This is a genomic window from Buchnera aphidicola (Tuberolachnus salignus), from assembly GCF_900016785.1.
Taxonomy (GTDB): domain Bacteria; phylum Pseudomonadota; class Gammaproteobacteria; order Enterobacterales; family Enterobacteriaceae; genus Buchnera_F; species Buchnera_F aphidicola_M.
In genome coordinates, this window is the sequence record NZ_LN890285.1 from 1 (window position 1) to 57,671 (window position 57,671).

47 protein-coding genes and 7 tRNA genes are annotated in these 57,671 nt (G+C 22.3%); 27 read left to right on the plus strand and 27 right to left on the minus strand.

Translation table 11 applies throughout. The annotated features are described in order from the left end of the window. The first annotated feature begins 186 nt into the window (after positions 1–186). Positions 187–2,055, plus strand: a complete 1,869-nt coding sequence (gene mnmG / locus BTSPAZIEG_RS00005; protein WP_075472240.1) for a tRNA uridine-5-carboxymethylaminomethyl(34) synthesis enzyme MnmG — start codon at positions 187–189, stop codon at positions 2,053–2,055. Positions 2,056–2,308: 253 nt separating this feature from the next. Here mnmG and gyrB read toward each other — a convergent pair whose 3' ends face one another. From gyrB to dnaA, 3 genes are all read right to left on the minus strand, one after another. Beyond that, positions 2,309–4,717 (minus strand): DNA topoisomerase (ATP-hydrolyzing) subunit B, encoded by a 2,409-nt coding sequence (gyrB, locus tag BTSPAZIEG_RS00010; protein ID WP_075472242.1) that lies wholly within the window; start codon positions 4,715–4,717, stop codon positions 2,309–2,311. Positions 4,718–4,811: 94 nt separating this feature from the next. Beyond that, on the minus strand, positions 4,812–5,918 hold the full coding sequence (gene dnaN / locus BTSPAZIEG_RS00015; protein ID WP_075472244.1) for a DNA polymerase III subunit beta: 1,107 nt from the start codon (positions 5,916–5,918) through the stop codon (positions 4,812–4,814). Between the two features lie 4 nt (positions 5,919–5,922). Then, complete coding sequence (gene dnaA / locus BTSPAZIEG_RS00020) at positions 5,923–7,272, minus strand: chromosomal replication initiator protein DnaA (RefSeq protein ID WP_075472246.1); 1,350 nt, start codon at positions 7,270–7,272, stop codon at positions 5,923–5,925. A gap of 208 nt (positions 7,273–7,480) precedes the next feature. Between dnaA and rpmH the strand changes: the two genes are divergently transcribed. Genes rpmH through mnmE form a run of 4 tightly spaced genes read left to right on the plus strand, consistent with a single transcriptional unit; the run spans position 7,481 to position 11,060 of the window. Then, entirely contained in the window at positions 7,481–7,615 is a 135-nt protein-coding gene (gene rpmH / locus BTSPAZIEG_RS00025) for a 50S ribosomal protein L34 (RefSeq protein WP_075472247.1), read from the plus strand. Between the two features lie 26 nt (positions 7,616–7,641). Next, positions 7,642–7,986, plus strand: a complete 345-nt coding sequence (rnpA, locus tag BTSPAZIEG_RS00030) for a ribonuclease P protein component (protein WP_075472248.1) — start codon at positions 7,642–7,644, stop codon at positions 7,984–7,986. A gap of 46 nt (positions 7,987–8,032) precedes the next feature. After that, a complete protein-coding gene (gene yidC, locus BTSPAZIEG_RS00035) occupies positions 8,033–9,640 on the plus strand; it encodes a membrane protein insertase YidC (RefSeq protein ID WP_075472249.1) in 1,608 nt (535 codons plus the stop codon). A 52-nt stretch (positions 9,641–9,692) separates the two neighbouring features. Beyond that, entirely contained in the window at positions 9,693–11,060 is a 1,368-nt protein-coding gene (mnmE, locus tag BTSPAZIEG_RS00040; RefSeq protein WP_075472250.1) for a tRNA uridine-5-carboxymethylaminomethyl(34) synthesis GTPase MnmE, read from the plus strand. A 55-nt stretch (positions 11,061–11,115) separates the two neighbouring features. Here mnmE and BTSPAZIEG_RS00045 read toward each other — a convergent pair. Further along, positions 11,116–11,188, minus strand: a tRNA-Phe gene (locus BTSPAZIEG_RS00045). 293 nt (positions 11,189–11,481) lie between these two features. On the opposite strand from BTSPAZIEG_RS00045, the gene BTSPAZIEG_RS00050 reads away from it, so the two are divergent. After that, a complete protein-coding gene (locus BTSPAZIEG_RS00050) occupies positions 11,482–11,772 on the plus strand; it encodes a co-chaperone GroES (protein ID WP_075472252.1) in 291 nt (96 codons plus the stop codon). A gap of 80 nt (positions 11,773–11,852) precedes the next feature. Next, positions 11,853–13,505: a chaperonin GroEL gene (gene groL, locus BTSPAZIEG_RS00055; RefSeq protein WP_075472254.1), complete on the plus strand. Its 1,653-nt coding sequence runs from the start codon at positions 11,853–11,855 to the stop codon at positions 13,503–13,505. Between the two features lie 222 nt (positions 13,506–13,727). Here groL and dnaC read toward each other — a convergent pair whose 3' ends face one another. After that, positions 13,728–14,459, minus strand: coding sequence for a DNA replication protein DnaC (gene dnaC / locus BTSPAZIEG_RS00060; RefSeq protein WP_082252454.1), 732 nt, complete (start codon positions 14,457–14,459; stop codon positions 13,728–13,730). Between the two features lie 198 nt (positions 14,460–14,657). Then, on the minus strand, positions 14,658–15,236 hold the full coding sequence (gene rsmD, locus BTSPAZIEG_RS00065; protein WP_075472258.1) for a 16S rRNA (guanine(966)-N(2))-methyltransferase RsmD: 579 nt from the start codon (positions 15,234–15,236) through the stop codon (positions 14,658–14,660). A 101-nt stretch (positions 15,237–15,337) separates the two neighbouring features. Between rsmD and ftsY the strand changes: the two genes are divergently transcribed. From ftsY to metE, 3 genes are all read left to right on the plus strand, one after another. Then, positions 15,338–16,318 carry a signal recognition particle-docking protein FtsY gene (gene ftsY / locus BTSPAZIEG_RS00070; protein ID WP_075472260.1) on the plus strand — a complete coding sequence of 327 codons (981 nt, stop codon included), beginning with the start codon at positions 15,338–15,340 and terminating at the stop codon, positions 16,316–16,318. 236 nt (positions 16,319–16,554) lie between these two features. Further along, positions 16,555–17,421, plus strand: coding sequence for an RNA polymerase sigma factor RpoH (rpoH, locus tag BTSPAZIEG_RS00075; RefSeq protein ID WP_075472262.1), 867 nt, complete (start codon positions 16,555–16,557; stop codon positions 17,419–17,421). 205 nt (positions 17,422–17,626) lie between these two features. Next, positions 17,627–19,909, plus strand: a complete 2,283-nt coding sequence (metE, locus tag BTSPAZIEG_RS00080; protein ID WP_075472264.1) for a 5-methyltetrahydropteroyltriglutamate--homocysteine S-methyltransferase — start codon at positions 17,627–17,629, stop codon at positions 19,907–19,909. Between the two features lie 205 nt (positions 19,910–20,114). On the opposite strand, the gene rpoC is transcribed toward metE, so the two are convergent. From rpoC to BTSPAZIEG_RS00140, 12 genes are all read right to left on the minus strand, one after another. Next, the gene (rpoC, locus tag BTSPAZIEG_RS00085; RefSeq protein WP_075472266.1) at positions 20,115–24,368 is read right to left on the minus strand and encodes a DNA-directed RNA polymerase subunit beta'; all 4,254 of its coding nucleotides are present in this window, start codon (positions 24,366–24,368) and stop codon (positions 20,115–20,117) included. A gap of 78 nt (positions 24,369–24,446) precedes the next feature. Next, complete coding sequence (gene rpoB, locus BTSPAZIEG_RS00090) at positions 24,447–28,478, minus strand: DNA-directed RNA polymerase subunit beta (protein WP_075472268.1); 4,032 nt, start codon at positions 28,476–28,478, stop codon at positions 24,447–24,449. Between the two features lie 203 nt (positions 28,479–28,681). Continuing rightward, positions 28,682–29,050: a 50S ribosomal protein L7/L12 gene (gene rplL, locus BTSPAZIEG_RS00095; protein WP_075472270.1), complete on the minus strand. Its 369-nt coding sequence runs from the start codon at positions 29,048–29,050 to the stop codon at positions 28,682–28,684. 51 nt (positions 29,051–29,101) lie between these two features. Continuing rightward, on the minus strand, positions 29,102–29,605 hold the full coding sequence (rplJ, locus tag BTSPAZIEG_RS00100; protein ID WP_075472272.1) for a 50S ribosomal protein L10: 504 nt from the start codon (positions 29,603–29,605) through the stop codon (positions 29,102–29,104). A gap of 159 nt (positions 29,606–29,764) precedes the next feature. Next, entirely contained in the window at positions 29,765–30,454 is a 690-nt protein-coding gene (gene rplA, locus BTSPAZIEG_RS00105) for a 50S ribosomal protein L1 (protein ID WP_075472274.1), read from the minus strand. A gap of 5 nt (positions 30,455–30,459) precedes the next feature. Then, complete coding sequence (gene rplK / locus BTSPAZIEG_RS00110; RefSeq protein ID WP_075472276.1) at positions 30,460–30,891, minus strand: 50S ribosomal protein L11; 432 nt, start codon at positions 30,889–30,891, stop codon at positions 30,460–30,462. A 41-nt stretch (positions 30,892–30,932) separates the two neighbouring features. Continuing rightward, on the minus strand, positions 30,933–31,475 hold the full coding sequence (nusG, locus tag BTSPAZIEG_RS00115) for a transcription termination/antitermination protein NusG (protein WP_075472278.1): 543 nt from the start codon (positions 31,473–31,475) through the stop codon (positions 30,933–30,935). Between the two features lie 6 nt (positions 31,476–31,481). After that, positions 31,482–31,868: a preprotein translocase subunit SecE gene (gene secE / locus BTSPAZIEG_RS00120; RefSeq protein ID WP_075472280.1), complete on the minus strand. Its 387-nt coding sequence runs from the start codon at positions 31,866–31,868 to the stop codon at positions 31,482–31,484. 253 nt (positions 31,869–32,121) lie between these two features. Beyond that, positions 32,122–32,195: transfer RNA gene (locus tag BTSPAZIEG_RS00125), tRNA-Thr, on the minus strand. An 11-nt stretch (positions 32,196–32,206) separates the two neighbouring features. Then, positions 32,207–32,281 (minus strand) — tRNA-Gly (locus tag BTSPAZIEG_RS00130). 35 nt (positions 32,282–32,316) lie between these two features. Then, a tRNA-Tyr gene (locus BTSPAZIEG_RS00135) sits at positions 32,317–32,398 on the minus strand. Positions 32,399–32,410: 12 nt separating this feature from the next. After that, positions 32,411–32,483, minus strand: a tRNA-Thr gene (locus tag BTSPAZIEG_RS00140). Between the two features lie 350 nt (positions 32,484–32,833). Between BTSPAZIEG_RS00140 and BTSPAZIEG_RS00145 the strand changes: the two genes are divergently transcribed. From BTSPAZIEG_RS00145 to argH, 3 genes are all read left to right on the plus strand, one after another. Then, positions 32,834–33,718 carry a methylenetetrahydrofolate reductase gene (locus BTSPAZIEG_RS00145; RefSeq protein ID WP_075472282.1) on the plus strand — a complete coding sequence of 295 codons (885 nt, stop codon included), beginning with the start codon at positions 32,834–32,836 and terminating at the stop codon, positions 33,716–33,718. A gap of 157 nt (positions 33,719–33,875) precedes the next feature. Then, on the plus strand, positions 33,876–35,096 hold the full coding sequence (locus BTSPAZIEG_RS00150; RefSeq protein WP_075472284.1) for an argininosuccinate synthase: 1,221 nt from the start codon (positions 33,876–33,878) through the stop codon (positions 35,094–35,096). A gap of 39 nt (positions 35,097–35,135) precedes the next feature. Further along, entirely contained in the window at positions 35,136–36,512 is a 1,377-nt protein-coding gene (gene argH / locus BTSPAZIEG_RS00155) for an argininosuccinate lyase (protein ID WP_075472286.1), read from the plus strand. A 396-nt stretch (positions 36,513–36,908) separates the two neighbouring features. Here argH and rpoD read toward each other — a convergent pair whose 3' ends face one another. The 3 genes from rpoD to rpsU all read right to left on the minus strand — a co-directional run bounded on the left by rpoD (position 36,909) and on the right by rpsU (position 40,982). Then, on the minus strand, positions 36,909–38,762 hold the full coding sequence (gene rpoD, locus BTSPAZIEG_RS00160; protein ID WP_075472288.1) for an RNA polymerase sigma factor RpoD: 1,854 nt from the start codon (positions 38,760–38,762) through the stop codon (positions 36,909–36,911). Positions 38,763–38,926: 164 nt separating this feature from the next. Further along, the gene (dnaG, locus tag BTSPAZIEG_RS00165; RefSeq protein WP_075472290.1) at positions 38,927–40,687 is read right to left on the minus strand and encodes a DNA primase; all 1,761 of its coding nucleotides are present in this window, start codon (positions 40,685–40,687) and stop codon (positions 38,927–38,929) included. A 79-nt stretch (positions 40,688–40,766) separates the two neighbouring features. Continuing rightward, a complete protein-coding gene (rpsU, locus tag BTSPAZIEG_RS00170) occupies positions 40,767–40,982 on the minus strand; it encodes a 30S ribosomal protein S21 (RefSeq protein ID WP_075472292.1) in 216 nt (71 codons plus the stop codon). A gap of 125 nt (positions 40,983–41,107) precedes the next feature. On the opposite strand from rpsU, the gene tsaD reads away from it, so the two are divergent. Together tsaD and BTSPAZIEG_RS00180 are read left to right on the plus strand one after the other, a co-directional pair. After that, entirely contained in the window at positions 41,108–42,133 is a 1,026-nt protein-coding gene (tsaD, locus tag BTSPAZIEG_RS00175; protein WP_075472294.1) for a tRNA (adenosine(37)-N6)-threonylcarbamoyltransferase complex transferase subunit TsaD, read from the plus strand. Positions 42,134–42,185: 52 nt separating this feature from the next. After that, on the plus strand, positions 42,186–43,418 hold the full coding sequence (locus tag BTSPAZIEG_RS00180) for a hypothetical protein (RefSeq protein ID WP_075472296.1): 1,233 nt from the start codon (positions 42,186–42,188) through the stop codon (positions 43,416–43,418). A 24-nt stretch (positions 43,419–43,442) separates the two neighbouring features. Here the strand turns inward: BTSPAZIEG_RS00180 and BTSPAZIEG_RS00185 are convergent, their stop codons facing one another. Further along, positions 43,443–43,940: a hypothetical protein gene (locus BTSPAZIEG_RS00185; protein ID WP_075472298.1), complete on the minus strand. Its 498-nt coding sequence runs from the start codon at positions 43,938–43,940 to the stop codon at positions 43,443–43,445. Between the two features lie 84 nt (positions 43,941–44,024). On the opposite strand from BTSPAZIEG_RS00185, the gene ligA reads away from it, so the two are divergent. Beyond that, positions 44,025–46,058: an NAD-dependent DNA ligase LigA gene (gene ligA / locus BTSPAZIEG_RS00190; RefSeq protein WP_075472301.1), complete on the plus strand. Its 2,034-nt coding sequence runs from the start codon at positions 44,025–44,027 to the stop codon at positions 46,056–46,058. Positions 46,059–46,060: 2 nt separating this feature from the next. On the opposite strand, the gene BTSPAZIEG_RS00195 is transcribed toward ligA, so the two are convergent. Then, positions 46,061–46,133 (minus strand) — tRNA-Lys (locus BTSPAZIEG_RS00195). Positions 46,134–46,148: 15 nt separating this feature from the next. Then, a tRNA-Val gene (locus BTSPAZIEG_RS00200) sits at positions 46,149–46,221 on the minus strand. A 110-nt stretch (positions 46,222–46,331) separates the two neighbouring features. Here BTSPAZIEG_RS00200 and gltX point away from each other — a divergent pair. Then, a complete protein-coding gene (gene gltX / locus BTSPAZIEG_RS00205) occupies positions 46,332–47,765 on the plus strand; it encodes a glutamate--tRNA ligase (protein ID WP_075472303.1) in 1,434 nt (477 codons plus the stop codon). A gap of 196 nt (positions 47,766–47,961) precedes the next feature. Here the strand turns inward: gltX and BTSPAZIEG_RS00210 are convergent, their stop codons facing one another. Beyond that, positions 47,962–48,270: a flagellar hook-basal body complex protein FliE gene (locus BTSPAZIEG_RS00210; protein WP_075472305.1), complete on the minus strand. Its 309-nt coding sequence runs from the start codon at positions 48,268–48,270 to the stop codon at positions 47,962–47,964. A gap of 182 nt (positions 48,271–48,452) precedes the next feature. Here BTSPAZIEG_RS00210 and fliF point away from each other — a divergent pair, with 182 nt between their 5' ends. The 10 genes from fliF to BTSPAZIEG_RS00265 all read left to right on the plus strand — a co-directional run bounded on the left by fliF (position 48,453) and on the right by BTSPAZIEG_RS00265 (position 57,206). Continuing rightward, the gene (fliF, locus tag BTSPAZIEG_RS00215; protein ID WP_075472307.1) at positions 48,453–50,126 is read left to right on the plus strand and encodes a flagellar basal-body MS-ring/collar protein FliF; all 1,674 of its coding nucleotides are present in this window, start codon (positions 48,453–48,455) and stop codon (positions 50,124–50,126) included. Between the two features lie 6 nt (positions 50,127–50,132). After that, positions 50,133–50,765, plus strand: coding sequence for a hypothetical protein (locus BTSPAZIEG_RS00220; RefSeq protein WP_075472309.1), 633 nt, complete (start codon positions 50,133–50,135; stop codon positions 50,763–50,765). Positions 50,766–51,085: 320 nt separating this feature from the next. Next, entirely contained in the window at positions 51,086–51,517 is a 432-nt protein-coding gene (locus BTSPAZIEG_RS02145) for a FliH/SctL family protein (protein ID WP_419865541.1), read from the plus strand. A gap of 1 nt (position 51,518) precedes the next feature. Next, on the plus strand, positions 51,519–52,901 hold the full coding sequence (locus BTSPAZIEG_RS00230; protein WP_075472311.1) for a FliI/YscN family ATPase: 1,383 nt from the start codon (positions 51,519–51,521) through the stop codon (positions 52,899–52,901). Positions 52,902–52,908: 7 nt separating this feature from the next. Continuing rightward, on the plus strand, positions 52,909–53,361 hold the full coding sequence (locus BTSPAZIEG_RS00235) for a hypothetical protein (protein WP_075472312.1): 453 nt from the start codon (positions 52,909–52,911) through the stop codon (positions 53,359–53,361). Between the two features lie 364 nt (positions 53,362–53,725). Beyond that, positions 53,726–54,889 (plus strand): flagellar motor switch protein FliN, encoded by a 1,164-nt coding sequence (fliN, locus tag BTSPAZIEG_RS02125; RefSeq protein WP_154017292.1) that lies wholly within the window; start codon positions 53,726–53,728, stop codon positions 54,887–54,889. A 31-nt stretch (positions 54,890–54,920) separates the two neighbouring features. Continuing rightward, on the plus strand, positions 54,921–55,250 hold the full coding sequence (locus BTSPAZIEG_RS00250) for a flagellar biosynthetic protein FliO (protein ID WP_075472314.1): 330 nt from the start codon (positions 54,921–54,923) through the stop codon (positions 55,248–55,250). Between the two features lie 67 nt (positions 55,251–55,317). Continuing rightward, the gene (gene fliP, locus BTSPAZIEG_RS00255) at positions 55,318–56,058 is read left to right on the plus strand and encodes a flagellar type III secretion system pore protein FliP (protein ID WP_075472316.1); all 741 of its coding nucleotides are present in this window, start codon (positions 55,318–55,320) and stop codon (positions 56,056–56,058) included. Positions 56,059–56,142: 84 nt separating this feature from the next. Further along, on the plus strand, positions 56,143–56,415 hold the full coding sequence (gene fliQ, locus BTSPAZIEG_RS00260; RefSeq protein WP_075472318.1) for a flagellar biosynthesis protein FliQ: 273 nt from the start codon (positions 56,143–56,145) through the stop codon (positions 56,413–56,415). Next, positions 56,412–57,206: a flagellar biosynthetic protein FliR gene (locus tag BTSPAZIEG_RS00265; protein ID WP_075472320.1), complete on the plus strand. Its 795-nt coding sequence runs from the start codon at positions 56,412–56,414 to the stop codon at positions 57,204–57,206. The genes fliQ and BTSPAZIEG_RS00265 overlap by 4 nt, the downstream gene beginning before the upstream one ends. 53 nt (positions 57,207–57,259) lie before the next feature. Here the strand turns inward: BTSPAZIEG_RS00265 and rpmG are convergent, their stop codons facing one another. Further along, positions 57,260–57,427 carry a 50S ribosomal protein L33 gene (rpmG, locus tag BTSPAZIEG_RS00270; RefSeq protein ID WP_075472322.1) on the minus strand — a complete coding sequence of 56 codons (168 nt, stop codon included), beginning with the start codon at positions 57,425–57,427 and terminating at the stop codon, positions 57,260–57,262. A gap of 15 nt (positions 57,428–57,442) precedes the next feature. After that, complete coding sequence (gene rpmB, locus BTSPAZIEG_RS00275) at positions 57,443–57,670, minus strand: 50S ribosomal protein L28 (RefSeq protein WP_075472324.1); 228 nt, start codon at positions 57,668–57,670, stop codon at positions 57,443–57,445. Position 57,671: the final 1 nt, after the last annotated feature.

The window sequence follows — 57,671 nt, forward strand, 5'->3', positions numbered from 1 at the left end:
TTATCCACAGAAAATTAATAATTTAATAATAATAAATTTATTTATTTAATTATCTTTTCTTTTAAAAAAATAAAAAATAGTTAATTAATAAATCATATTTGTTTTCAAAAAACAAATAATATGATATAAAGGTTAAAAATATTAAAATATATATATATATAACTAAAGTTAAATAAGGTAATTAGAATGTATAAAAAAAAATATGATGTTATCATTATTGGAGGAGGACATGCAGGTATTGAAGCAGCTTCTGCTGCAGAAAGAATGAAATGTGAGACGTTATTAATTACTCAAAAAAAAAATACTATTGGAATTTTATCATGTAATCCTTCAATTGGAGGTATCGGAAAAGGGCAATTAGTAAAAGAAATTGATGCGTTAGGAGGTTTAATGGCTATTGCTACTGATCATGCAGGTATACAATTTAAAATTTTAAATTCTAGAAAAGGACCTGCTGTTCGTTCTACTCGCGCACAAGTGGATCGTGTATTATATTTTCAAAAAATTCAAAAACTTTTATTATCTCAAAAAAAACTAACTATTATTGAAGATGAAGTAAAACAATTAATTATTGAAAATAAAAAAATTGTTGGAGTTTTAACTATTAAGAACTCAAAATATTATAGTATGTCAGTTGTTTTAACTGCTGGTACTTTTTTACGTGGAAAAATTTATATTGGTTTATCGACTATAGAAGGAGGACGTTTAAAAGATTCATCATCTAAATTTTTATCACAAAATTTGCGTGATTTAAATTTTCGTATACGTCGATTAAAAACAGGGACTCCTCCGCGATTAGAAAAAAAAAGTATTAATACTACTTTTTTAGAAAAACAACTTAGTGATAATCCTGTTCCTGTTTTTTCTTTTTTGGGAAAAATTTCCGATCATCCTCTTCAAATTCCTTGTTATATTACATATACAACGCATAAAACTCATGATTTAATTTTTAAAAATTTAAAATATAGTCCATTATATTCTGGGTTAATTAAAAGTTCTGGCCCTAGATATTGTCCTTCAATTGAAGATAAAATTATTCGATTTCCAGATAAAATGCGTCATCAAATTTTTTTAGAACCAGAAGGTTTACATAGTGATCTTTTTTATCCTAATGGTATTTCAACTAGTTTGCCATTAGATGTTCAAATTTCTTTAGTTCGTTCTCTTCCCGGTTTAGAAAAAGCTAATATTATACAACCTGGTTATGCAGTAGAATATGATTATTTAGATGCAAGAGATTTAAATTTAACATTAGAATCAAAATTTGTTTCTGGCTTTTTTTTAGCAGGTCAAATTAATGGAACAACTGGTTATGAAGAAGCAGCAGCACAAGGATTATTAGCAGGTTTAAATGCCGCTTTATATGCACAAAATAAAAATTTATGGTATCCTTTACGTAATCAAGGTTATTTAGGTGTTTTAGTTGATGATTTATGTCATAAAGGAACTTTAGAACCTTATCGTATGTTTACATCACGTGCAGAATATCGTTTATTATTACGAGAAAGTAATGCTGATTTACGTTTGACTGAAATTGGTTATCAATTAGGAGTAGTAAGCGAAAAACGGCGTTTAAGATTATTGGAAAAAAAAAAAAATATTGAAAAAGAATTAAAATATTTAACTCATACGACAATATTTTATAATTCTTCTCAAGCAAAAATTTTAAATTTTTTTTTACCAAAAAAATTAACTCGTAATTTTTTAGCAATTGAATTATTACGTCGTCCTCAAATTTTTTATTCTATGTTAATTAGTTTAGAATATTTTTTAAATAATATTAGTGCTCAGGATTTTGATGCTATTTTAGAATTAGAAACTCAAGTAAAATATGTTGGATATATTCAGCGTCAAATGGCTGAAGTTAAAAAATTTTTTTATTATGAAAATACTATTTTACCTAAAAATTTAGATTATACTACAATTCATGGTTTATCGAATGAAGTATCTTCTAAATTAAATTTTTATCAGCCATATTCTTTAGGTCAAGCTTCAAGAATTTCTGGTATCACCCCTGCAGCAATTTCTATTTTATTGATTTTTTTAAATAAATAAATTATTTTTTACAAATTTTTAATTATAAAAATTTTTCTTTTTTTTCAAATTATATATGATATAATTTCTAAAATTTTTTTATAATATATATTTTTAATTATAATAAATATTTTAAAAAATTAATGTTCAAATAATTAAAAATTTTTAAAAAATAAAAAAATTTTTATATTGAGAAAAATTTGAATGTTTATTCTTTTAAGATTCGACAGGGTTTTTCCTGCCGATTTTTTTTTAAAATATTAAATTTAGTATTTTATATATCTATATTATCTGCATTTAAAGCATTTTTTTCTATAAAAATTTTTCGAGGTTCTACTATGTCTCCCATTAATGTACTAAATAATTTGTTAGCAGATTCTTTATCTTGAATTGTTACTTGTAACATTTTTCTTGTTTTAGGATTCATAGTTGTTTCCCATAATTGTGTGGGATTCATTTCTCCTAAACCTTTGTATCTTTGAATCGTAATATTTTTTTTTGTTTCTTTAATTAAATTTTTAATAATGTTGTCTATATTTTTCAAAAAAAAATTTTTTTGTTTATATTGTATTAAAATTTTTCTTTTTTTTAAAAAAATAATTTTTTGTGCAAATTGATTAATTTTTTTAAAAAGTTTTGAATTAATGAATTTTGGAGTAATTTGATAAAAATAGTTTTTTTCATAAGTTTTAAATTTTATTTGTAATATCTCTGTTTTTGTAGTGTGTATTATTATTTTTTTATATTTTTCATGATGATTTATAGTATTTTTATTTAATTTTGTTATTAAATTTTGAATCCATACATTAATTTTTTCAAAATTTTCTAAAGAAATTAAAGGTTTTATATATAGCATTGTTTTCAAAATGTTTATTGGAAGATTGTAAGAAGATTTTAAAAATAAATGCTCTAATTTTTTGTATTTTTTAATAATTTCAGATAAAGATTCTGAAAAATATTTTTTTTTTAGATTTTTGTAATAAATAAGTTGGGTTTTTTTTAATGCATAATTTAATTGATAATTATATAATTCTTTTTCATCATTTAAATATTTTTCTTTTTTACCTAATTTGATTCGATATAATGGAGGTTGTGCAATATAAACGTGTCCTTTTTCTATAATTTCTGGCATTTTTCGAAAAAAAAATGTTAATAATAATGTACGTATGTGAGAACCGTCTACATCTGCGTCTGTCATAATAATGATATTATTATATCGAAGTTTTTTAGGATTATATTCTTCTTTTCCAAATCCGCATCCTAAAGCTGTAATTAATGTTAATAATTCTTGTGATGTAATAATTTTATCAAAAGTTGCTTTTTCAATATTTAGTATTTTTCCTTTTAAAGGTAAAATTGCTTGATTTTTTCGATTTCTTCCTTGTTTTGCTGATCCTCCAGCTGAATCTCCTTCTACCAAATATAATTCTGAATGTAAAGGATCTCTTTCTTGACAATCAGCTAATTTTCCTGGTAAATTTGTAATATCTAATATATTTTTTTTTCGTGTTATTTCTCGAGCTTTTTTTGCTGCTTCTCTTGACCGTGCTGATTCTAAAATTTTATGTGTAATATTTTTTGTGTCATGAGGATTTTCTAGCAAATATTCCATTAAATTTTCATTTAACAAAGTTTCTACAACTGATTTTACTTCTGAAGAAATTAGTTTTTCTTTTGTTTGTGAAGAAAATTTAGGATTAAATAATTTAATTGATAGAATTGCTGCTAGTCCTTCTCGTGTATCATCTCCAATAATATTTATTTTATTTTTTTTATTTAAACCTTCTTTTTCAATATATGTATTAAAAGTTCTTGTTAATGCCGCTCGAAATCCTGATAAATGACTTCCTCCGTCTTTTTGGGGTATGTTATTAGTAAAACAATGTATTGATTCGCGTAATCCAGTATTCCATTGCATTGCGATATTTACAAAGATATTCATTTTTTTTTTTTTAAAATGAAAAATTTGATTATGTATTGGTATTTTTTTTTGATTTAAAAATTTAACAAATGCTTTAATTCCTCCAGTATTTTTGTGTATTATAGTTTTTTGATTATGTAAATTTTTGAGTGTAATAGAAATTTTAGGATTCAGAAAGGATAATTCTTGTAATCTTTTATTTAAGATATCTTCTTGAAAATGTATATTTTTTGTAAATATTTTTTTGTTAGGCCAAAATTTGATTTTTGTTCCATTTAAAGTACTAGTTCCAATATTTTTTAAAGGTTTAGAAGCATTACCATGATAATATTTTTGATAATATTTTTTTTGATTGCGATAAATAGATAATTCTAGTTTTTCAGAAAGTGCATTTACTACAGAAATACCTACTCCATGTAATCCTCCTGAAATTTTATATGAATTTTCATCAAATTTTCCTCCAGCGTGTAAAACTGTCATAATTACTTCTGCTGCAGAAACTCCTACTTCTGGATGTATATCAATAGGTATACCTCGGCCATTGTCTTGGACTGATATAGAATGGTCTAAATGCATAATAATATTAATAGATGTACAATATCCTGCTAATGCTTCATCAATGGAATTGTCTACTACTTCAAAGACCATATGGTGTAAACCAGTGCCATCTTCTGTATCTCCTATATACATTCCTGGTCTTTTTTTTACTGCATCTAAACCTTTTAAAATTTTTATATTTGACGAATCATATTTTTTTTGCATTTTTTTTTCTTTTTTAGTTTTTTAAAAATTAAAATTTTTAAATAGTGTCATATTTTTTTTGTAATATTATAATTTTTTTTATACTGTTTAATTTTTATAAATGTAATGGCATAATAATAAAACAAATTTCTAATTTTTCTTTTGAGTGTATTTGAATACTAGTAATTGGATTTTTAAATAAAAAATTAATGTTTTTTGTTTGTAGAGCATTTATTGCGTCTAATAAATAAAATACATTTAATGAAAATTCAAATTTTTCAGATATTTTAGATATTTTTAGGATATCTTCAGATTGTTCATCGTTTTGATTATTTGTTGTAATTATTAATTTTTTTTGAAAAAAATTTAAAGTAACACCTTTAAAAAGTGTATTACTCAGAATAGAAGCTCGCAATAAAGATTCTTTAAGTATTGATGAAGAAATAGAAATTTCAGTATATGGTGGTGTGAGTAGAATATTAGTATAATTAGGAAAATCTCCTTCTAATAATTTTGAGGTAAGTTTAATTTTATTAGTTTTAAATGTAATTTCATAATGACTAATAGTTAATTGTACTATAGTTTGTGTATCGTGTAATAAATGCATTAATTCAATAATACATTTTTTATGTAATATAATTCGAAAATTAGGAATTTTTTTATCTAAATGAGTTTTATATAGAGCCATTCGATGCCCATCTGTTGCTACGCTATATAATGTATTATTTTTTATTTCAATTAACATTCCATTTAAATAATTACGGACGTCTTGATTTGCGATAGCAACTTGCGTCATAGAAATAATATTCTTTAATTGTTCTTGGAATAAAAAAAATATAATTTTTTTTTGAGAATGATTAAATTTTGGAAAATTTTTTGCTGGTAAAGTAACCATACGAAAGTTGGATTTTAGGATTTTTATATATGCAACATTATCAATAATTTGAAATTTTAAAATAGTTTGTGATGGTATATTTCGGCAAATATTAAGTAATTTTTTTCCTGCAATAGTAATTTTTCCAATTTTTTGTATTTGTAATTCTTTTTTTGGAATTAAAATAGAAATTTCTAAATCTAGATTAGAACAAAATAATTGTAGACCTTTTTCATTAATTTCTAATAGTACGTTTTCAAGTATTGGGTAAATAGGATTTTTAGTTAAAATATTACTAATTTTTTTGAATGCGTTGAAAAAAATTTCTTTTTTTATAGTAAATTGCATAAGATTATAGAGATAATTTGTAAAGTAAATTTTTGAAATCTTTTAAAATTTCATGATTTTTTTTTTTTAAATTTTTTATTTTTCGACAAGCATGTAATATTGTTGTATGATCTCGTCCGCCAAAAAAATTTCCAATTTCAGGTAAACTATAATCTGTTAATTTTTTTGTTAAAGAAATAGCGATTTGACGGGGGTATGTTATAGAGCGTGATCTTTTTTTTGATAATAAATCCATAATAGTAATATTATAATATTCTGCTACTTTTTCATGTATTTTTTTTATAGTGATTTTTTTTTTTTGTATTTGTAAATGGTCTTTTAGTATGTTTTTTGCTAATTTAATAGTGATTGGCTTTTGTATAAAAATAGAATGTATTTTAAGATTATTTAAAGCTCCTTCTAATTCTCTGACATTTAAAAAAAGTTTTTTTGCAATAAATTTCGCTACGTCGTATGGTAAAGAAATATTTTTAATATAGGCTTTTTGTAATAGAATTGCAATTCTAGTTTTAAAATCTGGTGGATCAATTGCTACTGTTACTCCCCATCCAAAACGAGATTTAAGTCGTTGCGCAACTCCTGTTAATTTTTGAGGATAACAATCTGAAGTTAAAACAATGTTATGGTTACCATCAAATAATGTGTTAAATGTATGAAACAATTCTTCTTGTGAACGTTCTTTTTTAGAAAAAAATTGAATATCATCAATTAATAAAATATTCACGGATCGATAATAATTTTTAAATTCTTCAATAGAATTGTTTTTTAATGATTTCACCATATTTTGTACAAATTTTTCTGAATGTATGTAGATAACTTTTTTTAAAATTTTTTTAGATAAAATAAAATTTCCTATTGCATGTAATAAATGTGTTTTTCCTAATCCGGTATTTCCGTAGATAAATAAAGGATTATATGAATGGTGTAATTTATCGGCAATTTGATAAGCAGAATATTTAGCTATTTGATTAGTTTTACCTTCAATAAAATTTTTAAATGTATATTTTTTATTGATGTTAGTTTTATTATTAAATATATTTTTTTTTGTAAAATTGTAATTTTTTTTTTCAAAAATATTTGATGAATTTGAACAGATTTTTATTTCTTTTTCATATGGTATAATTTGTAAAATAATGCAAGGTGGTTTCATGAGGCAAAATTTATTTAATAATTGTTTTAAATTTTTAATATATTTTTTTTTAATCCAATTTAGAACAAAATTATTTGGTGCATACAAATGTAAAAAATTATTATGTATTTTTGCTTTTAAAGGTCGTATCCAAATACTAAATTCTGCAGGCGTTAATTGTTTTTTTAAATGTTGAAGACATTGTTCCCAAATTAAAAGAGACATAGAGATTCCTAATGTTTAAAAATTTTTTTTAAAATAATTCTATTAGTAGTTTTAAAAAATTTTAAAATGTTTTTAGTGTTTTAAATTTTTTAGTATTATAATATAAGATGTTTTGAATTATAATAAATTTATATTTATAATAATTAAGTATTTATGATTTGTATTTAAAAATGTATTTTTTTTAATATTAAATTTTAAGGATTTTTTAATGAAACGTACTTTTCAACCTTCACGAATTAAACGGAAGCGTTCACATGGTTTTCGTGCGCGTATGTCTACAAAAAATGGTAAATGTATTTTATCCCGTCGACGTTCAAAATTACGTCGTATTTTAAGTGCATGATTTTAACATAAAAAGATATCATTAATATGAAAAATTTTTCTTTTCATAAGAAGTTGCGTTTAAAAACAACACAACAATTTCAAAATGTTTATCAAAATAATCAAAAAAAAATTACTTCAGAATTTGTAGTTTTTGGTCGATTAAATAATTTAACTTTTCCAAGATTAGGGTTATCAATTTCTAAAAAAAAAGTAAAATATGCTTGGAATCGGAATAGAATTAAACGGGTTATTAAAGAATGTTTTCGACTGTTGCAATATTATTTGTTATTTATGGATTTTATTGTAGTGGTTAAAAAAGATATTAGTTCTTTAAATAATTATACTCTTGTAAATATTATTAAAAAATTGTGGTTTTATCGTATTACATAAAAAATTTTTTTAAAAATTTTTTATTTTTTTTATGAGAAAATTAATTATGGATTTTAAACGGAATTTTATTATTTTTGTATTTTTAATTTTGTCTTTCTTTCTTTTTAAAGTATGGAAAAGAGAAAATATTTTATCTCAAAATTCTACAATGCATACACATGTTAGTCAAAAAAAATTTTTTAAAAATTATTCAAATTCTACAAAAAAAATGATTAATCTAAGTACAGATGTATTATCTTTAAATGTTAATTTGTTTGGTGGTGATATTGAAGGAGCTGATTTATTAAAATATAAAAAAAATTTAAAAGAAATTAAACCTTTTACTTTATTAAAATGTACAAAAAATTTTTTTTATAAAATTGTTAGCGGACTATCCGGAAAAGAAGGTATAGATTTTTTAAAATTAAAAAAGAGGCCAATGTATCAAACTACATCAGGATTGTTTCGTTTAAAAAAAAATGAAAATATATTAAAAGTTCCATTATTTTGGAAATTAAAATCTGGAATTATATATGTTAAAACTTTTATTTTAAAAAAGGGTTGTTATGATTTTGATATAGAATATACAATTTATAATCCTTTAAATAAAAAATTAAATGTTACTTTATTTTCTGAAATTCAACAAACATCTATTTTTCCTAAATTTTTTAAAAATACCTGGAAAGATTTTTTTTCTTTAAAAACTTATAAAGGAGCTGCTTATTCATGCGATAAAAAAAATTATACAAAATATAGTTTTGATGAAATTAAAAAAAATAGAAAATTTTTTTTTAGTACAAAATCAGGTTGGATTTCTATGTTGCAACAATATTTTTCTGTAGCATCTATACTTAAGCATAGTAAAAAAAATTTTATTTATTCATATTTTTTAAAAAATAATACTTCAGTTCTTGGAACAATTTCTAAAAATAAAATTGTTTTACCGCATTCTATTCAAAAATTTTCTTCTAAAATTTGGATTGGACCTTCAATATATAAATATTTAAGTAATGTAGCAAAACATTTGAATTTAATTATTGATTATGGATGGTTTTGGTTTTTATCTCAATTTTTTTTAAAAATATTATTATTTTTTTATAGTTTTATAAATAGTTGGGGTATAACGATAATTTTAATTACAGTATGTTTGCGAAGTATAATGTTTCCATTAATAAAATGGCAATATTCTTCTGTTAATAAAATGAAAAAAATACAACCAAAAATTTCGCAAATTAAAAAAAATTTTTTTAATGATTCTTTAAAAATGAATCAAGAAATTTTAAAATTATATCAAAAAGAAGAAATTAATCCTTTTAGTAGTTTTATACCTATATTAATACAAATGCCTATTTTTTTAGCTTTATATCACGTGTTAATAGAAGCTATTGAATTAAGACATGCTTCTTTTTTATTTTGGATTCAAGACTTATCAGCACAAGATCCATATTATATTTTACCTATTTTAATGGGTATCAGTATGATTGTAATGAATTTTAATATTCCGAAAATGGAGACAGATGATTTGTCTCAAAAAATGATATATTTTGTTCCTTTAATATTTACTATTTTTTTTTCTTGTTTCCCATCAGGATTAGTTTTATATTATTTAGTTAGTAATGTTGTTACTATTATACAACAAAAAATGATATATTTTTTATTAAAAAAAAATACATAATTTTTTATAAATATATAAAGAGTTTATTTTTTAATATTATATTAGGTTAATAATGAATAGAAAAAATACTATTGTTGCAATTGCTACTTCAGTAGGAAAATCAAGCATTGGTATTGTAAGAGTATCAGGTCCTGATGTTTTATTAGTTGCAAAAAAAATTTTAAAAACGAAATTGGTAGAACGATATGCACATTTTTTACCTTTTTTTGATAATAAAAATAATATTATTGATCAAGGTATCGTGTTATTATTTTTATCTCCTCGTTCTTATACTGGAGAAGATATTTTGGAATTTCATGGACATGGAAATTTAATAGTTTTAAATCTTTTAATTAAAAATATTTTATTAATAAAAAATGTGCGTATTGCAGAACCAGGGGAATTTTCTAAAAGAGCATTTTTTAATAAAAAAATTGATTTAATACAAGCAGAATCTATTTGTGATTTAATTAATGCTGATACAGAATCAAAAGTAAAATCTTCTTTACAATCTTTAACGGGTGATTTTTCTAAATATATTCGTAAAATTGTTAAAAAAATAAATGATATAACTATTATTTTAGAAGCTACAATTAATTTTTCAGATGAAGTTCCAGAAGAAAAAAATTTTTTTAAAAAAATAGATAATAATTTAACACAACTGATTTATTTATTACATCAAGTAACTAAGATTTCAAAACAAGGATGTTTATTACGTGAAGGTATAAAAATTATTTTAATTGGCCCTTCTAATGCCGGAAAATCTAGTTTATTTAATCGATTATTACATAAAAAAGTTTCTATTGTTACAGAAATAGAAGGAACTACTCGTGATATATTAAAAGAAAACATTTGTATAAATTTTTTTAATATACAATTAATTGATACTGCAGGATTGCGTCATAATCCAGGAAAAATTGAAAAAATTGGTATTCAATTAGCAGTAAAAGAAATAAAAATATGTGATTATATATTTTTAATTTTAGATAGTACTATAAAAAAAGAAAAACATTTATATTATATTCAAAAGATCGCCCAAAAATTACAAAATTTTCAAAAATTAATTATTATTTTTAATAAAATAGATTTGTTAAATTTTAAAATTTTGTTAAAAGATTATCCATCAAAATATTTATATTTTTTTATTTCTTTAAAAACAGATATAGGTGTTAAAAAAATTTTTAAATTTTTAAATAATCTTTCTAAAAAAGATAATAATCTTGAGAGTACTTTTTTAGCTCGTCAAAGACATTTAGAATTATTAAAATTATCTTTAAAATTTATAGAAGAAGGTAAACATGAATGGAATAATTTATATTCTTTTGAATGTTTATTAGACAATTTAAGATTAGCAAAAAAATATCTTTTTCAAGTGACTGGGAAATTTTCACATAATGATTTATTAGAAAAAATTTTTTCAAAATTTTGTATCGGTAAATAAATATTTAATATAAAAATATTAAAAATTTTATAAATTTTTAATATATTAAAATTTATGCCCGAAGGCGGAATTGAACCACCGACACGGGGATTTTCAGTCCCCTGCTCTACCAACTGAGCTATCCGGGCATAAAAAATATTATCTCTGATAAAATATTGTTTGTCAAGTATTACATTTTTTTTATAAAGATATCATTATAAATTTTTTTTTAATAAAAAAGATTAAAAATTTATTTTTTAATTTTTTATATAAATATTTTTCAATTAGTATAAAATATTTTAATAGTATAAATAAAAATTATCGTGCCTCTTGAAATTTTTAAAAAATAACTATATATTTATATTTATAAAAAAGTATTATGAATTTTTTTTTAAAGAAATTAATGAATAATAATTTCTAACATAAGAAAGGTATTTAAAATATGAAAATTCGTCCATTACATGATCGGGTTATTATAAAACGAAATGATGTAGAATTAAAATCTGCAGGAGGGATTGTTTTAACTGGTTCAGCTGCAGAAAAATCTACACGCGGTACTGTTCTGTCAGTAGGAAAAGGTCGTATTTTAGATAATGGAACATTAAAAAAAATGGATGTTAAAGTAGGTGATACTGTTATTTTTAATGAAGGTTATGGAGCGAAAGTAGAAAAAATAGATCATGAAGAAGTTTTAATTTTAACAGAAAGTGATATATTAGCAATAATAGATTAAATTTATTTAAGAGCTTAAATTTTTTTATATACGAGTATTTTTTATTTTATATAATAAAAATCGAAAAGGAAAAATTTTATATGGCTGCAAAAGATGTTAAATTTGGGAATGAAGCACGTATTAAAATGCTTCGCGGTGTTAATGTTTTAGCAGATGCTGTAAAAGTAACATTAGGGCCTAAAGGAAGAAATGTAGTATTAGATAAATCTTTTGGGCCTCCTAGTATTACTAAAGATGGAGTTTCTGTTGCTCGTGAAATTGAATTAGAAGATAAATTTGAAAACATGGGTGCGCAAATGGTAAAAGAAGTTGCGTCTAAAGCAAATGATGCAGCTGGAGATGGAACGACTACAGCAACATTATTAGCTCAGTCTATTGTTAATGAAGGTTTAAAAGCGGTTGCTGCTGGTATGAATCCGATGGATTTAAAACGAGGAATTGATAAAGCTGTTGTAAGTGCTGTTGATGAATTAAAAAAATTATCAGTTCCATGTTCAGATTCAAAAGCTATTACGCAAGTAGGAACTATTTCAGCGAATGCAGATAAAAAAGTCGGTATTTTAATTGCTGAAGCTATGGAAAAAGTTGGTAAAGATGGAGTGATTACTGTTGAAGAAGGAACGGGTTTACAGAATGAATTAGAAGTTGTAAAAGGAATGCAATTTGATCGTGGATATTTATCACCTTATTTTATTAACAAACCTGAAACGGGTTTAATAGAATTGGAAAATCCATATATTTTAATGGCTGATAAAAAAATTTCTAATATACGTGAATTATTACCATTATTAGAATCAGTTGCAAAATCTGGAAAACCTTTAGTTATTATTTCTGAAGATTTAGAAGGTGAAGCTTTAGCAACATTAGTAGTGAATTCTATGCGTGGTATTGTTAAAGTATCAGCTGTAAAAGCACCTGGATTTGGGGATCGTCGTAAAGAAATGTTACAAGATATTGCAATTCTAACTGGAGGATTAGTAATTTCGGAAGAATTAGCAATGGATTTAGAAAAATCTTCTTTAGAAGATTTAGGTCAAGCTAAACGTGTAGTAATTTGTAAGGAAACTACTACAATTATTGGTGGTTCTGGAGATAAAGAATCTATCAAAAATCGTATTTCTCAAATTAGACAGCAAATACAAGATGCTTCTTCTGATTATGATAAAGAAAAATTAAATGAACGTTTAGCTAAATTATCAGGCGGAGTAGCTGTATTAAAAGTTGGTGCTGCAACTGAAGTTGAAATGAAAGAAAAAAAAGCTCGTGTTGAAGATGCATTACATGCGACTCGAGCAGCAGTAGAAGAAGGAGTAGTTCCTGGTGGTGGAGTTGCTTTAGTACGTGTTGCTGAAAAAATTTCTCGAATTAATGGAGAGAATGAAGATCAAAATGTTGGTATTCGAGTTGCATTGCGAGCAATGGAAGCGCCTTTACGTCAAATAGTAGCAAATTCTGGTGAAGAACCATCTGTTGTTACAAATAATGTTAAAGATGGACATGGAAATTATGGATATAATGCAGCTACTGATGAATATGGAGATATGATTTCTTTTGGAATTTTAGATCCTACTAAAGTTACTCGTTCTGCTTTACAATATGCCGCTTCTGTTGCTGGTTTAATGATTACAACAGAATGTATGGTAACTGATTTAGCAAAAGATGAAAAATCGACACCTGATTTAAACACTCCTCCTGGTGGTGGAATGGGTGGTGGAATGGGTAGTATGATGTAAAATTTTTTTAAGTTTTTTCAATTTTTTTTAAATTTTTTTTATTTATATTTTTGAAGAATTACCTTGTTTTCAAATTTTTTTGAGAACAAGGTCTTTTATTATGAAAAATATTTTTTTTATTTAATAAAAAATAAATAATATAATTTTCTTAAAAAAATAAAAAAATATAATATAAAAATTTTTTTAAAAAAAAATATTTTTATGATTTTTTAAAAAATATTTTTAATATTCATTTCCTGTAATATATTTTCTATAACTTTCCCATTCAAAAGTTAACCATAAACTATTTCCTAATCTCATGCGATCAATAACACGTTCGCCCAATAAAGCTTTCATTCCAAGATGATCTAAATTAGATAACATACCTGTAGAACGTTTAGAAGAAGATCGTCGATCTACAATTTGATTAATAATTATTTTTTCATAACGTGATTCGGTTTGAATACCAATTTCATCAATCATTAATAAATCTACTGTACTTAAATTATGTAATAAATTTTCTTCTGTCATAACACTAGATCCATTAAAAGTACTTTTCATATTAGACATTAAATCCGCTACCGTAACAATTAACACACTTTTTCCGTGTAAAATTAAATAGTTTCCAATTGCCGAAGCTAAATGATTTTTTCCAGTTCCCGGGCGTCCTGAAAAAATAAAACTTGCAATATTATTATTAAATTCTTTTGCATATTTTTTTGCTTCATATAAAACTTTTTGATGTCCTGAATGATGAATTTTATAATTTTCAAAAGAACAATTTAAATATAATTCACGAATTCCAGAACGACCAAAAATTTTTTGTATTTTCATAGCTTTATTTTTTTGTATAATACGTTCTGAAGATAAAATACCTTGTTTTTGATTCCAAAGTAATAATTCTTGATCAGTATAAAATTTTGGTTCAATATGAGTAGGAATAATTTTTTTTAATTTTTTTAAAAAATTTTTCATAGGTGTATTATCTTTTTTTTTAAACATTTGTTATGTATTTTTTTTAAAAAAAATCAAATTTAATTATAAAAAGATTTTATGTTGTATAATTTTTTTATTAAAGCAATTATTTTTTAAAATAATATTAATTTTTTTTTAAAATCTTATTTATGAAAAAATTTTTTAATATTTTTAAATCTGTATAATAATAAAAAATTTTTAAATATTTTTAATTTTATAAAGAGAGTATGAAACTTGTCCAGTATTTTTATTTTTTATACATTTCCAATTATTAGGGATTTTTAAATTTTTAAAATTTTTATTTTTTTCAATATAAATTAAAGAATTTTTTTTTATCCAATTGTTTTTATTTAATAAAATAATAGAATTATGTAATAGTTTGGTTTTTTGAAACGGAGGATCTAAATATATAATGTCATATGGTGTTCCTAATTTTTTAAGCCATTTTAAAGTATTTACACATTTTAAATGAACGTTTTGAATTTGTAATTTATGAAGTGTATTTTGAATATTAGTAAATAATTTTTTATTTTTTTCAAGAGAAGTAACAGATGCTGCAAATCGTGATGCGCTTTCTATACTTAAGTTTCCACTTCCAGAAAAACAATCAAGACAGGTAGAATTGTAAATAAATTTTTGTAACCAATTAAATAAAGTTTCTTTTATTTGACTATTAGTAGGACGAACTTTTAAATGGTGAACGGAATTTAAAAATTGACCTCCATATTTTCCTCCAATAATTTTAATATTTTTTTTATATTTATATTTTTTACTCATTATATTTGAATTTTTTTTAATTAATAGGATAATCTTTTATACCATAAAAAAAAAGAAAATCAAATTAAGAGGTTTTTATATATTATTATATAAAAAATATTATGACAAAAAATATAAATAATGATGAAAAATTTAATAATGAAAATTTAAAAAAGACTATTACAAAAAAAAAATCTTTTTTTTCTTTTACTAATTTTTTTAAAAAAACTAAAAATTTAATTTTACATAAAATTAAAAATATTTTTTTTAAAAAAAAAATAGATTCTTCTATTTATCATAATTTAAAAGAAATTTTATTATTAGCTGATGTAGGAATTATCACAACAAATTATCTTATTCAAAATTTTAAAATTACTATTCAAAAAAAAAATATTACTGATGTAGCAGAAGCATATAACATTTTTAAAAAAAAATTATATACTTTTTTAAAATTTGAAACTCAAAATTTTATTCAGAATGTTAATGATTTTAAAAAAATACATGTATTTTTATTTGTTGGTGTAAATGGTGTTGGAAAAACTAGTACATTAGTAAAATTGGCTTATTTTTATCAAAAAAAAGGAAAAAAAGTTTTATTAGTGGCGGGTGATACTTTTCGTGCTGCAGCTATAGAACAGTTAAAAGATTGGGGAAAATTTTATAATTTTCCGGTTTTTTCAAAAAATTTAGGGACTGATCCTTCTTCTGTTATTTTTGATTCTTTAAAATTTGCATTAATAAAAAAATTTGATATGGTTTTTATTGATACAGCAGGTCGGTTGCATAATAAAATAAATTTAATGCATGAATTAAAAAAGATTGATCGCGTTGTGAAAAAATATAAAAAGTATATTATTCAAGAAACAATTTTAGTTTTAGATGCTTGTATTGGTCAAAATTCGATACAACAAACACGTTTTTTTAATAAAACTCTTACATTATCTAATATTATTATGACGAAATTAGATGGTACTGCAAAAGGAGGTATTTTAATAGCTATTATATATGAACTAAAAATACCAATATATTATATATGTGTTGGTGAAAAAATTCATAATTTAGTTGAATTTAATAGTAAAAAATTTATTGATTCTTTATTTTAGTTTTTTTTATTTAAATATTATACATAATAATAAAAAATTTTTATATTCAAATAATGTTTTTATAAAACATTTTGACAGTTAAATCTTTCAATGATATTGTTTTATAATTATGAAAATTTTATTGTAATATGATATTTTTAAAAATGATTTATGAAATAAAATTTTTTTATTGCTGTAAAAATATGGAGATAAATAAAATTTTTTATTTCATAACACATCGAGGTTGAATTGTGTTCATGACTAATAAAAGTAATTTAACGAGTTTTTTTCATGTCGGTAGTTTAGAAGCTTATATTAGGATGGCTAATTCATTCCCAATGTTGACAGAAGCACAAGAAAAATTTATTTCAAAGCGTCTTTTTTTACATGGAAATTTAGATGATGCAAAAACTTTAATAATTTCTCATTTAAGATTTGTAATATATATTTCTCGAAATTATTCTGGTTATGGATTATCTCAAGCTGATTTAATACAAGAAGGAAATATTGGATTGATGAAAGCAATTAAACGGTTTAATCCTGATATTGAAGTACGTTTAATTTCTTTTGCGGTACATTGGATCAAATCAGAAATTCATGAATATGTTTTAAAAAATTGGCGAATTGTAAAAGTAGCTACTACAAAAGCTCAACGTAAATTATTTTTTAATTTAAGAAAAAATAAAAAACGTTTAGGATGGTTTAACGAAATGGAAATTACAATTGTAGCTCAAGCTTTAGGCGTCACACGTAAAGATGTAAAAGAAATGGAATCTAGAATGTCTGCTCAAGATATTACTTTAAATCATTTTTCTCAAGAGACAACATCAGAAAATAATTTTCAAGATGTTTTGTCTTCGATCTATTTAAAAGATCATACTTCTAATTTTGCAAATACAGTTGAATTAGATAATTGGGAATTACATACAAATAATAAATTAAATAATGCGTTATTAATTTTAGATGAACGAAGTAAACAAATTATCAAGAGGCGTTGGTTGGATTCAAATCCTAAACGCATTACTTTGCAAACTATTGCAAAAGATTATGGAATATCAGCAGAACGGGTTAGACAATTAGAAAAAAATGCTATGAAAAAATTGAAAATAGCTATTAAAATTTAAAGAGATTAATTTTTTTATTTTTTAATAAAAAAAATTTGTAATTAAAATTCATATTAATAAAAATATTTTTAAAAAATATTCTTTTAATAATATATTATTTTTAATAAGTCATGATTTTTTTTTAAAAAATAATATATATATTTAATATATAACAATATTTTTTATATTTTTTCATCAATTTTTTTTTAAAATAGGATAGAATCTAATGTCTATAAAAAATCATATTCTAGGATTTCCTAGAATAGGTTTAAAAAGGGAATTAAAATTTGCTCAAGAAAAATATTGGTCCGGACAGTGTTCTTTAGAGAAGTTATTAAAAGTTGGACGTAATATACGAAAAAATAACTGGAAAATTCAAAAAGAAAATAATTTAAATTTTTTAACAGTTGGTGATTTTTCTTGGTATGATCATGTATTAACAACAAGTATGATGTTAGGAAATATTCCTAAACGTCATATGTCTTTTAATAAAAAATTAACATTAGATATATTATTTAATGTAGCACGTGGAACAAAATCTACAAATGAAACAAATGGTCATGCATCAGAAATGACAAAATGGTTTAATACTAATTATCATTATATTGTTCCTGAATTTTATAAAGATCAAAATTTTAGTTTTTCTTGGAAACAAATTTTAGAAGAAATTGACGAAGCACGTGAGTTCAATCTTCCAATTAAAGTTGTGTTATTAAGTCCGGTTACATATTTATGGTTAGGTAAAGTAAAAGGTCATAGATTTAATAAATTGAAATTATTACCTGATCTTATTAAAATATATCAAAAGATTTTTAAAGAAATTCAGAAGAAAAACATTACTTGGATTCAAATTGATGAACCAATTTTAGCATTTGATTTAGATGAATCTTGGAAAGAAGCAATTTATTATACTTATAAAAAATTTGAATCTTTTTCAAAAATTTTATTAACGACGTATTTTGGAAGTGTTTTACATAATATTAAGTTAATTTCAAAATTAAATATTGATGGTTTACATATAGATATTGTTTCTGAAGAACCTGATTTGATGATTTTAAAAAAATATATTAAACCAAAATGTATTTTATCATTAGGAGTTATTAATGGAAGAAATATTTGGAGATCAGATTTGTTTTTTTGGTTTAATTATATAAAAAAATTTTTAAAATTCAAAAAAGAAATTTGGATTAGTTCATCATGTTCATTATTACATGTTCCAATAGATTTATCATTAGAAAATAATTTAAAATCTTCTATAAAAGAATGGTTTTCTTTTGCTGTACAAAAATGTTTTGAGATATCTTTATTAACGCAAGCTGTAAATAACAAAATTTCTTCTACTCAGTTAATAGAGTGGATAAAACCATTGAAAAAACGGAAATTATCTACGTTAGTTCATAATTCAACTACTCAATTACGTATTAAAAAAATTACTCAAAATTTATCAATTACAAAACGTTTAAATTCTTATTCGATACGTCAGAAAATACAACAAAAATTATTTAATTTACCTTTATTACCATTAACTACAATTGGGTCTTTTCCGCAAACAGAAAAAATACGTAAATTAAGACTAGATTTTAAAAATCAAATTATTACGCAAAATGAGTATTATACTGAAATTAAAAAATATATAAAATATGCTATTTCAGAACAAGAAAAATTAGATTTGGATGTTCTAGTACATGGTGAACCAGAAAGAAATGATATGGTTGAGTATTTTAGTGAATATTTAGAAGGATTTGTATTTACTGAATATGGTTGGGTTCAAAGTTATGGTTCTCGATGTGTAAAACCTCCAATTATTATTGGCGATATTAGTCGTATTACTCCGATAACAATATTTTGGACTAAATATGCTCAATCTTTAACTAGAAAACCAGTTAAAGGTATGTTAACAGGTCCGGTAACTATTTTATGTTGGTCTTTTCCTCGTGAAGATTTGCCATATGATATTATTGCTAAACAAATTGCATGCGCTATTATGGATGAAGTACGTGAATTAGAAAATTCTGGAATTAATATTATTCAAATTGATGAGCCAGCTTTACGAGAGGGTTTACCATTAAGAAAAAGTAAACATAAACAATATTTAGAATGGGCTACAGAAGCTTTTCGTTTATGTACTTTAAATATTAAAGATAGCACACAAATTCATACACATATGTGTTATTGTGAATTTCAAGATATTATGCCTTCTATTGTAGCGTTAGATGCTGACGTAATAACAATTGAAACATCGCGTTCTGATATAGAATTGTTAAAATTTTTTAAAAAATTTAAATATCCAAATTCTATTGGACCTGGTGTATATGATATACATACACCAGAGATACCTAAAATGCAAAATATTTATAAATTATTGTCTCAGTCCTTAAAGAATATTTCTCATACAAAATTGTGGGTTAATCCAGATTGTGGTTTAAAAACACGTACTTGGACAGAAACTCTTCTTTCATTAAAAAATATGGTTATAGCTGTTAAAATGCTTCGAAAAAAAATAAAATAATTTTTTGTATATTTTGAATATATTTTATTAAGCTGATGATGAGGCATTTTTTGCCTCATCTAATGATTGAACGATATATTTTAAGATATTAAAATAAAAAAATAATATTTTTAATTTTTATAAAAAATATATGAACTTTATTTTTTTTTTATTAAAAAAGATATAAAATATTTTAAATATATTGTATTCTTTTTAATAAAAAATTTTATTTTATATTATCGGCAGAATTTAAAAGTTCCGATAGATTTGCAGAAGCTTCTTCAGCACTAATAATTGAGGAAGATTGTTTTTTTTTTATTGTAAAATTAGTTTTTTTTTGGATTTTTTGTTCTTTTTTATTTTTTTTTTTTAATCTTTTTTTATGATATGAATATCCTGTCCCTGCAGGGATAAGTCGTCCAACAATAACGTTTTCTTTTAGACCGCGTAGTTCATCTCTTTTTCCAGCAACTGCGGCTTCTGTTAAAACGCGTGTAGTTTCCTGAAAAGAAGCAGCTGATATAAATGATTCAGTTGCTAAAGACGCTTTAGTAATTCCTAAAAGATCTCTTGAAAAAGTAGCTAAACTTTTTTCTTTTTTTTCTAATTTTTTGTTTTCTGATACAATTTTAGCAAATTCTAATTGTTCTCCCGGCAAAAAGTCAGAATTTCCAGATTTAATAATAGTAGATTTTCGTAACATTTGTCGTACTATTACTTCAATATGTTTATCATTTATTTTTACTCCTTGAAGACGATATACTTCTTGTACTTCGTGTACAATATATTTTGTTACTGCTTGCACTCCTCTTAAACGTAAAATATCATGTGGAGATTCCGGTCCATCCGAAATGATGTCTCCTTTTTCTATCCGTTCTCCTTCAAATACATTTAATTGCCTCCATTTTGGGATCATAACTTCATATATATCTTGATTATTTAAAGGTGTTAAAATTAACCGACGTTTCCCTTTTGTTTCTTTTCCAAATGATACAATACCACTAATTTCTGCTAAAATTGCAGGTTCTTTTGGTCGTCTTGCTTCAAACAAATCTGCTACTCTTGGTAATCCTCCGGTAATATCTTTCGTGCTACTTGAAGCTTGAGGTACTTTAGCTAATATATCTCCTGAAGTAATTTTCATTTTATTTTCTAATTGTACTATAGTTTTTCCTGGTAAAAAATATTGTGCTGGCATTTCTGTCCCTGGTATTAAAATATTATCACCAGTTTTAGTCAAAATTTTTAAAGAAGGTCTTAAATCTTTACCTATCACAGTACGTTCTGAAACATCTAAAATGATGATAGAAGATAATCCTGTTAACTCATCTGCTTGTCGTGTAATACTTTGTCCTTCTATCATATCAACAAATTGTACATATCCATTTACTTCTGTAATTACTGGTATTGTATGTGGATCCCATTGCGCTACAATTTCTCCGGCTTTAGCTGATTCTCCATGTCCTTTTGATAAAATAGAACCATATGGTACTTTATAACTTTCTTTCGTTTTTCCGAATTCATCAATCATTTTTAATTCGACATTACGTGCTGTAATAACTATTTTACCTTCAGAATTAATAACAGATTTTGAATTTTTTAAATTTATAATACCATTATATCGTATTTGTATATTAGATTCTGATGCTGCTCGAGAAGCTGCTCCTCCGATATGAAAGGTTCGCATAGTTAATTGTGTTCCTGGTTCTCCTATAGATTGAGCAGCAATAACTCCAATAGCTTCTCCTTTTTTTACTAATTTTCCTCGAGCTAAATCTCTTCCATAACAAGTAGCACAAACTCCAAAATAGGTTTGACAATTTACGACTGATCTTACTTTTATGGAATCAATAGAATATTTTGTTAATAAATTACATAAGTTTTCATTTAATAAAGTATTTTTAGGAATAATTATTTTTTTAGTATGAGGTTGACAAATATCAGTAATAGTAACACGTCCTAACACACGATCTTGTAAAGCTTCTTTAATATCTCCACCTTCTATTAAAGAAGTTAATGTAATACCTTTATTAGTATGACAATCATCTTCTGTAACAACTAAATCTTGTGCTACATCTACTAATCTTCGCGTTAGATATCCAGAATTTGCAGTTTTTAAAGCTGTATCAGCTAATCCTTTTCTAGCTCCATGAGTAGAAATAAAATATTGTAATACATTTAACCCTTCACGAAAATTTGCAATAATTGGAGTTTCTATAATTGATCCATCTGGTTTTGCCATTAAACCGCGCATTCCTGCTAATTGTCGAATTTGAGCCGCGGAACCTCTTGCGCCAGAATCTGCCATCATAAAAATATTGTTAAAAGACGGTTGCGTTTTAGTAATACCATGTTGATTATTCACATTTTCTGTAGAAATATTTTTCATCATAGCATTAGCTACTTTTTCATTTGCTGTAGTCCAAATATCAATAACTTTATTGTAACGTTCTCCTGAAGTTACTAATCCTGATTGAAATTGAGTTTGAATTTCTAAAACTTCTTGTTTTGCTTCTGTAATAATTTGATCTTTTTCAATAGGTACAATCATATCATCAATACCAACAGAAGTACCTGATTTTGCAGCATATGAAAAACCAATATACATGATTTGATCTGCAAATTTTACTGTTTCCTTTAATCCTAAAATTCGATAACATAAATTTAATAATGTTGAAACATCATTTTTATCTAAATTTTTATTAACTAATTTAAATGGGAGTCCTCGTGGAACAATATTCCAAAAAATTGCTCTTCCTACTGTAGTTTTTTGTATTTTTTTATATTTTATTGAAATATTTTTATTTTTTTTTTGATATTCTATGATTTGTATTTTAATGTATGCATGTAAAGACACAATTCCTAAACTGTATAATTTTTCAGCTTCGTTAGGGTTTGATAACAACATGTTTTCGCCTTTAGCATATAATTTACTACGTGTCATATAATAAATTCCTAAAACTACATCTTGAGAAGGAACGACTATAGGTTCTCCATTTGCAGGTGATAAAATATTATTTGTTGACATCATTAACAAACGTGCTTCATTTTGAGCTTCTTTAGTTAATGGAATATGTACAGCCATTTGATCTCCATCAAAATCTGCATTATAAGCTGCGCAAACTAAAGGATGTAATTGTATAGCTTTTCCTTCGATTAAAATAGGCTCAAAAGCTTGTATTCCTAAACGATGTAATGTAGGTGCTCGATTTAATAAAATAGGATGTTCACAAATCACTTCATCTAATATATCCCATACTATTGGTTCTTCTTGTTCTACCATTTTTTTAGCTGCTTTAATAGTAGTTGCTAAATTTCTTTGCTCTAGTTTTCCATATATAAATGGTTTAAATAATTCTAATGCCATTTTTTTAGGTAAACCACATTGGTTTAATCGTAAATAAGGACCTACAGTAATTACAGATCGTCCAGAATAATCTACACGTTTTCCTAATAAATTTTGACGAAATCGTCCTTGTTTTCCTTTAATCATATCAGCTAAGGATTTTAATGGTCTTTTATTAGATCCTGTTATCGATCTTCCTCGTCTTCCATTATCTAATAATGCATCAATTGCTTCTTGTAACATTCTTTTTTCATTACGAACTATAATATCTGGTGCTGATAATTCTAAAAGACGTTTTAAACGATTATTACGATTAATAACACGACGATACAAATCATTTAAATCAGAAGTAGCAAAACGTCCACCATCTAAAGGAACTAAAGGTCTTAAATCCGGAGGAAGAACCGGTAAAACAGTTAAAATCATCCATTCTGGTTTATTTTTAGAAAATATTAAAGATTCTATTAATTTTATACGTTTTGTAATTTTTTTTCTTTTAGTTTCGGAATGTGTATTTTTTATTTCTTCTTTTAAAGATAAACAAATATTTTTTAAATCCATGTTGCGTAATAATTTTTGAATAGCTTCGGCTCCCATTTGAGCTTCAAACTCATCAGTAAATTCTTCTAAAGATTCTAAATATTGCTCTTCTGATAAAATTTGACATTTTTCTAAATTAGTTAAGCCTGGATCTATAACAACATATGCTTCAAAATATAAAACTCTTTCAATATTTCTTAAAGGCATATCTAATAATAAACCAATACGTGAAGGTAAAGATTTTAGAAACCAAATATGAGCAATAGGAGAAGCTAGTTCAATATGCCCCATACGATCACGTCGTACTTTACTTTGCGTTACTTCAACTCCGCATTTTTCACATACTACTCCACGATGTTTTAAACGTTTATATTTTCCACATAAACATTCATAATCTTTAATAGGTCCAAAAATTCGAGAACAAAATAATCCATCTCTTTCAGGTTTAAACGTTCTATAATTAATAGTTTCTGGTTTCTTCACTTCACCAAACGACCAAGATCGGATAATTTCAGGAGATGCTAAAGAAATTCTAATGGCATCAAATTCTTCTGTTTTATTAGGAGTTTTAAAAAATTTTAATAAGTCTTTCACGGATAGAGTCTCGTTAATTTAAGATAGTGTATACGAGAATTATGTAAAAATTTTTAAATAACATTAAAAAATTTTTTGTTAATCATTTTCTAGTTCGATATTCAGCCCTAAAGAACGAATTTCTTTTAAAAGTACATTAAATGATTCCGGCATTCCGGGTTCCATTTTATGTTTTCCACTAACAATATTTTTATACATTTTAGTTCGTCCATTTACGTCATCTGATTTTACAGTTAACATTTCTTGTAAAGTATGAGAAGCTCCATAAGCTTCTAATGCCCAAACTTCCATTTCTCCAAAACGTTGACCTCCAAATTGAGCTTTTCCTCCTAATGGTTGCTGTGTAATAAGACTGTAAGATCCAGTAGATCTTGCATGCATTTTATCATCTACTAAATGATTAAGTTTTAACATATACATATAACCTACAGTAACATCTTGTTCAAATTTTTCTCCAGTCCGACCATCAAATAATGTAATCTGACCAGAACGAGGTAATCCTCCCAAATGTAATAAATTTTTAATTTCTTGTTCTTGAGCTCCATCAAAAACTGGAGTTGCAATTGGCATACCATGACGTAAATTTTCAGCTAATTGAAGAACTTCTTGGTCAGAGAATTTTTTTAAGTCGACTTTTTGATCTGGGTGATTTCCTAAATCATAAGCAGTTTGTATAAAATGACGTAATTTTTCTATTTTTTCTTTTTTTTTTAACATTTTATTAATGACATTTCCTATTCCTTTAGCTGCTAATCCAAGATGAGTTTCTAAAATTTGACCTATGTTCATTCGTGATGGTACACCTAATGGATTTAAAACTATATCAACAGGATTACCTTCATCGTCATATGGCATATCTTCAACAGGATTGATTTTTGAAATAACTCCTTTATTTCCATGTCTACCCGCCATTTTATCTCCTGGTTGAACTTGTCTACGGGTAGCTAAATAAATTTTTACAATTTTTAAAATTCCTGGAGATAATTCATCACCTTGAGTGATTTTTTTATTTCTTTTTGATAATTTTTTTTTAAATTTTTTTTGCAAGAAAAAATATTGTTTTTCTAATTGTAATAATATTTTTTGTATTTTTAAATGATTTGGTAATTTAATTTTAAAATATTTTTCTAATGGAAGATCTGTAGGAATTAGATGAGAAATATTATTTTTTGAAAAAATTTTTGTAATTTGAGTTTTAATATCTTTTTCAAAAATTTTTAATTCTTTTTTTAAATTTTTTTTAATGTTCTTTAATTGCATTGTTTCAATTTCTTGAGTTCGCTTATCTTTTTTTACACCTTCTCGAGTAAAAATTTGCACATCGATTATAGTTCCAGTAATACTATTAGGAACTCGTAATGAAGAATCTCTTACATCTGATGCTTTCTCTCCAAAAATAGCGCGTAATAATTTTTCTTCAGGAGTGAGTTGAGTTTCACCTTTTGGAGTTACTTTTCCTACTAAGATGTCTCCGCTTTTAACTTCAGCTCCAATATATACTATTCCAGATGAATCTAATTTAGATAAAGAAGATTCATTTATATTAGGAATATCTGCTGTAATTTCTTCAGGTCCTAATTTAGTATCTCTTGAAATACATGATAATTCTTGAATATGAATTGTTGTAAAACGTTCTTGTTGTATTACTTTTTCTGATATTAAAATTGAATCTTCAAAATTATACCCATTCCAAGGCATAAAAGCTACTCGCATATTTTGACCTAATGCTAATTCCCCTAAATCTGTAGAAGGACCATCAGCTAATACATTTCCTTTTTGAACAATTTCATTAACAAAAACACAAGGTATTTGATTAATGCAAGTATTTTGATTAGATCTTAAATATTTTTTTAAATAATAAATATCTATTCTCGATTTTTTATATTTGTTTTGTTGTTCTGAAACTCGTATAACAATTTTAGAAGAATCAGAATATTGAACTATTCCATCTCTTTTAGCAAGTACTGTAACTCCAGAATCAATTGCTACCGTTCTTTCAATACCAGTTCCTACTAATGGTTTTTCGGAACGAAAAGTTGGAACAGCTTGTCTTTGCATGTTTGCTCCCATTAAAGCTCGATTAGCATCGTCATGTTCTAAAAAAGGGATTAAAGAAGCACCAACAGAAACAATCTGTTGAGTTGAAATATCTATATAATTTACTAAATTATTTAAAAATAAACCAGACTCTCCATTATGACGACATGTTACATATTTTTTTTTAAATTCTTGATGGGTGTTTAAAGGAGTATTGGCTTGAGCAATAATATAATTGTTTTCTTCAATTGCAGAAAGGTAATGAATTTCATTTGTTACTTTTCCTTTTTTTATTACTTTGTAAGGAGTTTCTAAAAATCCATATTGGTTAGTACGAGCATATACAGCTAAAGAATTAATTAATCCAATATTAGGTCCTTCTGGAGTTTCTATAGGACATACTCTTCCATAATGTGTTGGATGTACGTCACGAACTTCAAAACCTGCTCGTTCGCGTGTTAAACCTCCTACACCTAAAGCTGAAATACGTCGTTTATGAGTAATTTCGGATAAAGGATTGTTTTGATCCATAAATTGTGATAATTGACTGGAACCAAAAAATTCTTTAATAGCAGCTGATATTGGTTTTGCATTAATCATATCTTGCGGCATAATAGTTTCTAAATCTGCAACAGATAATTTTTCTTTTACTGCTCTTTCTACTCGTATTAATCCAATACGAAATTGATTTTCTGTCATTTCCCCTACTGAACGAATACGTCTATTTCCTAAATGATCAATATCATCAATTTCACCTTTTCCATTACGTATTGAAATTAATTTTTTTATTACTTCTAAAATATCTTGTATGTTTAAAAGACTAGGGCCTACAGTTTCTTTGCGTTGTAAAGAACGATTAAATTTCATTCTTCCTACAGGAGACAAATCATATTTTTCAATTGAAAAAAATAAATTATCAAATAAATGTTCAGTAGATTCTTTAGTAGGAGGTTCTCCAGGTCTCATCATACGATAAATTTCGATTAAAGCAGTATTACGATCATATGTAGTATCAATTTTTAAAGTTTCAGAAATGTATGAACCATGGTCTAAATCATTTGTAAATAATACTTCAATTGTTTCATGTTCTGATTTTTTTAATAAAGAAACTATTTCATAAGACAATTGCGTATTTGCCGTAACTAAAACTTTATTAGTTTTTTTATCAAAATAATTTTTAATAAGAATTTTTTGTAACATGTATTCAATTGGAACTGTAATCAAATTAACTTGATCTTTTTCTAATTCTTTGATATGTCTTGCAGTAATTCTTTTTCCTTTTTCAATATATATTTTTTTATTTTTTTTAATATCAAATAAAGCGGTTTCTCCTCGTAATCTTTTGGGAATTAAATTCATTTTAATTTTTTTTTTTTGGATATAAAAAACATCTTTTTTAAAAAATATATTTAAAATTTCCTCTGTATTGAGATTTAATGCTCTTAATAATATTGTAATTGGCAATTTACGTCTACGATCTATACGAACATATAAATGATCTTTAGGATCAAACTCAAAATCTAACCAAGATCCTCGATAAGGAATAATACGAGCATTAAATAAAACTTTTCCTGATGAATGAGTTTTTCCTTTGTCACTATCAAAAAAAACACCAGGACTTCTATGCAATTGTGATACAACAACTCTTTCTGTACCATTAATCACAAAAGTTCCCGTATTAGTCATTAAAGGAATATCACCCATGTATACTTCTTGTTCTTTAATATGTTTTACAGAAGATTCTGATGTATCTTTTTCATATATTATTAATTGTAATTTGACTCGCAATGGTGCTGAATATGTAAGTCCTCTAATTCTACATTCTTGTACAGTAAAAATGTTTTTTCCTAAATTATAAGAAATATATTTTAATTCAGCAAAAGAATTATAACTTTTAATAGGAAAAATTGAATTAAAAGCAGATTCTAAACCAGATTTCTTGTATGAATCTAAATATAAAAATTTTTGATAAGAATCTTTTTGAATAGATAATAGATATGGTATATTAAGATTTTTTTTTTGTTTTCCAAAATTTTTTCGAATACGTTTTTTTTCAGTATTTGAGTAAATCATTTTTTGCCTCAAGTATTACAAAAAATTTATATACTTTGTTTGTCACAATATGTGTGAAATAAAAAATATGTTTTTAAAAAATTTTTTAATTTTATATTAATACAATTTATAAATATAATAAAAACATAAAATATAGCTGGTGATATTAAACGTCACCAGCAACATATAATAAAATAAAATTTGTATTAAAAGATTTTTTTGAGTTATAGTATTTCGGCTTGCGCACCTGCATCTATTAATATTTTTTTTAAATTTTCTGATTCTTCTTTAGTGACGTGTTCTTTCACAAGAATCGGTGCAGATTCTACTAAATCTTTTGATTCTTTTAGTCCTAAACCAGTTGTAGCGCGAATAGCTTTAATGACAGAAACTTTATTTGGACCAATAGATATTAATTTTACATTAAATTCGGTTTTTTCTTCTTTAATATTTGTTTCCGTAGTTTGAGAATTTTGTATGGGAGCAATAGCTGAAACTCCAAATTTTTTTTCTATTTTCGTTATTAAAGACATTACATCAGTAATTGACATTTTTGAAATAGCTGTAATGATTTCTTCAGTAGTCAAAGACATAATTTTTTTCCTTATGATCATGTAGAATATTAAAAAATTTCTTATATAAAATTATTTTTTCTTTATTTTTTTTTGTTGTAAAATAGATAAAAAAATTCGTAATAATTTTCGAATACTAATTTCTTGTAATAAAAACAAAAATTGTTGTAATGCTTCTGGATATGTAGGCATTAAAGAAAGTTTTAAAATTTCAGAATTAGACAGTATTTTTTTTTCAAAAAATGCAGTTTTAATTACGAAGTTTAAATTTTTTTTTTGATATTTTAAAAAAATACGACTTGCACTACCAGGATGTTCCATAGAAAAAGCAATTAAATTAGAACCTTTTAAAATATTATTTAACTTTTCAAAAGGTGTAGAAATTAATGATTTTTTTAATAAAGAGTTTTGAATTACAGAAATTTGAATATTTTTTTTTCTCGTTTTTTTACGTAAATAATTAATTTCATTAACTTTTAATTTAGAAATATCAGCGATTATTATAGACAGTGCTTTTTTTGCTATTTTGTTGTATTTTTGGACGATTTTTTTTTTTTGATCTAATTTTAAAACCATTATTATTTTCTCTATGATTAATATTTTCTTAATATTTTACAAAATTTTTTATTATTTTATAAAATTTAAATATTATAAATTTTTTTCAATTAATATGTTTTTTATGATTTTAATAAAAAATTTTTTTTAATATAAAATTTTTTAAAAATTACAAATGTATTAAATAGATAAATGATTAATAATGATCCCAGGACTCATAGTAGTAGATAAGTTAATTTTTTTAAAATAAAAACCTTTTAATTGATTTGGTTTAGATTTTTTAATATGTTTTAAAAAAAATAATATATTTTCATATAATTTTTCAAGAGGAAATTGAATTTTTCCAATTGAGCTATGAATAATACCATTTTTATCATTTCTATATTTAATTGTTCCTTTTTTTAAATTATGTATAATTTGTGGTAAATCATTTGTAATAGTTCCATCTTTATAATTTGGCATTAGTCCTTGTGGACCTAATATTGGTCCTAAATTTTTTACAAAATTCATTGATTCCGGTGTTGCTAATACAAAATCAATATTTTTTTTTTGTGTTTTTAAAATTTCTAATAAATCTTCTAAACCTACTAGATCTGCTCCAGATTGAAGAGCAATTTTTTTTTTTTCTTCAGGTGCAAAAACTGCTATTTTAATAGTTTTCCCAGTTCCATGAGGTAAAATTATTGTACCTCTAATATTTTGTTCAGTTTTTTTTGGATCAATATTTATTTGGCATGCTAAATCTACGCTTTCTGAAAATTTAGTTTTTTTAAATTTTTTTAAAAATTTTATTCCTTCTTTAATATCATAAATTTTTTTTTTAATTAACATTTTTGTGTTATTTTGATGTCTTTTAGAAGAAAATTTCATAATTTTTAGTCCTTTATAACTTTTATACCCATTGATTTGGCGGTTCCTTCAATAGATCGAGCTATATTTTCGAGATTAGCTCCCGTCATATCTTGAATTTTTTGTTTTGCTATTTCATATAGTTGTGTTTTTGTAATAGTTGCTTTAATTTCTAATTTTGGTTTGTTTGATCCTTTTTTTAAATTTGTTATTTTTTTTAGTAAAATAGATGCGGGAGGAGTTTTAGTAATAAACGTAAAAGATTTATCATGATATAAAGTAATAATTACAGGAATTGGAATTCCTTTTTCTAAATTAGCTGTTTTTAAATTGAACGCTTTACAAAATTCCATAATATTTATTCCCTTTTGACCTAATGCAGGCCCTACGGGTGGACTAGGATTAGCCATTCCAGATAATACTTGTAACTTAATATAAGAATTTATTTTTTTTTTCATAAAACTTCCTTATTTTTTTTTAAAAAAAAGATATATTTTTTTTAATTTTTTATTACTTGAGAAAAATCTAATTCTACAGGAGTAGAACGACCAAAAATAGAAACAGAAACTTTTAATCGATTTTTTTCATAATCTATTGTTTCTACAATACCATTGAAATCTGCAAAGGGACCTTCTTTAACTCGAATTGTTTCTCCTGGTTCAAAAATTATTTTTGGTCGTGGTTTATTATCAATTTTTTTTAATTTTTCTAAGATTTTTTTAATTTCTTTTTTATTAATTGGGGTAGGTTTATCTGGTGCTCCCCCTACAAATCCTGTTACTTTCGGTAAATTTCTAATAATATGCCAATTAGTATTATTCATTATCATATGTATTAAAATATATCCTGGAAAAAATTTATATTCACTTTTTTTACGTTGTCCTTTTTTAATTTCTATTACTTCTTCAGAAGGAACTAAAATTTTTCCAAATTCTTTTGTGATATGATGAGTCTGAACATATTCTTGAATAGATTGTGCAACAGTATTTTCGTATCCAGAAAAAGCTTGTATAGCATACCATTTTTTTTTTGAGTTACACATTATCTTTTATGGTCTTATTTGAATGAGAAAAGAAATAATTCGTAAACACATATTATCAAGCACCCATAAAACACTCGATGTAATTAGAATAATAAATAAAATTACTATTGTAATTTTGAATGTTTCTTTTTTGTTTGGCCATGTAATATTTCGTATTTCATTTTTTGTTTCGTGAAAAATTTTAATATTTTTTTTAAAAAATTTTGTAAAAAAAAATATAGTAATATTTAATATACTTAAGATACTATTAAATAAAATTTTTAAAAAAATATTTGTAAAATTGTAAAAATATATATTTCCTATTACTATCATAATCGTAGAAATAATAATAAAAAGCCATTTAATTTTTTCTGAATAATGAGTATAAAATTTTTGTATATTTTGTAAATCCATACAATGGCACCTATTTTAATATAATAAATATATTTTTTAAAAAATTTTTTATTTTATATTAGTATTAAAAAATATAATATATTTTATATATAATTTATAAAATTTTTTATATATTTTTTTAAATAATAAAAAAATTTAAAATTATAAAAATATATTTTTGATATTTTAAATTATTATATATTTTTTTGATGGATTTTAATAACAGAAAAAAGAAAAATATTGGAAGAATATTTATATTATATTTTTGAATATGTGCTGACACCCAGATTTGAACTGGGGACCTCATTCTTACCAAGAATGTGCTCTACCTTACTGAGCCATATCAGCAAATATTTTCTTGGAGCGGATAGCGGGAATTGAACCCGCATCATCAGCTTGGAAGGCTGAGATAATAGCCTTTATATGATATCCGCTTATTTTTTTGATTATAATATAATTTTATTTTTGATGGTGGGAGAAGGATTCGAACCTTCGAAGTCAATGACGTCAGATTTACAGTCTGCTCCCTTTAACCACTCAGGAATCCCACCAAATATTTTATATGCCGGTTACCGGAATCGAACTGGTGACCTACTGATTACAAGTCAGTTGCTCTACCTGCTGAGCTAAACCGGCATTTTTATATTTTTTAAAACATATTTAAAAAAAATTTATTTTTTAAAAATTTTTTAAAAATATTAATATTTTTTATTATTAAATTTTTTATAAAAAAAGTCAACTATTTTTTTAATTTTTAATATTTTATTTCTTTAAGATTAAAAAATATTTTTAATATTAAAAAAAGAAAAAATTATTTTTAAGATAATAAATAATTTTTTTTAAAAAGAAATTTAAAAATTGATTTAAAAAAAATATTATTATATGATAATAAAAATTTTATTAATTAATAATTTTTTTTAAAAAATGTAATTATAAATAAATATAAAATATTAGTATAGTTTTTATTTTTGGAGATGTAAAATATAATGTTTCAAAACAGTCATCATATAATTTCTTCTTTATTTAATACAAATATTTTAAAAAATAAACTTTTTTTTTCGTTTGAATTTTTTCCACCGAAAAATTTAAAAGAAATACAAATTTTATTAAAAATCATTAAAAAATTAGAATTTTTAAATCCTCTTTTTTTTTCATTAACACATAGCGCAAAAGAAACAAATTATTGTTATACAGAAAAAATATTGTCTATTTTATTAAAAAATACACATATTCCAGTTTTTCCTCATTTAACTGGTATTAATTTTCAAAAATCAGAAATTATTCAAATTGCTCAAAAATATTCTCAATATGATATTAAAAAAATTGTTGTATTACGAGGAGATATTTTAAAATATTCTCAAAATTCTCAATTATATGCTACAGATTTGATAAAAATTTTAAAAAATGTGAATAATTTTCAGTTTATTGTTGCAGCATATCCAGAAATACATCCAGAATCTAAAAATATGTCTGAAGATTTAAAAAATTTGAAAAATAAAGAAAAATTAGGTGCTTCTTCTGCAATTACTCAATTTTTTTTTAGTGTAGAAAAATTTTTATTGTTTTGTAAAAAATGTAAGAAATCGAATATTAAATTAAAAATTATTCCTGGTATTTTACCAATATTATCATTTAAACAATTAATACATTTTACACAATTAACAAATGTTCACATTCCTGAAAAAATGTTATATTTTTTTTCAAAATATAAAAATTGTCCCAAAAAATTTGAAGAATATAGTATTCAGGTTGCAACAAATTTAATTTTTGAGTTGTTACAGAAAAATATTTTACATTTTCATATATATACTTTAAACCGAATATATTTATTTTCAAAAATCTTAAATAAATTAGAAAAAATGTTATTATAATTTATCATTTTTTAAAAAAAATAAAAGTTTTTTTTAATTTTTAATATAAAAAATAAAAATCTTTTAATTTATAAAATTTTAATCAATTTTTTTTTAAAAAAATTTTTTTTTAAAATATATTAAGTATATTTTTGTAAATTTTAGGAGATTTTTAAAGATGAATAAAATATATAAGAAAAATACTATTGTATTAGCTTATTCGGGAGGATTAGATACATCCGCGATTATCCCTTGGTTACAAGAAACATATAATTTTAATATAGTTGCTTTTGTCGCGGACATAGGTCAATCTAGAAAAGATTTATATGATATCGAAAAAAAAGCTATAAATTCTGGTGCATATGCTTGTCATATAGAAGATTTACGAAATACTTTTGTAGAAAATTTTGTGTTTCCAATGTTAAGTATTGGCGCTATGTATGAAGGTAAATATTTATTAGGTACCGCAATATCTCGTCCATTAATTGCTCAAGCTCAAATTCAGTTTGCAAAAAAGATCCATTCTATTGGAGTTTGTCATGGAGCAACTGGTAAAGGAAATGATCAAGTACGTTTTGAAATGGCATATGCAACTTTGGCTCCGGATTTAAAGATATTAGCACCGTGGAGAGAATGGAAATTTCGTTCTCGGGAAGATTTATTAAATTATTTAAAAGAAAAAAAAATTTTTACTACTGTAAATTCCAAAAAAATTTATAGTAAAGATGAAAATGTTTTTCATATTTCTACAGAAGGAGGAGTGTTAGAAAATACTTGGAATTCGTCTAATAAACATTGTTGGTCTTGGACTCAGTCTCCTCAAAAAGCTCCAGATGTTCCAGAAAGAATAGTATTACATTTGTATAAAGGACGGGTCGTTAAAATTAATGATGAAACCTTTTCTCCATATAAATGTTTAAAAAAGTTAAATAAAATTGGCGCTAAACATGCTGTGGGTCGTATAGATATCGTAGAAAATCGTTTAATAGGTTTAAAGTCTCGGGGATGTTATGAAACTCCTGGAGGAACTATTATTTTTTATGCTTTACGAGCATTAGAAGAATTGATTTTAGATCATGATAGTTATACTTGGAAACACATTGTAGCATTAAAAATGTCTACTGTAATTTATAATGGTCAATGGTTTACGCCATTACGAGATGCATTACAAAATTCTTCTAAAGTTTTTTCTGATTTAATAACAGGAAAAGTATTAATTGAATTGTATAAAGGAACAATTAACGTTTTAAAAAAACAATCCCCAAATACATTATATATTTCTGAATATTCTACGTTTGGAAAAGATTCTGTGTATAATCAAAAAGATGCTCATGGTTTTATACAATTATTTTCTTTATCATCACGTTTACGTGCGTTAAGTCATAATTTTAAAAAATAATTATTTATTATTTTTGTTATTAAGAATAGGAATAAATATATGAATTTATGGGGTGGAAGATTTACAAAAAAATCTCATCAAAAATTTGAAAAATTTAATAATTCTTTTGAAATAGATTATCGTTTATTTCATGAGGATATTTTTTCATCTATTGCATGGTCAAAAATCTTATGTGATGTTCAAGTATTAACTATTCAAGAACAAAAAATTATAGAAACTGGTTTATATGATGTTGAAAAAGAATTTATTAATATAAAAAAAAAAAATATATTTAATTCAGAAGATGTACATAGTTGGATAGAAAAAAAATTAATTGAAAAAATTGGTATTTTAGGAAAAAAATTGCATACAGGACGTAGTAGAAATGATCAAATAGCAACAGATTTAAAATTATGGTGTAAAACTAAAATTAAAATATTATTTAAAAAAATTGTAAAATTACAAACATCATTTTTAAATGTTGCTGAATTGTATCAAAATGTAATTTTTCCTGGTTATACTCATTTACAAAGAGCTCAACCGATTACGTTTTCTTATTGGTGTTTAGCTTATTTTGAAATGTTAGAAAGAGATTATATTAAATTAAAACATGCTTTGTCAAATTTAGATTATTCACCTTTAGGATCTGGTGCTATTTCTGGTACTTCTTGGGAAATTGATCGTCATAAATTAGCTCAATTTATGTCTTTTAAAACTTGCACTAATAATGCATTAGATAGTGTATCTGATCGTGATTTTATTATTGAATTATTATCTGTTTCTTCAATTAGTATGATGCATTTATCACGTTTTTCTGAAGATTTTATTTTTTATAATACTAATGAAGCAAATTTTATAGAATTAGAAGATAATATCACATCTGGTTCTTCGCTATTACCTCAAAAAAAAAATCCCGATATTTTAGAATTAATTCGTGGACGTTGCAGTACAGTATATGGTTGTTTATTTTCTGTTTGCACTTTATTAAAAGGTTTACCATTGTCTTATAATAAAGATTTACAAGAAGAAAAAAGACATTTATTTTTAAGTTTAGATATGTGGGAAAGTTGTTTAGATATTTCTTCTTTAGTTTTAAAAAATTTTAAAATTAATGTACAGAAATGTCAAATTGCAGTACAAGAAGGATACAGTAATTCTACAGAATTAGTTGATTATTTAGTTCAAAAAAATGTACCCTTTCGAGAAGCTCATCATATAGTGGGTCAGATTATAATATATGCTATACAAAAAAAACAACCAATAGAAAATCTTGAATTAAAAGAATTACAAAAATATCATAAAAAAATTGATCAAACAGTATATAAAGTTTTAACATTAAAATCATGTTTAAATAAAAAAAATTCTTTTGGAGGTTCTTCTTTAAAACGAATTGAGGAATCATTAAAAAATGCAAAAATTCTCTTATTAAATAAGTAAAATATTTTAATTTTTATATTTTTAAAAATATTTATTAAATTTTTGTTTTTATTATAAATTAAATAAATTTATTTAAATTTTTCAAAAAATATTTTTATAATATTATTTTTAAAATATATATAAAATTAAAAATTTTATATTTAATGTATATGAAAAATTTTTGCATTTACATTCTATTAAAATATCAAATAAATGTTTTAAATAAATAGTTTCTTAAATATCTATAAGGAAGTAGATATTTTTTTAGATATTTAAATTATAAATATTTTGATTTGAAAAAATATTTTTTTAACGTGTAATAATAATATTTTTAATACATGTTTTTATTCGTATATTATAAAAAATTTTATATATTTAAATTTTTTATTTTAATTTTTTAAAGTTCAAATATTTTTCTTATGAATCATCTAAAAAACTTTTTAATATTTCTGATCGGCTAGGATGTCGTAGTTTTCTTAACGCTTTTGCTTCAATTTGTCGTATTCGTTCTCGTGTTACATCAAATTGTTTCCCGACTTCTTCTAATGTATGATCAGTATTCATATCTATTCCAAAACGCATACGTAAAACTTTTGCTTCTCGAGCAGTCAATCCTGCTAAGACATTATGAGTAATAGTTTTTAAACTTTCTGAAGTTGCGGATTCTAAAGGAAGTTCTAAATTTGTATCTTCTATAAAATCTCCTAAATGTGAATCATCATCATCTCCAATAGGAGTTTCCATGGAAATTGGCTCTTTAGCAATTTTTAGTACCTTTCTTATTTTGTCTTCTGGAATTAACATTTTTTCTGATAATTCTTCTGGTGTAGGTTCTCTTCCTATTTCTTGTAACATTTGACGTGAAATTCGATTAAGTTTATTAATAGTTTCTATCATATGTACTGGTATACGAATAGTTCGAGCTTGATCTGCAATAGAACGCGTAATAGCTTGTCGAATCCACCAAGTAGCATATGTAGAAAATTTGTATCCTCGTCTATATTCAAATTTATCCACAGCTTTCATTAAACCAATATTTCCTTCTTGTATCAAATCTAAAAATTGTAATCCACGATTAGTATATTTTTTAGCAATTGAGATAACTAATCGTAAATTAGCTTCTACCATTTCTTTTTTAGCACGTTTTGTTTTTGTTTTTCCTAAAGATATACGTTTATAAATATCTTTAATTTGATAAATTGTTAATCCTATTTTTTTTTCTATTGATAATAATTTATTAATTTTTTCAAAAATTTTTATTTTATATTGATATATTTTTTTTGACCAGTCAGTTTTATAATTTAAAATTTTTGATATCCAATCCGTTTGAGTTGTTCTATTTCTAAAAATTATTAAAAATTTTTTTTTAGGCATTTTACAAATTTCAACACAAATGTTCATTAATGAGTGTTCTTGCATTCTAATTTTTGTAATTACAATTTGCAAATGTTGGATTAATAAATCAAATTGTTTAGGTACTAATCGAAATTGTGTAAAAATTTTTGATAATTTAGAAATAGCATTAATAGAATCTTTATGGTTTCTTTTTTTTTTTTGAATAATATGATAAGTTAAAAAATATTGTTTTCGTAATTTTTGAAATTTTTTCTTTGCTACAATAGGATCAATATGATTATCATTTTCTTCTGAAATTTCAGAATTTATAGAATGAAAATTATTTTGATTTTTAATTTTTAATTCATTAGATGTTGAATTTTTTGATAATGTAGGAATTATTAAGTTTATTTCAGGAGTAAAAGAGATATCGATAAAGCCTGTAATTATTTCTGACAATTTTATAAATCCTTTTTCCACTTTTTTATATTGTTCTAAAAAATGTAAAATAGTTTTTGGATATTCAGACATTGAACATTGTATTTGATTTAATCCTTCTTCAATTCTTTTTGCTAGATTAATTTCTCCTTCACGAGTTAATAGTTCTACTGTTCCCATTTCTCGCATATACATACGCACTGGATCTGTTGTTCTACCTAATTCTGTTTCTACTTGCGATAAAACTCTTTCTGTAGTCTCTGCTACATCTTCTTCAACATCAGTTGGGGGAGCATTTAAAATTAAATTTCCTGCATCACGTGCTTCTTCAACAATTTGTATTCCTAAATCATTAATCATTTGAATAATATCTTTAATTTGTTCAGGATCAATTATATTATTTGGAAGATAATCATTTACTTCAGAATATGTTAAATAACCTTGTTCTTTTCCATGTAAAACAAGTAATTTTAACTGTGATTTAGGTTTTTGTTCCATAAGATGACATCCACTATGATTAATGAGTTGATTATAAAACGTTAAATTATATTAATATAATATTTTAAAATATATATAAGTATTTTAATGTAAAATATATATAAAATTAATAAAATACTATATTTAAAAATTTTCAAGAAAAATAGAAAAAAATATAATATTTTTTATTTATTTTTTTGTATAGTAGAAGTTAACATTTTATTAAAATTCCATATTTTTTTTTTTTCAGACAATCTTAGTCCTTTACGTTTTTCTTTCAGGATTAATAAATTATATTGATATTCTATTTCTTTTAATTCAAGATTATGTAATAGGTCTAAAAATGTTTGATTAATTTGATTAGATGCAATCATATTGTCCCAACTTAATAATTTTTTAAATATATTTTCATGCTGAGTATCTCTAAAATATTCTAATAATTGTCCTATTTTAATTTGAGGACTTTGAATAATATATTGAATTAATTTAATAAAAATAGATATTCCGGGAATATGAAAAGATTTTAAATATTCTAAATTAGAAATTTTTTTTACTAATTTAGGATTTTGTAAAATTAAACTTATTAATAATCTCATTGTAGTTCTTTTTATTATTTTTTTTTTTGTTTGCAACGTTTTGTGTTTAAAACTAATTATTGCATTTAAATCTTCTGATTCTAAAAAATCTATTTTATATCCTAAAATTTTTCTTAAATATAATCGTATCATTTTTCCTGGAATTTTTTTAATTAATGGTATAACAGTTTTACTAAATTTTATTTTAGAATTAATAGAATTTAAGGGTATTTTTTTCATAAAATAATTAAAAAAAAATTTATAAAAACTTTGTGATTTTTTAATGCGTAATAAAAATTTTTGAGTTCCTTCTTTAATAATGATACTATTTGGATCTTCGGTATTAGGTAAAATTATAAATTTAATAGTTCGGTCATCAGATAAATAAGGTAATATTGATAATAATGATTTCCAATGAGCTTGTTGTCCTATTTTATCACCATCATAACAAAAAATAATGTTAGGGCTGATTTGAAATAAAGATTTTATTTGATATTCACTTAAATTCGTTCCCATAATGCTAACAACATATGGAATATTATATTGGTTTAAAGAAATAACATCTAAATATCCTTCTACAACTATTAAAAAAGGAGGATGTGGATTAATTTGATATAATTCATATATTCCATAAAGATTTTTTTTTTTAGAAAAAATTAAAGTTTCTGGAGAATTAAGATATTTTGGAAATAAATTTTTATTTAATGTACGTCCTCCAAATCCATTAATTTTACCATATTGAGATCGAATAGGAAAAATGATTCTTTGATGAAAACGATCATATTTCTTTGAAATTAATTTGTTTGTACTTAATCCTGTTTCTTCAGAAATGTTAGTATTAATTTTTTTTTTTTTAAAAAATTTTTGGATTTGAGTTTGATCATTTGAAGCATATCCTAAAGAAAATTTTTTTATAATAAAATTATTAATTCCTCTATGATATAAGTATTTTAATGCATGAATATTAGATGTATAAAATAAATTTTGTGAATAAATTTTACATACTTGTTTTAAAATAGTATGTAAAATATTAATTTTTAAATATTTTTTTTTTTCATAAGAATCTAAATTTTTATATGGTATTTTTAAATTATGTAAAGAAGCTAAATGATAAATACTTTCTAAAAAATTATATCCTTCATATTTCATAAGAAAATCAATTGAATTTCCATATATATTACATCCAAAACAATAAAAAAATTGTTTTGCTTTATTAATAACAAAAGAAGGAGTTTTTTCTTGATGAAAAGGGCACAATGCATGATAATTGTTACCCATTTTTTTTAATATGATACGATTTCCGATTAAATCTATGATATTTGTTCGTTCTAATAATTCTTGAATAAAAATTTTTGGTATTTTTTCAGTCATATTGGATAATTTTTATCTTAATGTTATATAATATTGAATAAAAAAATAAAAATATCATATTATAAATTAAAAAAATTTTTTAATATAATCGAACACGTTTTAAATTTTCACGTGTTAATTTTTTTGTTAAACGTTTAATAGCAGATGCTTTTGCACGTTTTCTTTTTGTCGTCGGTTTTTCATAAAATTCTCTACGACGAATTTCAGCTAATATTCCAGCTTTTTCGCAAGAACGTTTAAATCTTCTTAAAGCTACATCGAATGGTTCATTGTCTCGAATTTTAATAATAGGCATAATTTCCCTTAAAAGATAAATTTTATTATAAAAAATAAATATATTTTTTTTAAAAAAAATATTTTTATTGTTTATTTATGAAATATAGTATTATATATTTTTAGCATAATATTTAGGAAAAAACAATGAGAGTTTTAGGAATTGAAACATCTTGCGATGATACTTCAGTTGCAATATATGATAATAAACATGGTTTAATTTATGATAAGACTTTAAATCAAGACATTGTACATTCTTGTTTTGGGGGAGTAGTACCTGAATTAGCAGCTCGATCACATATAAATCAATTAATTTTTTTAATTCAGAAAAGTATAAAAAAATTACAATATCATGTTCGATATAATAAAAATAAAAAAATTGTTGATTTAATTGCATATACAGCGGGTCCAGGGTTAATTGGATCTTTATTAGTTGGTGCCACTATGGGATGTACTTTGTCATGTTCATGGAATATTCCTTGTATTGGGGTTAATCATTTAGAGGGACATATTTTTTCAGTTATGTTACAAAAAAATAAACCAACATTTCCATTTTTGAGTTTATTAGTATCAGGAGGAAATACTCAATTAATTTATGTTTTTGAAATTGGAAAGTATAAAATTTTAGGAGAAACTTTAGATGATGCGGTAGGAAATGTTTTTGATAAAGTTGCACAACAATTAAATTTAAAATATCCGGGAGGACCAAAATTATCTCAATTAGCAAAATTTGGGAAAAAAAGTAATTATTATTTTCCTCGACCAATGATAAAATCATTAAATTTTAATTTTAGTTTCTCAGGTTTACGTACTTATACTGAAAACATTATTAAAACTAGTCAAAAAACGTTTCAAAACCAAGCAAATATTGCTAAAGCTTTTGAAGATGCGGCGATTGAAACTCTAGTATTAAAATGTAAATATGCATTAAAAAAAACAGGTTTGAATACTTTAGTAGTATGTGGTGGTGTAAGTTCAAATTTAGTATTACGATATCAACTTAAAAAATTAATGAGTAGTCTATATGGAAATATTTTTTTTGCAAAAAAAAAATTTTGTACGGATAATGCCGCTATGATTGCATATACTGGTTATTTAAAATCAAAAAAATATCATTCTTTTGTATCAAATTCAATTTTTGTAAATCCAAAATGGACAATTTCTCAAATATAATTTTTTTTAAAAAAAATTTTTAAAAAATTAAAAAGATAAATTAGAGGTTGTTTTGAAAATATATTTAGTAGGTGGAGCAATTCGAGATTCTTTGTTAGGACTACCGATACATGATCGAGATTGGGTAGTAGTAGGAAGTACTCCTGAAAAAATGATTAAAAAAAATTTTTTGCAAGTTGGAAAAGATTTTCCAGTATTTATTCATCCACTGACTCGAGAAGAATATGCATTAGCAAGAACAGAAAGAAAAAATGGTGTTGGGTATACTGGATTTAAAATAAATTTTTCCAAAAAAGTTACATTAGAAGAAGATTTAGTTAGACGAGATTTAACTATTAATGCTATTGCTCAAGATCAAGTAGGAAATTTTATTGATCCTTTTTTTGGTCGTTTAGATATAAAAAAAAGAGTTTTAAGACATGTTTCAAAAGCTTTTCAAGAAGATCCATTACGAGTTTTTAGAGTAGCGCGTTTTTCTGCTAATTTATTTCATTTAGGATTTTTTATTGCAAAAGAAACTTTGTCTTTGATGAAATTAATTTGTAAAACTAGGAATATTAATACTTTATTACCTGATCGAATTTGGAAAGAAATGGAAAAAGGATTGAAATCTTTTTATCCACATGTTTTTTTAATGGTTTTAGATCAATGTAAGGCTTTAAAATATGTGTGTCCTGAAATTTTTCATTTATTGCATCCTGTTACATTAGTTTCATTTCCATCTATTGACATGTCTTTAAGACAATTTATTTTTAAAGAATTAGCGCGTATCTCTTACTGTACAAAAAATATTAATATTAGATTTTCATATTTATGTCAATTTTTTTCTAAAATATGTCCTAAATCTATATCATCAAAAAAATTTATTTTTTTTGATAAAAAATCTTCGGAAATAGTAAATTCTTTATGTTTAAGATTAAAAGTCTCAACAGAAATACGTAAAATTTCAGTTTTTATGTGTGGTTTTTATTATTTTTTACAAAACATTTTTGTCCAAAAATCTGAAGATATTGTTAAATTTTTTAACATTATTGATCTTTGGAGAAAACCGAAACGATTAAAACATTTAAAATATTTAAAAAATTATGAAAAATCTTTTTTTTCAAGAAAATGTAAAATGTCTTTAGGAGAACTTTTATTAGCTATGTTTAACGTAGTTCAACAAATTACAGTTAAAACATATCATCTTAAAAAAAATTTTACTGGTATTGAAATACGTTTAGAATTAAATCGTTTACGTAGTAAAGTATTAAAAAAATGGTTACATTTAAACTTTTTTGAATAATGTTTTAAAAAGATTTATGTTTTATTAAAAAATATTTTTTATAGTGAAAATTTTAGTTTGTCCTGATTTGATTATTGTATATGGTTTTATTATTTTTTTTGGAGAAAAATTGTTTAATTCAATATTTATTATTACTAGAATAAAAGAAGAAATCAGATTTTTTTTAAGATTTAGAACCAGGATTGTTTCTCCAGTATATACATTAATCTCAGGAGCGAAAAATTGATAATTTTTGTTTTTTTGAATAATATCTTTTTTAATAATTAATTTCATAAAAATATTTAGATATGGATTTAAAAAAATAAAAAATTTTTTTTTAAAAAAAAATTTTTGATAAATTTTTCCTTGAAAAGGTGCAGTTATAATTTTTTTAAAAGGTTGAATAATTATTTGATAAACATTTTTATTATTTTCTTTTCTTTTAGAAAATATGTTTGTTATTTTTCCAGTAATTGGCGCATAAATACTTAATGTTTTTTTTTTTTTATTTTTTTTTTGTAAAAAATTGTGAAAAAAATTCATATTCAAGTATCCTTTTTTTTAAAAAAATATATTTTTTAATAATAAATTTTTTTAAAGTTAAAATTATTATATGATGGTGTCATAATGAAATTATTTTTAAAAAAATATTTAAAATTAAAATTGAAAATTCAATATTATGATTATTTATATTATACTTTAAATTCTTCAATTATTTCTGATTATAAATATGATCAATTATGTATGATGTTAAAAAAATTAGAAAAAGAAAATAAGTTTGAAAAAAAATTAAAATATACGAATTATAATTTTAAAAAAAATAATTTTTCTTATTTACCAGAAATAGAACACAAAACACCAATGTTATCTTTGTTAAGTGGTTCGAGTATTAAAGATTTTTTAAAATATGATAAAATGTTAAAAAAACGTTTTTTTATCTTTAATGATATAGAATATTTTTGTGATTTGAAAATTGATGGTTTAGCGATTAGTTTAATATATCATAATGGTATTTTATCACATGCCGTTACACGTGGTAATGGATATAGTGGTGAAAATGTTACTATTAATATTATGACGATTTCAAATATTCCAATTGTTTTATCATCTCCTGAAATACCAAAAATTTTAGATGTAAGAGGTGAAATATATATTAAAAAAAAAGATTTTTTATTATTAAATAAAATTTCTTCTTTGCATAAAAAAAAAAATTTTTCTAATCCTAGAAATATAGCTTCTGGTTCTTTACGTCAAAAAGATCCGGAAATAGCACGAAAAAGAAAATTGCAATTTATTGCATATAGTTGTAATTTTTTTAATTCTTCTTTAAATTTAGAAAAACATGATAAAAATCTATTTTTATTAAAGAAATGGGGTTTTTCAATTTGTAAAATTTTTTCAATTTGTAAAACAATACATGATGTTATTCAATTTTATCAAATGGTAACAAAAATACGTTTAGATTTAAATTATGAAATTGACGGTATTGTTATTAAAGTAAATTCAAAAATTTTACAAAAAAAAATTGGATACGTTGAAAAAGCACCAAAATGGGCTTATGCTTTAAAATTTTTTTCTCATAGTGTAGAAACTAAAGTGATCGGTATTCATTTTTCGATTGGTCGTACAGGTTTAATAACTCCTATCGCTTTTTTAAAACCAGTTTTTATTTCTGGAGTGTTAATTAAAAAAGTAACATTATATAACAAAAAAAAAATTTTAGAACTGAAATTACATATTGGAGATATAGTTAAAATATATCGTGCTGGAGATGTGATTCCGAAAATAGAAAAAGTTTTATTAAAAAAACGTTCTATAACAGTTCAAAAAATTATTTTTCCATATTATTGTAACATTTGTCATACTAAAATTGTTTATTTAGAACAAGAAGGATTAATGTATTGTCCAGCAGGTTTTTTTTGTCAAGCTCAAAATGAAAAACGTTTATTACATTTTGTTTCAAAAAATGGTCTTTATATGCCTGGTTTAGGATTAAAAATTATTAAAAAATTATTAAAAAAAGGTTGTGTAAAAACACCTGATGATTTTTATAAATTAAATATTCAATCATTTGAAAAAATTTCTGGTATAGGTATTATACTTACAAAAAAAATTTTGAATTCTATTAATTCATCTAAAATAGTAATGTTAAACAAATTTATTTATGCTCTAGGTATTTTTTTAGTTGGAAAAGTAGTTTCAAAAAATTTAGCTAATTTTTTCGGATCTGTTCGAAATTTTTTAAATTCAAATTATACTATTTTATGTCAAATTGAAGGAATTGGACATAATATAGCTACATCTATAATATTATTTTTAAAATCGAAAGAAAATTTAAAAATTATTTATTTTTTAAAAAAAAAATTATGTATTTCTTCTTTTTTTTCTAATTCTTTTTATATGAAAGATTTTTCAAAAATATGGATTTATCAAAAAAAATTTGTTTTATCAGGAAAATTTTTAACAATGTCAAAAGAAAAAATATGTACTATAATTGAAAAATATGGAGGAATTGTAAAATCTTATATTTCAAAAAATATTAATTTTTTAATCATAGGTTTAAAATATGGTCAAAAATTTAAACAAGCAAAATCATTAAAAATTACTATTTTATCTGAAAAAGAATTTTTTAATAATTTATTAAAAAAAAATGTTATTTAATGTGGGTCGTGCAGGATTTGAACCTGCGACCAATTGATTAAAAGTCAACTGCTCTACCAACTGAGCTAACGACCCTATAAAATTTTTTTTTGGGTAATGACGGTCTCGAACCGCCGACCTTCTCCGTGTAAAGGAGATGCTCTACCAACTGAGCTAATCACCCAATATGTCTTTATTGTAAATCAGATATTTTGTTAGTCAATGTTTTTTTGTTTTTTTATTAAAAAAATATAAAAAATATTAAATATTTTTTATATATTTTAGGAGATTTTTATGGATATAAAAACTAGATTTTCACCAAGTCCAACAGGTTTTTTACATTTAGGTGGTTTGAGAACAGCATTATTTTCTTGGTTGTTTGCACAAAAATATAATGGACAATTTTTTTTACGTATTGAAGACACTGATCAACAACGTTTTAATAAAAATTCTTCTTTAGATATTATTGAAAGTTTATCATGGTTAGGTTTAAATTGGAATAAAGAACCAATTTATCAAAGTCAACGATTACAAAAATATCAAATAGAAATTCAAAAATTATTAAAAAAAAAAAAAGCGTATAAATGTTATTGTTCTTATGAACGTTTAGAATTATTAAGAAGTAATTTATTATTATTAGGTAAAAAACCTCGTTATGATGGAAAATGTAGAAAAAATAAAAAAAAAAATTTTACCGAAAATCAATCATATGTAATTCGTTTTAAAAATCCACATACTGGCACAGTAACTTTTACAGATAAAATTTTAGGAAAAATAATTATTCAAAATTCTGAATTAGATGATTTAATTATTCAAAGAACAGATGGTACTCCAACATATAATTTTTGTGCCGTTGTTGATGATATAGATATGAAAATTACTCATGTTATTCGTGGAAATGATCATTTAAATAATACTCCACGTCAAATTAATTTATTTCATGCATTAAAAGGAAATATTCCACAATTTGCTCATTTATCAATGATATTAAATCCTAAAGGTCAAAAATTATCAAAAAGATATGATATGTCTAGCATTTTAGAATATCGTATGAAAGGTTATCTTCCAGAAGCTATATTAAATTATTTATTTTGTTTAGGAATGTTAAATCAAAAAAAAGAATTTTATTCATTAAAAGAAATGAAAGTTTTTTTTTCTTTAAAAAATATTAATAAATCTCCAAGTATAATCAATAAGAAAAAAATTTTATGGTTTAATCATTATTATTTAAATACTTTAAATATTGAAAAAATATTGATTTATATTAAAAAATATTTATTTATAAATAAGATTCAAATTTTAAAACATTTTCCTCTAAAAGATTTAATTATACATTTTATGAAACGACATTATACAATAGAAGATTTTATTTTATCTTATAATTATTTTTTTTTAGATTTTGATATAGACTTTAAAAAAAATATTCAAACTTATTGTAAAAAAAAATATTTAAAAATTTTATTAAATTTGAAAAAAAATATTTTAAATTTATCTTTTTGGTCTATTGAAAATGTTTCAAATGTATTTAAACAATTATTGTTAAAATTTAATTTAAAATTTTCAAAATTCGCTAAATTAATTCGCATTAGTATTACAGGAAAAACTTCAACTCCAAGTTTAACTATTATCTCCTTTTTATTAGGAAAAAAATATTTTTTAAAACGTATTAGTTTTGTTATTACATATTTAGAAAATTTTTTTTTTAAAAAAAAAATAGATTTGATTTAATATATTGTTAAAATTTTTTTTAAAATATTTTTGTAATATTTTTATTAAGTATATTTAAATAAAAAAAATGTTAATTAAATTATTATAAAAAATATGTTTATTATATAAAATAATAAAAAATATTTATATTTTTTTGAAAAAAATTATTTTGCTGGTGTTTCCAGCAAAATATATTTTTTATATATAAATAAAATTTTTATAAAGGAATATTCATTAATTCTTGAAAAGAGTTAATAATTTTATTTCGTAATTGAACTAAAATTTTCATCCAAATTCCTTTTTGACTCATATCTAATGATTTATCTAAATTGTGAGCGATATATTTTTTTAAAGTTACATCATTTTGATTATTTTCTGTTTTATAAAATTTTAAATAATTTTGATTAATTTCTTTAGTTAAAAAATTTTTAAAAGTTTTTTTAGGATTTGAAATTATGTTTTGTAATTTTTGATTGTAAAGTTTGTTTTTAAAAAATTCTGGAATTTTGATATAAATTTTTTTCATGTTAATTTTTCTCCAAAAGAAAATAATTAATAAATTTTTTTAAATTTTATATTTTTTTATATTTAAATATCATGATAATATTTTAAACTAAAAATATATCAAGTGTTTTTTGACATTATAAATATTTTTTTTAAAATTATGATTTATTATATATTATTTTTGTTTTTTTAGAGGGTAGAAATGTGATAAATTTTAAAAATTTGTTTTTTATAAATATAAAAAAATATTATAATAATTTTATTGTTTTTTTTTTAAAAAATATTCAATTTTTTTTAATTTTTTTAACATCTTTTTTTACTATAATTATTGTATCTTTTTTTTGGTTTAGAGCAGATAATTATAAAATTTTATATAAAAATTTAACTGATATAGAAGGTAGTGAAATAATAAAAAAATTAGTAAAATTAAAAATTCCATATAAATTAGAAGAAAAAACAGGTTCTATTTTAGTTCCAAAAAAAAAATTTCAAACTATCCGTTTTGAATTGGCAGATCAAAAAAATTTTTTTAAAAAAATACATGGTTTTGAAATTCTTGATAAAGAAAAATTTGGAATTAGTCAATTTAATGAAACTATTAATTATCAAAGAGGTTTAGAAGGAGAATTATCTGAAACTTTACAATTAATGTATCCAATTAAAAATGCTCGTATACACTTATCTTTACCTAAAGAGTCAGATTTTTTTGAAAAAAAGAAAAAACCTTCAGCTTCTGTATTATTATCATTAAACTCAAAAAAAGAATTAGATCATTTACAAATTTCTTCAATTGTACAATTTATCTCAAATAGTGTACCAGGACTTACATATAATGATATCGTTATAGTAGATCAATTTGGACATATGTTAAATACTATTTTTCCAAATTTAAAAAATAATGATTTATTTTATTTTAAAAAATTATATAATCTTCAAATAGAAAAAAAATTTAAAAATTATCTTATTAAAATTTTAAAATCATTATTTGGTGAAAAAAATTTTATAGTACAGGTAATAGTGGAAACGAAAAATTTTTTACCATTACAATCAAAAAAAAAAAATGTTTCTTTTAATCATAAAAAAAGGCATCCTAATTTATTAACATTAGTTCCAGATTATTTAAATAATTTTAATCTTTCACAAAATGCATCGATTTATAATAATAAGAATTTATTAAACAGAAAAGAGTTTCAAAATTCAAAAAATTTTTTTGAAAATTTAAAAATTTTTAATAAAAAAAAAACAAATTTTTTTTTAAAAAAAATTCAAACAAACAAACAGAAAAAAAATAATTATATTTCATATTTATATAATAAGAATAATCTTCAGAATAATATTGTAATAGATGATATTGAAAAATTATCAATAAAAATTGTTTTAAATTATTATAAAAATTCTCAAGGTGATTTAGTACCATTTACAAATTTAGAATTACAGACGATTAAAAATTTTATTACATCTATCGTACCTTTTTCTGCAAGTCGAGGAGATACTATTAAAATATTAAATACATTATTTTTTAAAAAAAAAATAAGTACATTTACGAAAATTTTTTTATTTTTAAAAAATGTTTTTTTTGCGAATAGTATAATAATAATTTTTTTTTTAACATTAATTATTATTTTTTATTTTTTTTATCATAAAATTTTAAAAGTTTTTTTAAAAGTTTTTAAGATTAAAAATAAAACACAAGTTTTAGATGTTTCTCAAAATTCTAAAAAAATATTTCAAAAATCTAATGATGTTAATATATTAAAAAAAGAAAATGTTCAAAATTCTCATGATAAAGTTTTAGAAATGAAAAATAAAATTTTACAAATGAATTCGGAAACAATTGCGAAAATTATTCGAGTTTGGTTTAAAAAAATGGATAATTAAAATTTTATGGAACAATTAAATGTTTTACAAAAAATAGCAATTTTTTTGTTATTATTAGATAATAAAAAAGTTTCAGAAATATTAAATCATTTTGATCAAAAAGAAATTGTGATTTTAACAGAAGAAATGTTAAAAATAGATTTTAAATTATTAAATAATTTTGAGAAAATTTTAAAAGAATTTTTACAAATTTCTCAAATTTATCATGTTTATAATTTTAAAAATTTTAATCAAGTTTCTTCATTATTAAAACATTCTTTAGGGGATAAAAAAAGTGAAAAAATTTTAACTTTTTATCAATTAAAAAACATTTTTATGAATAAAATATTTTATTTAAATACATTTGATAGCATGAAAATTTTTTTGGCCATACAACATGAACCTATTTCTATTATTAGTATTATATTAATTTATTTAAATAAAAAATTATCTTTAAAAATATTTTTTTTATTTCATGAAAAAAAACGTATTAAAATTTTTGAAAATATTCAACAATTTTCTGGTATAGAAAAATTTGGTTTATCTATGTTAAATAAAATTTTAGATGATATTTTTAAAAAATTTAATGTGATTTCTACTGTAGACTCAGGCAAAAAATATGCATTAAAGTTTATAGATTCTTTTAAAAAGAAAAAATAATTTTTTAAAAAAAAATAAATTAATTTATATTTTTAACTTTATAACGGATTAAAAATGAAAAATTTTAAAAAAAAAATTGGAAAAAATGGATACCTTCTATTTTAGAAGATAAAAAAATACTTACAATTTCGTCTAAAAATTATTGTAATTTAGAAAAAAAAAAAAAAGAACAAAAAAAATATAAAAAATTTTTTAATTTATATTATAAAGGATATAAAGATGGATATTCTGATGGTTATAAAAAATGTTATTTTTCTTCAGAATTTTTAGAAAAAAAAAAAATTTCTTCTCAAAATCTTAAACAAATAGAAAAAAAATATATTAATTATTTTTTAAAAGATGATGTTAAAAAATTAAAAATTTTTATAAAAAATTTTAAAGATTCTTTTGAAATATCTAGTAAAACAATTTCTTTAAAATTATTAAAAATTTCGATTAAAATTGCAGAATTTTTAGTTTTAGATGTTATTAAAACAGATAAGAGTATTGTATTAAGAAAAATTTCAAAAATTTTAGAAACAATTAAATGTTCTTTATTTAATTTTAAAATTAAAATTCACCCTACAAATGAAGTTTTAGTAAAAAAAAAATTTTATTTTTATTTTAAAAAGTATAATTGGAAAATTATTATTGATGAAAAAATAGATATATACAGTTGTTATATTATTACTGAAGAATGCGAAATTGATTCTACGACTTCCGCGATTTGGAATCAAATTTATTGTGTTTCTGGTTTAAAAAAGGAAAAATAATATGATATTTCAAAAAAATCCATGGTTTTATGAATTGGATAATTTTAAAAATAAAATAAAATTTTTACCTCATTTTATACTTTCGGGATATTTAATTAGTATTAATGATTTAGTATTAGAAGTAGTTGGATTACATCATGAAATTGGATCTATATGTTATATAGAATGTTTTAAAAATTTTAAACGTTTTTTGGTTACTTGTGAAATTATTGGATTTCAAGAAAAAAAAACATTTTTAATAGCTTTTGATTGTACTTATAATTTTTTCCCTAAAGCGCGAGTTTTTATAAAAAATAATTCTCAAAGTTTTTTTGAAAATAAACAAATTTTTCCATTTGGGAATGGTTTGTTGGGTAGAGTTTTAGATAGTACAGGGATTCCTATAGATACATTAGGTTCTTTTAAAGGAGAAGTTGTATATAATACTGTTTATCATAAACAAATTAATCCTTTAAAACGTCAACCTATTAATAAAATTTTTGATACCGGTATTCGTGCAATTAACAGTTTATTAACAATTGGTCGGGGCCAAAGAATTGGAATATTTGCTAGACCTGGAGTAGGAAAAAGTTTATTGTTAGGAATGATTACACGACATTCTTCTGTAGATATTATTATTATTGCTTTAATTGGAGAACGTAATCGAGAAGTATTGGATTTTGTACGTCAGGTTTTAGACGTAACAAGTTTAAAAAAATCTATTATTATTGTGTCTTCTGCAGATTCTCCGCCAATTTTACGAGTAAAAGCTGCTTCTTATGCTACTTCATTAGCAGAATTTTTTCGTTCTTTAAATAAAAATGTTTTATTAATTTGTGATTCTTTAACTAGATATGCAATTGCATATAGAGAAATTTCGTTATCTTTAGGTTCTTTTCCTATTTCTAGAGGTTATCCAGCATCTATTTTTTCTAAAATACCGGAGTTAATTGAACGCACTGGTAATTCAGAAAATAAATTAGGAACTATTACTTCTTTTTATACAATTTTAACTGAAGGAGATATGGATAATGATCCAATTTTAGATATTTCAAAATCTATTTTAGATGGACATATTTTTTTATCTGATAAATTAGCTAATTCGGGACATTACCCAGCTATTGATATTGAAACTTCTATTAGTCGATTAATGTCTTCAATTATTTCTCCAGAACATTTAAAAAATTCAATTTTTTTAAAGAAGTTAATTTCATGTTATAATACCAATAAAGATTTAGTTACTTTAGGAGCATATACAAATGGTCAAAATTTGTTATTAGATCAAGCTATTAAAATTTGGCCTTTTTTAGAAAAATTTTTACAACAAGATTTTTTGTTAAATTATTCTTATCGTACATCTATTATACAATTAGAAAAATTATTAAATAAATTAAAAATTCGTTAAATATGAAATGAAAATAAATTCAACAATTAATTTGATTATAATTTTAAAAGAACAAAAAAAAATACAATTACAAAAAAAATTTTTTATTTTTTCTAAATCATTAGCACTTCAAAAACAGTATTTTTTGCAATTAAAAAAAATAAAAAAATATTTGTTTGAATATAAAAAAATTTTTTTTAGAAAAATTAATTTTGGATGTTTTTTATATCAATTAAGATTTTTTGAATTTTTTTTTGATATATTAAAAAAAATTATTGTACAACAAAAAAAAAAAATTCAAATTTTAAAAAAAAAAAATAAAAAATTTTTAAATGAAATTAAGAGTATCTTCGTGCATTTTAAAAAATGGAACATATTAGAAAAAAAATATTTTAAGAAAAAAAAAAAAATTTTTTTTTTAAAAAAAAATCGTATAGAAGAAACGCTTTATCAACATTTTCAGATAATTAATAAAAAATAATTTTTTTTATTATAATAATAATTATTAATATTTCGTATTAAAATAAAATCTTAAAAGTTTAACTTTATAAAATATGTTATTATATAATATTATATATAAAAAAAATTTTTTAAATTTTAATAAGGAAAAATTTTGTATATAAAAAAATTAAAATTAATAAAATTTTTTTGTAAAAAATCACAAAAAAATTTTTTAAGTGATGTTAAAAAATATGAAAATTTTTTAAAATTTTTTTTTGAAAATTCTGTTTTTTTAAAAAAAAAACAGAATTTTATAAATTTTCAAAAAAATTTTTTTTTTAGAACATAAATTATGCAATATTAGTTCCATTTTAGAAAAATGTTTACAAAAAAAATTTAAATTATTGATAAAAATTAAATTTACTATATATAATATTTCAGTTTTATCTGAATTGAATCAAAAAAAAAACATATGTTTATCGAAAAAATTTTATTTTTCAAAAAATAAAAAAAATTATTTAAAATTATTTATTGAAAAAAATATTGTATATTTTTTTTTAAATATTTTGTTTTCTCAACAAAAAAATGAATTAATAGAAAATAATAAAAAAAAAATTACTAAAAGTGAATTAATAATTTTTAATTATTTAAGTAATTTAATTTTTAAAGTGTTTAATTTATTTTTTTTTAAAAATTTTGTAAAAAATAATCAAAAAGATGATATTCAAAAAAAAAATAATTATATTAATTGTAATTTTATAGTTAAATTTTTTATTAAAACACAACAAAAAAAATTCTTTTTTTTTAGTATATTATCTTTTAATAATACTGAATCATTTAATTTTAATATCAATAAAAAAAACATTTTTTCTAAAAAAAAAATTTTTTTTTTAACATCTCCAATTCTAAATAAAAATCTTCAAAAAATTTTTTTAAAATTACGTGTTTTACTAATTTTAAAAAATATTTTTTTATATAAAATTGCAAATTGGAAAATTAACGATATTTTTTTAATTAAAAAAATTGATGTTGTAACTATTTATGTTAAAAATGTTAAAATTTTATTAGCAAAATATGGAATTTACAAATCATATCGTGCAATAAAAATTATTCATTTTTTAAAAAATAAAAATAATAATTTTTTTTTTAAAGAGAAACCAAATATGAATCAACCTTCAATTATGAAAAAAAAAATAGAACATGAAATGATTTCTAATAATTCAAATTTGAAATCAATTTCTAATGATCAAAATAACGTTATTAATAAAGATGTTAATAATTCTTTAAAAAATTCTCAACAAAAAAAAGATAAATTATTAAAAGATTTCAAAAATATTAATATTATTTCGCAAATTCCTGTCACTATAACTGTTGAATTAGGACACAAAAATATTACAATTAAAGAATTATTATCCTTATCATCAGGTTCAATTATTTCTTTAAAAGAAAAAGAAGGAGAACATTTAAATATTTTAGTAAATGGAAATTTAATTGCGAAAGGAGAATTAGTTATGATACAAAAAAAATATGGTATCCGTATTACTTCTATTATTGCAGATCCGAAATAATAATAAAATTTTTTTCAAGGTAAACATAAATATGTATAATTCTATAAAAAATTTTTTCTTTATAATTTTAGAAACTTTTTCAAATTTTTTTCATAAAATTTTTTTTTTCAAAAAAATAAATTTTTATATTGTATTAATTTTTTTATTATTAACGATCTTATTTTTTTTAATTACTAAAATAAATGTTATAAAATCATCTACTCAACAAAGTTCTTTTGTTTTATTAGATCAATTTTATATTTCATCCACTCAAAAAATTATTATTGTAAATATTAAAGAAGTAAAATTAGTTTTAGGTGTAACACCTAAAAATATTACATTTTTATATACATTACCATCTGTAATTAAAAAAAAAATATAATGTATTTAAAATAGTATAATTTAACATTTTTCAATTTAGATTTTTTATTAGCTTTAGGTTAATTTTTATGAATTTTTTATTATCTTTTTTTTTATCTATATATATCTTTTTTTTTCCAAAAATTGCAAATGCTACAATTATTACATCATTATTTAATAATTCTAATACTTCTTTAGATTTTTGGAATATGTCAATACAAGCTTTTGGAATATTTTCTTTATTAAGTTTTATTCCTGCCATCATTTTAATGATGACTAGTTTTACTCGTATTATTATTGTCTTTGGATTATTAAAAAATGCGTTAGGAACTCCATCTGCACCTCCTAATCAAATTTTAATTGGTTTATCATTATTTTTAACATTTTTTATTATGTCACCAACATTGGAAAAAGTTTATCATAATGCATATGTTCCATATTCTCAGGAACAAATTGATTTTTCTACTGCTATTAAATTTTCATTAAAGCCATTTCATAAATTTATGAGGAAACAAACGCGAAAATCTGATATTATGTTATTTTGTAAATTAGCAAAAAATAAATATCCAGAAAAAGAATCTCAAATTCCTTTTCGCATTTTATTACCCGCATATATGATTAGTGAATTAAAAACGGCATTTCAAATTGGTTTTTTAATTTTTCTTCCATTTTTAGTAATTGATTTAATTGTAGCCAGTGTCTTAATGTCTTTAGGGATGATGATGATTACACCTACAACAATTTCTTTGCCTATTAAATTAATTTTATTTGTTTTAAGTGATGGTTGGAATTTATTAATATTATCATTGTCTAAAAGTTTTTTTTTATAAATTTTAAAAAATTATATATATAAAATATGTTTTATTATTTTTTAAATTTTAAATTTTATTCTTTAAAAAAAATTTGGAGAATTTATGAATCAAGAAATAGTTATGAAATTATTACAAAATTCAATAAAAACAATAATATTATTATCTTCTCCTTTATTAATTTCTATTCTTTGCGTAGGTTTATTAATAAATATTTTTCAAGTATCAACTCAAATTAATGAACAAACTTTATCTTTTATTCCTAAAATTTTGATTATTTTTTTTTCTAGTCTTTTTTTTGGACCTTGGATGTTAAAAGGAATATTAGAATATATAATTTTTATTTTTCAAAATATTCCTATTGTAATTAAAATATGAATTTAAATTATAATTTTATGATAGTGAATTTTTTAATTAATAAAAAAATTTTATTAATTATGATAAGATTATTTTTTTTTTGTATATTTGTTCCATTTTTTAATAGTATTTATTTTAATAAAAAAATAAAATTTTTATTTTTTTATTTAACAAGTTATTTAATTAATTTTTTTGTATTTTTACATTCTAAAAATCATGAAAAAATAGATATCTTTTTATTGTTTTTAAATCAAATATTTATTGGTTGTTTAATGGGATTAATCGTTCAATGTATTTTTTCTTCTATTTTTTTAATAGGAGAAATAATTAGTTCTTTATTAGGTTTATCATTTTTTACAATTTTTGAAAAAGATGTATCATCTAATTCTTTATTTTTATCACGTTTCTTAAATATTGTTGTAATATTATTTTTTTTATCTTTTAATGGCCATATATTATTTTTACAAATGTTTATTAAAAGTTTTCAACTTTTACCATTAAAATTATGTTTTTTAAATTATAATTATATTTTCTCTATTGTAAAATTTTCTTCTTTTATATTTTCATATAGTTTATTAATTAGTATATATTTTTTATTTCCAATATTAATGTTACATATTTTATTTTTTTTATTTATGCGAATTATGCCTGATATTTTTTTTGTTTCATGTTCAGTACCTATTTTTTTTTTATTAGGAATGTTTTTATTAATATTTTTTCTTCCTGTAATAAAAATTTATTTAATTTATTTTTTAAAAAAATCTTTATTTTTTGTTATTTTTTTTTTAAAAAAATTTAAAATATTTATATAAAATATAAAAAATATATTTTGGGGATCTTATTTAAGATCTCCAGTGTATTTAATTTATTTAATTTTTTTTTCTACATAAAAAACATGTTTTTTTAAAATAGGATCATATTTTTTTAATTTTAATTTCGTCGGTGTATTACGTTTATTTTTAGTTGTGGTATAAAAATGTCCACTATTTTTTTGAGAAATTAATTTTATTTTTTCTCTAGCACTTTTTGCCATTTTTTTAGTCCAATTTTATTTTTTTTGAAGATATTTTTTTAAAACTTTTGAAATTCCATATTTATTAACAATTCGTAATCCTTTTGCTGATATCTTTAATGTAATGAATTTTTTTTGTTGAGGATCCCAAAGACGATGCTTATGTAAATTTAAAAAAAATTTTCTTTTTGTGGCATTCATTGCATGGGATCTTCTATTACCTGTTAAAGACATTTTTTTTGTAATTTGACAAATTCGAGTCATA

Coding starts and splice junctions, on each gene's coding strand:
- mnmG (WP_075472240.1), top strand. CDS start 187: ATGTATAAAAAAAAATATGATGTTATCATTATTGGAGGAGGACATGCA.
- gyrB (WP_075472242.1), bottom strand. CDS start 4,717: ATGCAAAAAAAATATGATTCGTCAAATATAAAAATTTTAAAAGGTTTA.
- dnaN (WP_075472244.1), bottom strand. CDS start 5,918: ATGCAATTTACTATAAAAAAAGAAATTTTTTTCAACGCATTCAAAAAA.
- dnaA (WP_075472246.1), bottom strand. CDS start 7,272: ATGTCTCTTTTAATTTGGGAACAATGTCTTCAACATTTAAAAAAACAA.
- rpmH (WP_075472247.1), top strand. CDS start 7,481: ATGAAACGTACTTTTCAACCTTCACGAATTAAACGGAAGCGTTCACAT.
- rnpA (WP_075472248.1), top strand. CDS start 7,642: ATGAAAAATTTTTCTTTTCATAAGAAGTTGCGTTTAAAAACAACACAA.
- yidC (WP_075472249.1), top strand. CDS start 8,033: ATGGATTTTAAACGGAATTTTATTATTTTTGTATTTTTAATTTTGTCT.
- mnmE (WP_075472250.1), top strand. CDS start 9,693: ATGAATAGAAAAAATACTATTGTTGCAATTGCTACTTCAGTAGGAAAA.
- BTSPAZIEG_RS00050 (WP_075472252.1), top strand. CDS start 11,482: ATGAAAATTCGTCCATTACATGATCGGGTTATTATAAAACGAAATGAT.
- groL (WP_075472254.1), top strand. CDS start 11,853: ATGGCTGCAAAAGATGTTAAATTTGGGAATGAAGCACGTATTAAAATG.
- dnaC (WP_082252454.1), bottom strand. CDS start 14,459: ATGAAAAATTTTTTAAAAAAATTAAAAAAAATTATTCCTACTCATATT.
- rsmD (WP_075472258.1), bottom strand. CDS start 15,236: ATGAGTAAAAAATATAAATATAAAAAAAATATTAAAATTATTGGAGGA.
- ftsY (WP_075472260.1), top strand. CDS start 15,338: ATGACAAAAAATATAAATAATGATGAAAAATTTAATAATGAAAATTTA.
- rpoH (WP_075472262.1), top strand. CDS start 16,555: ATGACTAATAAAAGTAATTTAACGAGTTTTTTTCATGTCGGTAGTTTA.
- metE (WP_075472264.1), top strand. CDS start 17,627: ATGTCTATAAAAAATCATATTCTAGGATTTCCTAGAATAGGTTTAAAA.
- rpoB (WP_075472268.1), bottom strand. CDS start 28,478: ATGATTTACTCAAATACTGAAAAAAAACGTATTCGAAAAAATTTTGGA.
- rplL (WP_075472270.1), bottom strand. CDS start 29,050: ATGTCTTTGACTACTGAAGAAATCATTACAGCTATTTCAAAAATGTCA.
- rplJ (WP_075472272.1), bottom strand. CDS start 29,605: ATGGTTTTAAAATTAGATCAAAAAAAAAAAATCGTCCAAAAATACAAC.
- rplA (WP_075472274.1), bottom strand. CDS start 30,454: ATGAAATTTTCTTCTAAAAGACATCAAAATAACACAAAAATGTTAATT.
- rplK (WP_075472276.1), bottom strand. CDS start 30,891: ATGAAAAAAAAAATAAATTCTTATATTAAGTTACAAGTATTATCTGGA.
- nusG (WP_075472278.1), bottom strand. CDS start 31,475: ATGTGTAACTCAAAAAAAAAATGGTATGCTATACAAGCTTTTTCTGGA.
- secE (WP_075472280.1), bottom strand. CDS start 31,868: ATGGATTTACAAAATATACAAAAATTTTATACTCATTATTCAGAAAAA.
- BTSPAZIEG_RS00145 (WP_075472282.1), top strand. CDS start 32,834: ATGTTTCAAAACAGTCATCATATAATTTCTTCTTTATTTAATACAAAT.
- BTSPAZIEG_RS00150 (WP_075472284.1), top strand. CDS start 33,876: ATGAATAAAATATATAAGAAAAATACTATTGTATTAGCTTATTCGGGA.
- argH (WP_075472286.1), top strand. CDS start 35,136: ATGAATTTATGGGGTGGAAGATTTACAAAAAAATCTCATCAAAAATTT.
- rpoD (WP_075472288.1), bottom strand. CDS start 38,762: ATGGAACAAAAACCTAAATCACAGTTAAAATTACTTGTTTTACATGGA.
- dnaG (WP_075472290.1), bottom strand. CDS start 40,687: ATGACTGAAAAAATACCAAAAATTTTTATTCAAGAATTATTAGAACGA.
- rpsU (WP_075472292.1), bottom strand. CDS start 40,982: ATGCCTATTATTAAAATTCGAGACAATGAACCATTCGATGTAGCTTTA.
- tsaD (WP_075472294.1), top strand. CDS start 41,108: ATGAGAGTTTTAGGAATTGAAACATCTTGCGATGATACTTCAGTTGCA.
- BTSPAZIEG_RS00185 (WP_075472298.1), bottom strand. CDS start 43,940: ATGAATTTTTTTCACAATTTTTTACAAAAAAAAAATAAAAAAAAAAAA.
- ligA (WP_075472301.1), top strand. CDS start 44,025: ATGAAATTATTTTTAAAAAAATATTTAAAATTAAAATTGAAAATTCAA.
- gltX (WP_075472303.1), top strand. CDS start 46,332: ATGGATATAAAAACTAGATTTTCACCAAGTCCAACAGGTTTTTTACAT.
- BTSPAZIEG_RS00210 (WP_075472305.1), bottom strand. CDS start 48,270: ATGAAAAAAATTTATATCAAAATTCCAGAATTTTTTAAAAACAAACTT.
- BTSPAZIEG_RS00220 (WP_075472309.1), top strand. CDS start 50,133: ATGGAACAATTAAATGTTTTACAAAAAATAGCAATTTTTTTGTTATTA.
- BTSPAZIEG_RS00230 (WP_075472311.1), top strand. CDS start 51,519: ATGATATTTCAAAAAAATCCATGGTTTTATGAATTGGATAATTTTAAA.
- BTSPAZIEG_RS00235 (WP_075472312.1), top strand. CDS start 52,909: ATGAAAATAAATTCAACAATTAATTTGATTATAATTTTAAAAGAACAA.
- BTSPAZIEG_RS00250 (WP_075472314.1), top strand. CDS start 54,921: ATGTATAATTCTATAAAAAATTTTTTCTTTATAATTTTAGAAACTTTT.
- fliP (WP_075472316.1), top strand. CDS start 55,318: ATGAATTTTTTATTATCTTTTTTTTTATCTATATATATCTTTTTTTTT.
- fliQ (WP_075472318.1), top strand. CDS start 56,143: ATGAATCAAGAAATAGTTATGAAATTATTACAAAATTCAATAAAAACA.
- BTSPAZIEG_RS00265 (WP_075472320.1), top strand. CDS start 56,412: ATGAATTTAAATTATAATTTTATGATAGTGAATTTTTTAATTAATAAA.
- rpmG (WP_075472322.1), bottom strand. CDS start 57,427: ATGGCAAAAAGTGCTAGAGAAAAAATAAAATTAATTTCTCAAAAAAAT.
- rpmB (WP_075472324.1), bottom strand. CDS start 57,670: ATGACTCGAATTTGTCAAATTACAAAAAAAATGTCTTTAACAGGTAAT.